Raw genomic sequence first — 56,416 nt, 5'->3', positions numbered from 1 at the left:
TCAGTAGCCTCGGCTGACAAGACAACCCGATCGCAATCAGTGCACGCTGGCGCATGCCACCGGAGAACTCGTGTGGGTACTGCTTGGCTCTGCGCGAAGCATCGGGCAAGCCTGCCTCGGAGAGCACTTTCGCAACATCTTCGGGCCCGGAAGGGAGCCCATTCGCCTTCAAGGTCTCCTTGACCTGGAAACCGATTTTCCACACGGGATTGAGGTTGGACATGGGGTCCTGGGGAACCATGCCAATGGAATTTCCGCGGAGCTCGATCATGCGCTTCTCACTGGCATGCGCGATGTCTTCGCCGTCAAAAAGAATCTCTCCGCCGGCCACCCGACCATTTCCGGGAAGCAGCCCAATGGCAGCCAGCGCTGAAGTCGATTTTCCTGAACCCGACTCCCCCACAATCGCCACAGTCTCGCCCGGCATGACCGTCAGATGTGCGTTACGCACCGCGTTAACCTCACCGTTACTGGTGGTGAAGTTGATTGCCAGGTTCTTGATCTCCAGCAGCGGACGTACCGAGCCAGCGGTTTCTTCCTTGATGTGAACTGAAGAGTTCATGGCTTCGCCTTTCATCGTTTCCGCGCCTTGGGGTCCAGAGCATCACGCAGGGCATCACCGAGCATGATGAAGCTCAGGACCGTAATCGACAAAGCGATAGCCGGGTAGAGCAGGGGCATCGGGTTTGAACGCAGCGAGGCCTGCGCGGCCTGAATATCGTTGCCCCACGACATGACGCTCGGCGGCAGCCCGATTCCTAGGAAGGAGAGAGTTGATTCGGCAACGATAAAGGTGCCGAGGGAGATGGTGGCCACGACGATGATCGGAGCCAGAGAGTTTGGCAGCACGTGGCGCAGCAGTGAACGGAACCGCGAAACACCTAGGGATCGCGCGGCCACAACGAAGTCGGCATTCCTGACCTCAATCACTGCGCCTCGGGTGATGCGTGCGATTTGTGGCCAACCAAAGACAATCAGAATCAACACCAGGGTCCATACCGTACGGTTCGCGCGGAAAACGGGGAGCTGCATCATCACGATTGCGCCAAGGATCAGCGGCAATGCGAAGAAAATGTCCGTCAGGCGGGCCAGGAGCGCATCTGCCCAACCGCCGTAGTACCCAGCGAGGGCACCAACGATGCCGCCGAAGAGAACGACGCCGATGGTGGTGAACAGGCCAACAGTCACCGACGATCGGGTACCGAAAATGACGCGGGCGTAAACGTCACAGCCCTGCTGCGTGAAGCCAAGGGGGTGGCCCGATGCAGGTCCGCCGTCGGAGTTGGACAGCTGGCAGGCCTCGTTGGAGGGGTCAATCTGTGAGAACAAGCCGGGGAAGAGCGATACCACCACAACGGCCAGGATCATGATGGCCGAGATGATGAACAGTGGCTGCCTGCGCAGGTTCTTCCATGCCTCGCCCCACAGGCTGGAAGGTGCGCTGTCTTCCTTGACCTTGTCCGTGGCCTGGAGCGGCGTTTCGTCAAGATCAGCAACGAAGTGCTCGATGTGTCGCCGGGTGGTGTCCTGCCCGGTCAGGTTACTTTCAGGAGTCATAGCGGATCCTCGGGTCAAGCCAGGCGTAAAGGAGGTCAACGAGCAAGTTGGAGAGGCAGTAAATCAACACCAACACCGTGACAATGGAGACCACCGTGGGTCCCTCACCCGACAAGACGGCACGATAAAGCCTGTTGCCCACGCCGGGAACGTTGAAGATACCTTCTGTGACAATCGCGCCACCCATAAGGGTGCCAAGGTCTGCACCCAGGAACGTCACCACTGGAATTAGGGAGTTTCTCAAGATGTGGACGTTGACAACCCTGAAACGTGACAACCCCTTGGCCGTCGCTGTCCGGACGTAGTCGGCGTTCATGTTCTCGATAACGCTTGTCCGCGTGAGTCGCAAAACGTACGCGAAGGAAGCCAAGCCCAACACAATCGCTGGAAGGATGAGGTCTTGGACTGTAGCGGCCGCACTGACAGTTGGTTTCGCCCACCCCAACTGCACGCCGATGAAGAACTGAAGAATGAAGCCGAGTACGAAGATCGGGATACCAATGACGATCAGCGAGGCGATCAAGACGGTGCCGTCGAAGAACTTGCCCTTGCGGAGACCTGCGATGAGGCCGAAGGCGATGCCGAAGACTGCTTCAAAGATGAGAGCCATCACTGCAAGCCGGGCTGTGACGGGGAAGACCTCGCCTAGGACGGCGGCAATTGGCCGGCCGGAGAAGTCCTGGCCAAGGTCAAAAGTGAAGATGCTCTTCAGGTAGAGCAAATACTGGATGATAAATGGCTGGTCCAGGTTGTACTGAGCCCTAAGTTTCGCAGCAACAGCTTCGTTAACGGGCTTATCGCCGAACAGTGCGGCAATGGGGTCCCCGGGAAGGCTGAAAACCAGGAAGTAGACCAGCAATGTGGCTCCCAGGAAAACTGGGATCAGCTGGAGGAATCGCTTAAGGATGTATGTGGCCATCAGCGCATCACACCCCCATCAGCAGGCACCCTGTCCAGGGGTGCAGCGGAGTTGTTCATCGAAGAACCTTTTCGTCTGATGTGCAAACGTCCCCTGCCAAGGCAAAGTAGGCCTGCACAAGGACGCCCAACCGCAGTTGGGCGTCATTGATTTGCAACGTGATACGGCGGCGGACGCGCTCAGCTGAGCACCTCCGCCGCCGTCTCGCGGTTACTTGCCAGTGATGTTGTAGTACAGCGGAACGCCGTCCCAACCGTAGTCAACATTCGTGACGCCGGTGCTCCAGCCACCCTGTGATACCTGGTACCACAGCGGAATGGCGGGAAGGTCCTGCAGCAGGATTTCCTGGGCCTTGTTCATTGCCTTGTTACCCTCGGCAACGGAAGGTGCGGACAGTCCGTCGGAGATCGCCTTATCGAAGGCCGGGTTCTCGTAGCGGGCATCGTTCGAGCCAGCGCCGGTCTTGTAGATCGGGCCGAGGAAGTTGTACAGCGACGGGTAGTCTGCCTGCCAGCCGGCGCGGATTGCACCGGTCAGCTTTGCGGTCGTGGCAAGATCGCGGGCTTCCTTGAACGTTGCGAACGGAAGGCCCTCTGCCTTGATGCCGAGGTTGTTCTTCAGCTGGTTGGTAAGAGCTTCAACCCAAGCCTTGTGGCCACCCTTGTCAGCGTTGTAAGCAATGGTGAAGGCCGTGTTCGGGTCCCACTTCTGGATGGCGTCTGCTTTGGCCCAAAGGTCCTTGGCCTTGGTGGCGTCAAAGTTCAGGTTGTCCGATCCCGGGATGCTATCGCTGTAGCCGTCCAGGACAGGAGCAGTAAAGTCCTTGGCCGGCTGGCGTCCGCCACTGAAGATCACCTTAGTGATCTCTTCGCGGTTGATGGCCATGGAGATCGCCTGGCGGCGGAGCTTACCGGCTTCACCACTCCATTCCGGAAGGTACTCCGGAATAGCAATGGTCTGGTTGCCAGCGTACGGCTTCTCAATGAAGCGATCGCCCAGATCAGACTTGAAGTTCTTCAGCGCGCTGGTGGGGATGACCTGCAGGATATCCAGGTTGTTGGACAGCAGATCCTGGTAGGCAGCGTCGTCGTTCTGGAAGATCTTGAACGTCACGCCACCGTTCTTGGCCTTGCGGGGGCCGTTGTAATCAGCGTTCGGTACGAGCTGGATCTGCACATTGTGCTGCCAGCCGTTTTCGGCCATCTTGTACGGGCCGTTGCCTACCGGCTTTTCGCCATACGTCTTGGGATCAGCCAGGGCGGCTGAGGGGACCGGCATGAAGGCGGTGTAGCCAAGGCGCAGAGGCCAGTCAGATTCAGGCTGCTTGAGTTCGACCGTGAAGGTGGAGTCGTCCACGACTTTCAGGCCGGACATCGTCTCTACGGTTGAACCCTCAGCGCTGGTCTCGTCATAGCCCTTGATGCTTTCAAAAAAGGTCGCGCTCAAGTTGGCGTTCTTAGCCGCTGCGCCATAGTTCCACGAGTCCACGAACGTCTTGGCCGTGATGGCCTCGCCGTTGGTGAACTTCTGGTCCTTCTTGATCTTGATCGTGAAATTCTGCGCGTCCGGCGCTTCGATTGACTCCGCCAACTCGTTGACGGGCTTACCGGAAGGGTCGTAGCTGACGAGGCCGGAGAAGATCAGCGTGGCGATCTTGCCGCCACCGACCTCGTTGATGTCTGCCGGCATGAGCGGGCGCTGCGGCTCGGAGCCGTCGGCGATGATGACCTTGTTCGGGTCACCGGCGGATGAACCGGAGTCGTTGCTACTGCCGCCACCGCAACCGGTAGCTGCGAGGGCGATGATCGCCGCTACGCCTAGAGCTTTGGAAGTGCGCGAGAAACGCATTCCGCCTCCTATGAGTCGTGGAGTTGAGCAGGGAAAATTCGTGATTTCCCCCAGGCCCAGGCACAGTTTCCTACTGTGACGTTGCCTACATGTGAGTGTAAGCCTACCCACATTGTGTCCAGATGATGGGACATGCTGGCCAAACTGTAACCGTTCCGCAACCTACACATGCCTAAATTGGCGCGGATTTCAAGTCAAACGTTACCCGGTGGTAGCATTCGCTGTCTGACAGCAGGACAGGACGCTTTTGCGGCAAAGAAAAGGACCCCGGTTCTGTTGAACCAGGGTCCTTCGAGATGGCGCGCTCTAGACGTTGAAGCGGAACTCCACCACGTCGCCGTCGGCCATCACGTACTCTTTGCCTTCGATGCGAACCTTGCCGCGGGACTTCGCCTCGGACATGGAACCGGCATCGATGAGGTCGTCGAAGGAGACAACCTCTGCCTTGATGAAGCCGCGCTGGAAGTCGGAGTGGATCACACCGGCGGCCTGCGGTGCGGTGTCGCCCTGGCGAATGGTCCACGCACGGGTTTCCTTGGGACCGGCGGTGAGGTAGGTCTGCAAGCCGAGGGTGTGGAAGCCGACGCGAGCCAACTGGTCCAGGCCGGATTCGCTCTGGCCGTTCATTTCCAGCATTTCGCGGGCCTCTTCCTCGTCCAGTTCAACGAGGTCGGCTTCGAGCTTGGCATCAAGGAACACGGCATCAGCAGGGGCCACCAAGGCACGCAGCTCATCCTGCTTTTCCTGATCACCGAGGATGCCTTCATCGGCGTTGAAGACATAGATGAACGGCTTGGCGGTCAGAAGGCCAAGCTCCTTGAGGTGCTCCATCTCCAGCTTGTCGCTCTTGATCGAGGAGAAGATGGTGTCGCCGCGTTCCAGAACTGCCTGGGCTGCCTTGATGGCGGCCAGTTCGGCTGCGTCACGCTTCTTGATCTTGACTTCTTTTTCGATGCGCGGGATGGCGTTTTCGATGGTCTGAAGGTCTGCCAGGATCAGCTCGGTATTAATGGTCTCCATGTCGGAGCGCGGATCAACCTTGCCGTCAACGTGGATGACGTCGGGATCATCAAAAACGCGGACTACCTGCGCGATGGCTTCTGCTTCGCGGATGTTGGCCAGGAACTTGTTGCCCAGGCCTTCGCCCTCCGAGGCGCCCTTCACGATTCCGGCGATGTCCACGAAAGACACCGGAGCCGGCAGCAACTTCTGCGAACCGAAGATTTCGGCCAGTTTCGCCAGCCGGGGATCCGGGAGGTTGACCACGCCGACGTTGGGTTCAATCGTTGCGAACGGATAGTTCGCAGCGAGCACCTGGTTACGGGTCAGTGCGTTGAAAAGAGTTGATTTGCCGACGTTGGGCAGTCCGACGATGCCAATAGTAAGAGCCACGAGCATTGATTCTACCCGTTGGAACCACGTCCGGGGTTGTCACGGCCCGCAAACGCGGCCCACGCGTACAGCCTCGCTAAAACTGTCGTACCCCTGTGACAGGGTTGCCACATGGATGGATTTGGATTGGTTTTGGCCCTGCTCATGCTGCTGATAGGCGCCGCGGTTGGCCTCGCGGCTGGCTATGTTGTTTTCCGACGCCGGGGCGCGGGCTTGGAAGAAGACTTTGACGCCGTTTCCTCACGGCTTTCGGAAGTGACGGCACAGCTTGCAGCGGCCGACGCCGAACGCCGGCTGTTGTTTTCACAGAACCGCGAGTTGAGCGCAGCCAGGAACGGGGATGGCAGCGTCCTGCGCGCGCTCGCTCCCGTGGCCGAAAAGCTGACAGCCGTTCAGCAGCAGGTTTCCCTCCTGGAACGCGACCGCGTGGAGCAGTACGGACAGCTTGCGCAGCAACTGCAGGACGCCCGCTTGTCGGATGAACAACTCCTGCGTTCTACGCACGCCCTGGCCTCCGCCCTCCGCTCCAACAGCGCCCGCGGCCAGTGGGGGGAAGTTCAGCTCCGCAGAGTGGTGGAGGCCTCGGGAATGCTCCGGCACGTGGATTTCCATGAGCAGGTTCATTCCGGACGTAACGACAACACCCTGCGGCCGGACCTGGTGGTCCAGCTTCCTGGTGGTAAGCAGCTGGTAGTAGATGCCAAGGTGCCTTTGGCCTCCTACCTCGCTGCCCAGGAACAACTCCACGGAGACGGTTCATTCGGCGAATCCGTGGGCCCCGCCGTCAACCATGACTCCAAGACTCTGCTGGCACAGCACTCAAAGGCTCTGAAGGCCCACATCGACGCTCTGGCGGCCAAGAAATACTGGGACATTCCGGGGAACTCCCCCGAACTGGTGATCTGCTTCCTTCCGGCAGAGTCCATCCTGGCATCAGCCCTTGAGGCCGATCCTGCCCTGCTGGAGCACGCGTTGTCCAGGAACGTGGTGCTGGCTTCACCCGGCACCTTGTTGGCGGTCCTGAAGTCTGTGGCGTTCACGTGGCGACAGGATGTCCTTACCGACAGTGCCCACGAACTGTTTGAGCTCGCCAAGCAGCTCTACGAACGCATGGGCACACTCGGTGAGAATGTCAGCAAGCTGGGAAGCTCGTTGAAGACCTCTGTAGATCGCTACAACGCCATGGTGGGCACGCTGGAGGCTCGGGTGCTCCCGACGGCACGAAAGCTCAACACCATGGACGATGCTGGTCTCGCCGCGCCGATGTCCGTTGAGGTGGTCCCCCGTGCCTTGGCCGCACCGGAATTGCTAGCCGTGGACACTCGTGGGCATCAGGATTCAAGTCGCGACCACCAGGATTCAGTACGGGGCCTCGATGACAACGCGGACGACAACGAGGACCGGGAGTCGGCGGCCTAACGGGTAAGCCTCTTAACGGAACTGGCCCGCAGTTGAAGCTTCCCCGGAGGAAGGCAACCGCTGCGGGCCAGTTTTGTCACAACTTTGGGTTAGGACGTCGGGCGGTTTCCACGGCCGCCAAGGGCACGTGTCACATCGCCGGCCTTCTTCAAGGTGGCGCGCAGTTCCTTGGGAAGTGAGAAAAGAAGGTCTTCCTCCGCCGTCACCACTTCCTGCACCTCGCCGTAACCGTAGTCGGCCAGAAGCCGCAGAACATCCTTCACGAGCACTTCAGGAACGGAAGCACCGGACGTCACGCCCACGGTGGCAACGCCCTCAAACCAGGACTCGTCCACTTCATTGGCGAAGTCCACGCGGTACGAGCTCTTGGCACCATATTCCAGTGCTACTTCGACCAATCGCACGGAATTGGACGAGTTGGCCGAACCCACAACGATCACCAGGTCAGCCTGCGGGGCGATCTTCTTGATAGCCACCTGACGGTTGGTGGTGGCATAGCAGATGTCATCACTGGGGGGATCCTGCAGCGTGGGGAACCGGTCCTTGAGCAGACGAACTGTCTCCATGGTTTCGTCCACGCTGAGGGTGGTCTGAGAAAGCCAGATGGTTTTCTCCGGATCACGGACGGTGACTTTGTCTACCTCGTGCGGTCCGTTGATGATCTGGATGTGCTCCGGGGCTTCACCGGCTGTTCCTTCGACTTCCTCATGGCCTTCGTGGCCGATGAGCAGGATGTCGTAGTCTTCCTTGGCAAAGCGAACAGCTTCTTTGTGCACTTTGGTGACCAGAGGGCAGGTTGCGTCGATGGTGCGCAGTCCGCGATCCTCGGCCGATTGGACCACTGCGGGAGAGACACCGTGCGCGGAGAAAATCACCAGCGCCCCCTCGGGGACCTCGTCGGTCTCCTCAACGAAGATGGCTCCTTGTTCCTCAAGGGAGCTGACCACATGCACGTTGTGGACGATCTGCTTGCGCACATAAACGGGAGGCCCGTAGTGCTCCAAGGCCTTCTCCACAGCAATGACAGCCCGGTCCACGCCGGCGCAATAGCCACGAGGAGCCGCCAACAGAACCTTCTTGGGACCCGTGACGGGCACCGCTGCCTGAACCTCTTCCGGAGAGCGGCGTCTGCGGGGCACCGTGGGCATAGGAATGGAAACTGCTGTGCTGGTCATTACTCCATTCTACCGGCCCGGCCTTTAGCTGGGGGCCGAACGTGACCCTGGTCGCCCTGACACGACGGAGCCTATGACGCCTGCCACAAACACTGCACCGGACGCTACCGCTGCGATCAAGATCCATTCCCCGAAGCCCGTTTTGGCCGCCGTGAGGAACTCTTGCTTGAACAGCTCAGCCACACCGTTGGCGCTGGACAGATTGCCAACCACTCCCCCGGCAAGGTCCGCACCTGCTGTCCAGAGTGCAGCAAGCGCCAGGCCGCCAAGTCCAAGGAAGACCAGCACCAGGGATCGCCGGCGCGAGACGACAAGAGCCAGCAGCAGGGATATGACAGCGCCAAGAGCGGCCACCCACCATAGCGGCGCAAAAGTTGCCACCCGCTCCACCAGCTGCCGGTGGGAGGGCTCACCCAGAGAAACGAGGCTTTCCGTTGGAACATCAATGGTGATCCGGGTGGCCGCGGCGAAGTGATCGCGAATGAGCCTGACCAAGGGGCTGATATCAAGGACCAAGGCTGTGGTGCCGGCAGTCTCCTCGCTTTGGTTCACTGCGCCGAAGTTCAGTCTGTGGCTGTTGCGTACTGTCTCCTCCCACGCTTGGGGGTAGTCGCTCCACGATTGCATGCCTGATGCAGCATTGCGGAGCGCATCGGCCGCCAAGGACTGGATGGGTCCTGGGAGTTCCACAGAGGACTCGAAGGTTCCGACGGCGGCGGCGGCCAGGCGGCTTTGGAATTCAGGATCATTGCCTAACCCACCTGCCAAACGGACAAAGCCCTCTTCTTTAACGATGTTCTGATCAACCCACGCGGTTGGAACCGCGACTGCTGTGAGGAGTAAAGCGAGGATCACTCCCAATGCTGAAACAAAAGTACGCAAGGTCATCCTCGGGGCTCGGGGGCTATGCCACCATCCTAGGACTGTCCACATGGCAGAAAAAATGTCGGAGTCCTCGTCCAAGCTATGGATAGAGTTGGAAGGCCGGTTGGCACTCACAGCCGCACCCCTGAGCGAGGACTAAGACAATGCAGGTACAAACACGGCGACTCAACCAGGCTCGGACAACCCATGTCCACTGAAGCAACGCCGGAATCCACGCTGCCTGGAACCGCCGCTGAGACCAGCCCGGATAACCCTTGGCCCCTGCAGCTGCTGTCCCGCAAGCTCAAAGCACACATAGAGCGGGCGCCGGCTGCATGGATTGAGGGTCAGGTCATTGAACTGAACCGCCGGGGTGGCAACGCATTCCTGACACTGCGTGATGTTGATGCTGAAATCTCCCTGCCCGCATCAGTCTGGTCAACGGTGCTTGACCGCCAGAAGATACCCCTGGAACGCGGCTCCCGCGTGGTTGCCTTGGTGAAGGCGGACTTCTGGGTGAAGACCGGACGCCTGAACATGTCCGTGAAGGACATCCGCCCGGTGGGCCTCGGCGATCTGCTGGCGAGGATTGAACGGCTGCGCCAAGCGCTGGCAGCCGAGGGCCTGTTCGCGGACTCCCGGAAACGGAAGCTTCCTCTTCTGCCTCATCGCATCGGCCTCATCACTGGGAGGGATTCCGACGCCAAGAAGGACGTCATGCGCAACGCTGCGTTGCGCTGGCCAGCGGTGGAGTTTGACGTCCGAGAAGTAGCAGTCCAAGGCAACACCGCCGTTTCACAGATCATCGCGGCATTGAAGAAACTGGACGCCGATCCACATGTTGATGTCATTGTCCTCGCCCGTGGCGGCGGTGCCTTGGAAGACCTCCTGCCGTTCAGCAATGAGGACCTCATTCGCGCGGTGTCGGCAGCCACTACGCCGATTGTCAGTGCGATCGGCCATGAAGCCGACCGTCCTATCCTGGACGACGTCGCGGACCTCCGGGCGTCAACGCCCACGGACGCGGCCAAACGCATAGTTCCGGACGTGGCCGAGGAACTGGCCATGGTTCGACAAGCCCGGGACCATCTCCGCCGAAGTATCAGCCGCATGGTGGACCGCGAGACGGACCGACTCCACGCGCTAAGGTCCCGGCCCGTATTGGCTACTCCTGCCTCAATGGTGGATGCCCGCTCCGAAGACATCCACCGCCTCCAGCGAAGGACCCATTCTGCGGTCAGCACAGCGGTTCTCCGGGCTTTGGACCAAGTCCACCACTTGCGTGCGCAGGTCCGCGCCTTGTCACCACAGAAGACGTTGGACCGAGGCTATGCCGTTGTTCAGCTCATGGGTGAGGACCACGCGGGTCACCACGTTGTCAGCAGCCCCGAAGAAGCGCCGGACGGAACATCCCTGAGCATCCGCGTAGCTGAGGGGCGTTTCAGGGCTGTCTCCGCTGGAGCGGGTCAACTTATGTAACGCTGACAACTCTTACAGCCCGCAACCGCTCACTCGAACTTGATTCGCCGGTTACCCGCCACAACCACAAAGGACCATCATGCCCGAAAACAGCCAAGCAGCACCGACGCCTCAAGCCGCACCGACGCCGGAATCCCTCGACGGCTTGAGCTATGAGGAAGCACGCGAACAACTTGTGGCGGTAGTGGGACGCTTGGAGGCAGGAGGAGCCAGCTTGGAAGAATCGCTGGCGCTCTGGGAGCGCGGCGAGGCACTGGCCAAGCGCTGCGAGGACTGGCTTGAAGGCGCCCGTCAGCGCCTGGCAACCGCCCGCGATGCAAACGACGGCGGAGCCTCGGCGAGTAGCAACTAGGGACACACAGCACCCAGGGACGCGCAAGCAATCAACAGCACGCAGCACCCAGGTATGCGCAGCAACCGGCCGTCCGCAGCGAACGGCCGTCCGCAACGACCGGCAGCAACCGGACGGCTAGGACTTCACCACGAGGGCGCGCTCATTCGCAACGTCAAAGTCAGCCTTGGGCCAGTCCAGCTTCAGCCCCCCGAGGGCATCCAACAGTAGTTGCTGGACTGCAATGCGCGCGTACCACTTCTTATTGGCCGGTACCACGTGCCAAGGAGCAGTTTCCGTTGAGGTCTTCTCGAAGGCCACGCTGTAGGCGTCCATGTAGTCATCCCAGTACGCACGTTCCGCGAGGTCGCCGCGGCTGTACTTCCAATGCTTGGCAGGATCATCCAAGCGAGCGATCAGACGCTTTTTCTGTTCGTCCTTGCTGATGTTGAGCATGACTTTGACGATGGTGGTTCCCTGCCCGGACAGACGTGCTTCGAAGTCGTTGATCGCCGCATACCGACGCTCCAGTTCGGCAGCGTCTGCCCAACCATGGACGCGGTGAATCAGGACATCCTCGTACTGTGAACGGTCAAAGACGCCCACCATCCCGACGGCAGGGGCTTGTTTTTCGATCCTCCACAGGAAGTCGTGCGACTTTTCCTCGTCCGTAGGAGCCTTGAAAGCTGTCAAGTGCACGCCTTGCGGGTCCATGGCACCCACAACATGGCTGACAATGCCGCCCTTGCCTGCAGTGTCCATTGCCTGAAGGATCAACAACAGCCGCTTAGGACTGCCGAACTTCCCCTCGGCAAACAGCTTTTCCTGCAGTTCCGCAAGCCGCGCATCCTGTGCTTCCAGCAGTGCCTTGCCGTCGGCTTTCGCCCCCGTATAGCCGGGGGTGGATTCAGGATCCACGCCTGCCAGTGAAAACCCCGACCCCACCGTCAGTACTTCGGCCGGACTCTTGGCGAACTCAACTGCTGCAGCCATTGGCATGCCTTTCTGCCCGGCCGCGCCCCCGTGGCGCGGCCATGGACCTCAGGCTAGTTGCCCGGGTACCTCGACAGGAAGTCCGCCATGCGTCCAATGGCTTCCTCGATGTCTTTAACGTTGGGCAAAGTCACCATCCGGAAGTGGTCCGGGCGAACCCAGTTGAAGGCACGTCCATGGGACACCAGAATCTTCTGTTCCTTCAACAGGTCCAGGACGAACTTCTCATCATCCCGGATATGGAAGACCTCCGGGTCCAACTTCGGGAACAGGTACAGGGCGCCCCTGGCCTGCTGGGTGCTAACCCCGGGGATTGCGTTCAGGAGGTCGTAGGCCTTGTTGCGTTGCTCCAGGAGCCTGCCGCCGGGAAGGATGAGATCGTTAATGCTCTGGTATCCGCCCAGAGCGGTTTGGATGGCATGTTGCGCAGGCACGTTGGCGCACAACCGCATGTTGGCCAGCAAGTTAATGCCCTCGAGGTAATCCGCAGCGTCCTTCTTGGGACCGGAGATGGCCATCCAGCCGGCACGGTAACCGCACACGCGGTAGGCCTTGGACAATCCACTGAACGTCAGGCACAGCACGTCATCTCCGGTGAGGCCGGCAAGGTTCACGTGGACGGCGTCTTCGTACAGAATTTTTTCGTAGATCTCATCAGCGAACAGAACCAGCCCGTGCTTCTCTGCCAACGCCACGATCTTCTTGAGGGTCTCCTCCGGGTAGACGGCGCCGGTGGGGTTGTTGGGGTTGATCACCACAATGCCCTTGGTCCGCGGCGTGATCTTCGATTCCATGTCCTCAAGATCGGGCTGCCATCCGGACTCTTCGTCGCAGAGGTAGTGCACGGGACGGCCTCCGGCTAGAGCTACCGAGGCGGTCCACAGCGGGTAGTCCGGAGTGGGAATCAGCACTTCGTCACCGTCGTCCAGGAGCGCCATGAGGGACATGGTTATGAGCTCACTGACACCGTTGCCGAGGTAGATATCGTCAACGTGGATGTTCTGGATGCCACGTGTTTGGTAGTACTGCGAGACTGCGGTCCGGGCAGAGAAAATGCCGCGGGAATCGCTGTAGCCCTGGGCGTTGGGCAGGTGGCGGATCATGTCCACCAAAATGGCGTCGGGCGCTTCAAAACCGAAAGGTGCCGGGTTTCCGATGTTCAGTTTGAGGATCCGGTGACCCTCCGCTTCCATTTGCTGGGCGGCCTGAAGAATCGGTCCACGGATGTCGTAGAGGACATTATGAAGCTTGGTGGACTGCTTGAAATTCGCCATCCCTCAAATATGCCACACGGGTGATGGAGTTCAGCTGAGACTTGACTCACAGATACGACGACGGCGGTGACGGTCCCGTGCGGGTCCGTCACCGCCGTCGTACGCGGTTTTGTTCAGGAGTTACTTGACGATGCCCTTGTCCTTCAGCCAGGCGGCCGCAGCGTCCTTGGGTGCTTGCTTCTGGTCGCCGCTGACGGCCCGGTTCAGGTTGATGAGATCCTCAGTAGTGAGGATCTTGGATACGTTGTTCAGCGCTTCCTTGGCCTTGTCCGTCATCTTGGCCTCGCTGTACAGGGGCAGGACCTGCTGGGCCTTGAAGTTGTTCTTAGGGTCTTCAAGGACAACGAGGTCGTTGTCTGCGATGGAGGGCGTGGTGGTGTAGATGTCCGCCACCTGGACCTTGTCCTCAAGGAGGGCCTGGAGCGTCAGGTTGCCACCGCCGTCGTTGAATGGCTGCAAGCCCTTAAGCTCGCATCCATAATTGGCCTTGAGTCCGGGGAAACCGTATGCGCGTGTCTCAAACGTTGCCGGTGCAGCCATGGTGAAGTCCTTGCAGACCTTGGCCAGGTCTTCGATGGACTTCAGCTGGTACTTCTCGGCCGTGGCCTTGGTGACCACCATGGCATCCTTGGACTCGGCCTTGGCCGGCTCCAGGACTGCGAGGCCGTCCGGCAGCTTGCCCGGGAGCGCCTTGTAAACGTCTTCGGCGGAGACCTGGGTAGCTTCCGTGTCCACGTAGGAAAGGAGGTTGCCGGAGTAGTCCGGGACGAGGTCAATGGAGCCGTCCTGGACAGCCTTGAAATAGATCTCGCGTGAGCCGATGTTCGGCTTGGACGTTGCTGTCAGACCAGCAGCGTTCAGGGCGCCAACATAGATCTCTGCGATGACCTGGCTCTCCGGGAAGTCGGCCGAGCCAACCACCAATGAGCCCCCACCGGCGGAGCCGCCACCGAGGGAGCCGCCGGGCGCCGAGGTGGAAGGCGTGGCCAGAGGACTGCCGCCGCACGCGCTCAACGCGAGGGCCACACCCACTCCAGCGGCGAGACCGCCGAGACCACGGCGCGTAAGGGTCATGGGGATGGGGTTTTTCATGGTGTACCTCCTTGAACGGCAGCCCCGGCGGGTACCGCGGCTGTGAGATCGTCGGCTGCCTTCTGGCGGCCGCTTGAGTCGAGGGTCAGTCCGGGCGAGATGACAAGTCTTTGCACGCCGGCGAGGACCAGGTCCACGGCGATGGCCAGCCCCGCGATGAGCAGGGAACCACCGAGCATCCTGGGAAAGTCCTGCAGGACAAGGCCGTCGAACAAGTACCTGCCCAGCCCGCCCAACGGAAGGTAGGCAACCACGGAAACTGTGGCGATGACCTGCAGAACCGCCGTGCGGATGCCACCGAACATCACCTGCAACCCGTTGGGTACCTCCACCCGGAACAGGATCTGGAGCTCGGTCATGCCCATGGCCCGGGCTGCATCAACCACAGTGGCATCAACGCTGGAAATGCCGGCATAGGTACCGGCCAGGAGCGGCGGCACAGTGAGGATGACCAACGCCCACACGGGTGGCATCAGGCCACTGCCGGCAAGCAGCGCGAAGAGGACCAGCAACCCGAGCGTGGGAAGGGCTCGCAAAGCGCCTGCCACGGCAACCGCAACCACCCGGCCACGGCCGGTATGCCCGATGTAGAGGCCGATGGGCACTGCGATGGCAGCCGCGATGAGCAGGACCAAGGCGCTGTACTGCAGGTGCTCCAGTAAACGGGTGGGGATTCCGCCGGTCCCGGTCCAGTTCTTGGGGTTGGTCAGCCAGGCAATGGTTTCAGCAAAGATGTTCATGCGGACGCTCCCGGGTCCGGGCGCAGTGCCGCGTGCGGCGCCGCAGTTCCAGTCTTGGGTTCTGTGGCCAGGGCGTTGGCGTCCGGACGCGGCGACTTTCCGCCTGCTGCCCGGGTCCACGGAGTCAGCAGCCGCTCCAAGACCACCAGAACTGCATCCATCAACAGTGCCAGCACCAGGATGGCGATGATGCCCACCACAACCTCAGTAATGAACGTGCGCTGCAGGCCATCAGTGAACAGGACGCCAAGGTTACCCACTCCCAGCAGTGCCGCCACGCTCACCAGGGAGATATTGCTAACCGAAACCACGCGAAGGCCGGCGAACAGCACCGGCAAAGACAACGGAAGGTCCACCTGGAAGAAGCGCGCCAGGGGTTTGAAGCCCATGGCCACCGCAGCGTTCCGGAGGTCGTCGTCCACGGAGTCGAAGGCATCCATCGCAGCACGAACCAGCAGGGCAACCGCGTAAATGGTCAACGCCACCACCACATTCAGCGGATCCAGGATCCGCGTGCCAAGGATGGTGGGAAGAATAATAAACAGGGCCAGTGAGGGAATGGTGTAGAGCAATGACGTGGCGGTGGCCACCACTGACCTCAGCACGCTGTTGCGTCTGGCTAACTGAGCCAAAGGAACCGAAATCAGCAGGCCCAGGATCATGGGGATGATGGCCAGCACCATGTGCTGACCGGCCAACCCCAGAACCATGCCACTGTTGGCAAGGAACCACTCCATCAGGTGGCGTCCTCCCTGTGGTGGCGGACTTCTTCGATCAGTGCCAGGACTTCTGGCGCCTTCAGGACTCCGGCTACCCGGCCGTCGTCGTCCACCGCAACGCCAAGGCCCGACGGCGACGACAACGCCGCATCCAGTGCGCGCCGCAACGTATCTCCCTTGCGGAAGAGCGAACCCCCGGGAATCAAACCGGCACCATCCCGCGGCGAAGACCAACCCAGCGGACGAGAATCGTCATCCACCACCAGGGCCCACTCCCCCGATTGGCGGCCTGCGTGCCGGCCGTCGGAGGGGTTCACCATGGTCACAGGGTGCAAGGTCACAGCATCTGCGGGGTTGAAGGCAAGGTGCCGGAAACCGCGGTCGCGTCCCACGAAGGAGGCCACGAAGTCGTTGGCAGGTGCCCGAAGAATCTCTTCCGGGGCGGAGTACTGCGCAAGCTTTCCTCCGACGGCGAAGACAGCCACTTTGTCACCAAGAACGGTGGCTTCGTCGATGTCGTGCGTAACAAACACGATGGTCTTGGCCAACTCCCGCTGCAGGCGTAGAAGCTCCTGCTGCAGTTCATCACGGACCACGGGATCCACGGCGCTAAAAGGTTCGTCCATCAGCAGCACCGGCGGATCAGCAGCGAGCGCACGGGCAACTCCGACGCGCTGCTGCTGGCCACCTGAGAGTTGGGACGGGTAACGCTTGCCGAGGACGGAAGCCAAGCCGACGACGTCGAGCAGCTCAGCCGCGCGTTTTCGCGCCGCTGCCTTGGGGACTCCGTTAAGCCGCGGAACCGTAGCGATGTTGTCCAGCACGGAACGGTGCGGCAACAGACCCGATGACTGCATGACGTAACCCATGGAGCGCCGTAGCTGAGCCGCGGGAACCTGCGAGACGTCTTCGCCTGCAACAGTAATGGTTCCGCTGGTGGGCTCCACCATCCGGTTGATCATGCGGAGGGAAGTTGTCTTGCCGCAGCCCGAGGGGCCGACGAACACCGTGATGGCACCCTTGTCGATGGACATGGTGAGGGCATCCACCGCCGGTTGCCCGCCTTGGTATTGCTTGGTGACGCTCTTGAACTCAATCATGGCTTCGGCCATACCAGGGCTTACCTATCTGTGGTGGAGAACATCGGTAGAGCCAGACGATCATATGCACTCTTATTACTTGGCTGCAAAGCAATCTTCACCCAGCGTAGCCAGCACCATGGAGGATGTCAGCGCCGCCACGAGTTCTGTAATGAATCGGCAATGTTCAGCGTTTCCGTCGCTTGCCGGCCTTCCCCGCCCGTTCCTCGGCTTGATCGTGCCTGTATCGCTCCGCTGCACGCTGGCCCCGGTCCGCCGACACCACCCTTTGGTGCCATTCGCGCTGATACGCGCGACGGGCGGCCGCATCGTGTTTTCTGGCCAAGGCTGCCAGTTCGCGTTGCAGCTTCAGGTAGCTGGCCCAACGCCGGGGATCAAGGGTTTCTTCTGCGAGCGCCTCCTGAACTGCGCATCCCGGCTCTGCTTGATGCGCACAGTCCGCAAACCGGCACGTGGAGAAAAGTTCCTCCAGATCGCCGAACATTTCCTCCATTCCCTCATCTGCGTCGAAGAGCCCGAAGCCGCGGACTCCCGGCGTGTCCATCAGCACGGCGCCGCCAGTCAAGGGCACCAACTCCCGCGAGGTGGTGGTGTGTTTGCCCTTGCCGTCGCCGGCCCGCACCGCGCCTGTCTGTTGGACTTCCCGCCCTGCGAGGGCATTGATGAGCGTTGATTTCCCGGCACCGGAGGGACCCAGCAACACCAAGGTTGCGCCAACAGGTATGTGCTGCATCAGTTCTTCGAGGCCGTCGCCCTGCTCTGCGGAGGTGGTAACCACGTCCACACCTGCAGCTTGCAGGATGACCTCCCCCACAACGTCGTCCGCGAGGTGGGCGAGGTCGGCTTTTGTAATGACTACAAGCGGCGTGGCACCGGAATCCCACGCGGCCACCAACGTCCGTTCAAGTCGGTTATGGGTCAGCGGACGATCCACGGGGACCACTACCGCAACAATGTCTATGTTGCTGCCCAGGATCTGCTCCTCCGAAGAGGCTTCAAAGGCGCGCTTACGGCTCAGCGCGGAATACCGGGGAAGGACCTCGACGACGGCGGGCTCACCGGCGTTGTTGTGGCCGAGCCATACCCAGTCTCCTGTAGCCGGTACAGGGCCATGCGTTGGATAGGGCAGATGCAGTTGAGCCCCGGCCGAGGCTACGAGAACCCGATTCCGGTCCAGGCGCACTACGCGGGCCGGAATGGCAGTTTCCTGGGCGTCCGGCGCGGTGTGGGCGCGGAAAAGCTCAGCGGTTTTGTCTGTGAAACCGTACTCCACTGGTCCCTGTAAAGGGTCAGTAGGCCACTGGTTAGTGGTCAACTGGTCAGCGGCCGACTGGTCAGCGGGAAGTGGTTTGGCGGTACTGAAAAAAGGGTCGCTTGAAGAAGCGTTAGTTTTCAATGAAATGCCTCTGATGAGGCCCGGCCGCCTAGTTGTGGCAGGCTGATGCCGGGACAGGAATGGTGGGCTGATGACGGCGCGCCGCAACGGAGTGCGGGGCGCGCAAGATCATGGCAATCATCAAATCCACCTCCTCGGCATCCAGGCCGGCTACTGGTGGGCCGGCAACGATGTTCAGCGTAGCCAAGATGAGGTGCTCTTGGCTAGGTCTTTAGCCCAGCTTTCCGTCGGCAGGGCGCTCCCGGTGCAAACGGAGTGCTGTGTCCACCAAGGACACGCGGTTGAGTTTCTCCACGTCCTTCAGAGGGATCCATGCTGCGTGGGTGGTGCTGCCATCCACCTCGTGGGTCAGTTCGCCGCCCACTACAGTGGCCTCGTAGACCAGCCTGAGGGCCTGAAAATCCTTCACCGAACCGTCGGCGCGGATCTCGCCCGGCCAGTGTCCGACGTCGATACCCAGCATTCGTTCAATGCGAGCTTCGTATCCGGTTTCCTCGAAGACCTCACGCCGGCAGCCATCCACCGGATGTTCTGCCAGATCCAAGCCCCCGCCCGGCAGCGTCCAGCCTTCTTTGCCGTCCTGCTTCCAATACGCCATCAAGATCTTCTCCTCTTGGACAATCACGGCGTAGGCGGCTGGGCGGGTATCGAACTGCAGGGTCATGGAGCCAGCATAAATCCTTGTAGTGGACGCTAGGGAAGTTCGGCAGCCTCGATGGGACCTGATTCTTCGGGGCCAAGGTCCGGCGCTTCGCGTAGTTCAACCACGGTACCGGGGCTCCCGAGTTCCAGAACCTTGATGCTGTTGCGGCCGGTCCTAAGCAACGGAGCAGGCGCATAGAGGGTCACCTGCGGGCCTTTCTCCCAATACCTGCCCAGGAGGAATCCGTTGAGCCAAACGAAGCCCTTTTCGGAATCCGGCAGGGCGATGTAGGTATCGGCCGGTTCCCCGACGTCGAACTCAGCGCATGCCAGTCCCTCAAGGTCCTCCTGCGTCCACTCCGCGAGGGCAACAGGGGTCTGCGTCCAGTGGAAGGTGTAGCGCTGGTTGACCAGAACGCCGCCCAGAATTCCCTTGCCGTGACCGGTCAGTGGGCCGTAATTGATGCGGCCGAGGTTTTCCACCAGGATTTCCAGCTTGGCGGCGACGCCGGTGCCGGTCACGGTCAAGCCTTCCGCCCCGGAAACGTCGTCGAGGACCCCGGCAAAGGCGCCGTCAACCCATACATATGCCCGGTCATTCAGGCCCGTGATCTTCAGCCTGCTCTCAGTAGGAGAATCGGCACGGCCTGGCAGGATTGCCTCGGCGGCGTAGAGAACCATGCCGGCGTCGAGTCCCAGCTGTTCGAAACTGAGGGGTTTGACGCTGGTGATCGGTTTTCCGGCGGAGCGCGCCAGCTCCAACAGCTCCGGCCCTGGGGTCAACGGCAGGGACTGCGCCGGAAGTACGGGGGCCTCGGCCAGCAGCTCGATAGGGAGTTCTGGCAGCTTTTCAATGCCCTGTGCCCGGAAGAACTCCTTGCGGACGGCGTGAAACTTGGGCGTCAGGGCACCGTTCTCGGCAATAGGCGCATCGGAGTCGTAGCTGGTGACCGTCGGCTGCAGCATGTTGCCATCGTGATTACTGCCGGAACTGAGGCCAAAGTTGGTCCCGCCGTGGGCCATGTAAATGCAGAGCGAGCCACCGGGATCGAGCATCTTGCGTGCTTCCGCCGCTGCGTCACCGGCATCCCGGCGGTGATGGTGTTCGCCCCAGTGATCGAACCAGCCGCCCCAGAACTCAACGTTGAAGAACGGCTCGCCGGGCCTGCGTCGCTGCCACGTAGCCATTGCTTTATCGCCCCGGCTTCCCAGCGTCGCCGTCGCCCAGGTTCCCTCTATGGAACCGCCGTCGAGGAAGTAGTCCGTGCCGCCGTCGGCTGTGAAAAGGAGCTCAGTAATGCCGTGCTCTTCCATGACGCGGCGGTTCCAGCGGATGTACTCGTGGTCGTCGCCGTAGCTGCCGTATTCGTTCTCAATCTGCACGGCCACCACCGGACCACCCGCGGACGCCTGCCGTGAAGCGACGATCGGGAGGAGGTGATCGAACCATTCCTCGATTGCAGCGGTGAACACCGGGTCCATGCAGCGTAGCCCGATCCCTGGGATGCCGGTCAGCCAGGCAGGGAAGCCGCCGTTATCCCACTCGGCGCAGATGTACGGGCCGGGGCGGACGATGACATCCAGCCCTTCCTGGCCGGCGAGGTCAATGAACCGGCCCACATCCCGCCAGCCGCTGAAGTCCGGCGCCTCATCGCGCTTAGGCTGGTGGAAGTTCCAGGCAACGTAAGTGTCCACAGTGTTGGCGCCCATGGCTTTGAGTCGACGCAACCGGTCCTGCCACAGGGCCGGGTGAACACGGAAGTAGTGGATGGCGCCGGCGAGGATGCGATACGGTTCACCCGAACGGTAAAGGACAGCGTCGTGGTAGCTCAGAAGGGCGTTGTTCACGTGGAACAGATTAGCTCAATTTCCAACATTTATGCACAGGTGATGATCGCATGACCAATCTTGATACTTCCCCCTCACAGGAAGTCTGCCCCGCGGCACCGGAAGGTCAAGGTCCCTGCGTTCAGCTGTGGCCCGAGCGCGAGGTTCCTTTGGGTGGCGTGCGTGCCATGAACGTGATGAGGACACTGCCCCAGCGGGGACTCCCCACCGTGGGCGCGTGGTGTTTCCTGGACAGCTTCGGTCCGGACCGGGTGGCCATGAGCGTACTCCCCCACCCGCACTGCGGGCTCCAAATCGTCACCTGGCCCATGGAAGGCTCCGTCCGGCACCGCGACAGCGTGGGCAGCGATGTTGTAGTCCAGCCGGGCGAGCTGAACATCATGACCGCAGGTCACGGCATATCCCACTCCGAGTTCTCTGTCCTCGCGGCCGGCACCGAAGGCGGGTCTGGTGCCCTGGTGGAAGAAATTCCCATCTCCCGCGGACTCCAGCTGTGGGTGGCACTACCCGATGAGCACCGGCACCGTACGCCGTCCTTTGAGCAGGTGAAGGACCTGCCGGTGGCCGTGGGCAAAGGCTTCAGGGCCACCGTGATGGTGGGAGAATTCGCCGGCCAACGCTCCCCCGCCACCATGTTCAGCCCCATTGTTGGAGCGGACATCACCGGTACAGGATCCTTGGAGCTGCCGTTGCGGCCGGACTTTGAGCATGCCGTGCTGGTCCTTGATGGGCACCTGGTGATCGATGACCAGGAAATCCAGGCCGGTCCGCTGGCCTACCTGGGCGCGGGCAGATCCAGCCTTGCCGTCCAAGCGCAGACGGAAACCCGCTTCATGCTTCTCGGCGGCGAACCATTCGGCGAAGACCTGCTCATGTGGTGGAACTTTGTGGGCAGAACGCATGAGGAAGTGGAAAAGGCACGCGAGGAATGGGAAGCCGAAGGAGTGCTCGACGACGCCGCTGCCGCCACCTCACGCTTCGGCTTCGTTCCCGGCCACGGTCCGGACGCAGGACCGGAAGCCGGCCGCATTCCCGCCCCGCCCCTGCCGGGCGTGAAGCTGCGCCCACGGACCCGCGGCTAAGTTCCCTTAAGGCTCTAGGCCTGCTGCTCAGCAACGAGCCGTGGGACACCGAACACGGGATCCTGCTGAAGAATGCGAACATCACTGATGCCGCTTTCGGCCAGCTTGGCTTTGAACGCTTCCTGAAGCTGCGGGACGTTCATTCCGAGTCCGCTTCCGAGGATCACCGGACCGTCCAGGCCCAGTTGGCGGACGGCCTGTTCGGCAAGGTCAGCGAGGTCGCGACCCGCTTGCTTCACTAATGCCATGCTGGTTTTGTCGCCGGCGTTGGCCGCTTCCACTACCAACCGAGCCTGCTGCGCCCAATAGCGGCGGCCGGTATCCGGCGAATGGAACAGTGCTATGAGCTTGCCGGGTTCTTCCACACCGACGGAGTCCAAGAGTGCACGGCTGAGTTGATCCGGCTCCAGGCCTTGGTTCATCCTGCGCAAGCTGTGGCGGACTGCCTCGCGCCCCAGCCAGTAGCCGCTCCCTTCATCACCCAAGAGGTAGCCCCAGCCACCCGCCCGGGCTTCCTCGCCGGCGTCGTTCTTTCCCCAAGCCGCCGAGCCGGTGCCGGCGATGACCGCGACGCCCGTACTCGCTCCACCGGCTGCCAACAGCAGGCGTGAATCGTGAACCACGGTGATGCGCGCACCCGGCGCATGGGGTGCGATGAGGTCAGCGAGCGCTTGGGCGTCCTCGTCGGTATCGATCCCACCGGCACCGGCGTACACGTGATCGATGTGGCCGCCGCCGATCTTCCCGAACAGCTCGCTAAGGTTCGCTGCGGCCTGCTCTCGGCTGACGTTCTGCACATTGGAGCTGCCTGCGCTTTCGTCACGGACCGTCGATCCGTTGTGGAACCGCACGCCGTGGGTTTTGGTGCCGCCGATGTCGAGCCCTATGACGGTGCCGCTCACGGTCACCGGGTGGGCGTGGGAATGCTGGGCGGAGTCGGGATTGTTCACCGTGAAAGACTAGCTTGGAGCGCGAAGAGGAGAAACTGCACATGCTTGATTCCCTGTTTGGTACACCGTTTATTGCAGCCCCCATGGCGGGGGGAACATCCACGCCGGCGTTGGTGAAGGCAGTTCATGAGGGTGGTGGGCTGGGGTTCATAGCCGCCGGGTACAAAAGCCCCGAAGCCATGACTGCCGAGATCGCTGCCACCCGGCGACTCAACATACCGTTTGGCATGAACGTGTTCGTACCGGACCCGCATCAGCTGCCGCCAAGCCCTGAAGAACGAGCACGCATTGAGGCGTACCGGGCAGCATTGGAACCCGAGGCTGCCCGCTACCGCGTCACGATTCCTCCACTTCGACTCGATGACGACGACGCGTGGCAGGACAAGATCGACGCCCTGCTGGAAGACCCCGTGGAGTTTGTAAGCTTCGCTTTTGGCCTGCCGGGAAAGCCGGTGGTCGATGCCCTGCGCAAGGCCGGCAGCCGGGTCATTTCCAGTGTTACCACTGTGGAAGAAGCCCTTGCCGCTGCAGAGGAAGGTCCTGACGCTATCGCGGTGCAGCACAGTTCCGCGGGCGGCCACACGGCAGCGTTCCTTCCCGCCCAGCGCGGACAAGCAGCCCGTACGACGGCGGAGCTGGTGGCCCAGGTGCGTGCCGCCGTCGGACTTCCGCTCATTGCGGCAGGCGCCATTGCGGACAACACCGTCCTGCGTGAAGTCCTGGCAGCGGGTGCGGTAGCCGCACAGGTGGGTACCGCTTTGGTTCGCACGGAAGAGAGTGGTGCACGGAAGCCTCACAAGGACGCGCTGGGCGATCCGGCATTTTCGGAGACGGCTATGACCCGGGCTTTCACGGGACGATGGGCACGTTCCCTGGTGAACGAGTTCGTCCAGGAGCACCGGGACGCGCCGGGAGGCTATCCGGCAATTCACCATCTCACCAGCCCTATCCGGGCGGCAGCATCTGCAGTTGGAGATCCGCATCGCCTCAACTTATGGGCCGGGACGGGCTGGCAGCGGGCCCGTGAAGGATCAGCGACGGACGTGGTCAGGGAGTTCCTGAACGGGCTCTGACAAGTTCGGCCAGCAATTTCCCGCCCTCACTGGCCACGAGCTCGCGGAAAACCCTGACGGCGTCCGGCTCGAAGCTTCGCTCCCGCCAGGCAATACCGATCTGCCGGAACGCCAGATCCGATTCGATGGCTACTTCCACGAGTCCGAGTTCGGCCTCCGGAAGGAACTGACCTGTCCCTGAACCCGGTCCTGCCGGCGGCAGGATGCTGAACCCCAGCCCGGCGGAGACCAGGCCGCGGGCCGAGGTGGACTCCTGGACTTCAAAGGCAATGCGGGGACGGAATCCGGCTTCCCGCAGCAGCGCCTCCCCCAGCGCCCGCAGCCCTACTCCTTCGGGGAGGGTGATGTAAGGCTCGTGCTTAAGCTCGGAGAGCTTCACACTGGACCGTTCCGCCAAGGGATGCCGGTAGTGCAGCACTGCACGCAGTGGTTCGCGGTAAAGCGGCATGGCGTGAATACCCCGTCCTTCCGGAGCTATGGGTGCTGTCAGGGCGAAATCCATGCCTCCCTTGGCCAGTTGCTTCAGACAATCATCCCGTGGCCCCTGCCAGAGTTCAAAAACAGTGTGGGGGTGGCGGCCCCGGAAGGCGCTGATGAGCAGGGGCAGCGTCGCTTCACCGAAGGTGTGTTGGAAGGAGACCCCGATGCGCCCCCGGACCACGTCCGACTCGAGCCGCACCCTGTCCAACCCTGCTTGAAAATCCTGCAGAGCTGCCTCGATGTAAGGCAGCAGCGTCCTTGCTGCAGGGGTCAGGCGGATCCCACGGCCGTCCCGGATCAGGAGGTCCATTCCCACGATGGCGCTTGCCCTTGCCACAGCCCGGCTCACCGTTGACTGTGGAACGCCGAGGATCTCAGCGGTTTCAGTCATGTGCTCCGTGCGGCCAAGCTCCGCTAGGACGGGCAGCAAAGGGAGAAGCTGAACGAGTTGCTGATGATCCGGTCCCACTGCATTCCTTCGCCCTAATTCATGCATGAATGCATCAATCCTAAATGACCTATGCATTGGAATGAGGAGTTGCTCCGTCCTAATCTGGCTCGGTGAGCAAAGCAACTTCCTTGGCCGGCACCGAATCCTGGGACGGGCACGCCAAAGGGTCCCACGGCTACAGCCGAGTCCTGGCCGCTTTGGCCCTTGCCGGCGTAGCGACTTTCGCCCAGTTGTACTCCACTCAGGCCGTGCTTCCACTCATGGCAGCTGACCTGCAGATCACTGCAGCCGAAGCCGCGTTGAGCATTTCCCTCGCCACTGTTGGCTTGGCTGCCACCGTCCTTCCATGGTCTTTCCTGGCTGACCGGATAGGCCGGGTCCGCGCCATGGCCATTGGCATCGCCGTCGCCACCCTATTGGGATTACTGGTGCCTCTTGCACCCACCGTGCCCGTGTTGTTGGGACTGCGGACCTTGGAAGGCATGGCCTTGGGCGGCATCCCCGCAATCGCCATCGCATATCTCAACGAGGAAGTCACTAAAGTCCACACAGCCCTGGCAGCCGGCACTTACGTTGCCGGAACCACCTTGGGCGGATTGGCCGGACGCTTGGTGGCCGGGCCCGTTGGAGAATTGTGGGGATGGCGTGCCGCAGCCCTGGCGGTGTCCCTGCTGGCCACGGTCTCAGCTGTGTTGTTCCTGGTGCTTGTTCCCAAGCAGCGTCGGTTCAGTCCTGCCCCTGCCATGGGATTTCGCGGAGCCCTACGGACCCTGGGCGGACACTCCAGCAACCCCAAACTGTTGTCGCTGTACCTGCAGGCGTTCCTACTCATGGGTGGCTTCGTTGCCGTCTATAACTACCTCGGTTTCCGTTTGCACGCAGAACCCTTTGGGCTTCCTGCCACCGTTGTCAGCCTCATTTTCCTGGCGTACTTATCCGGAACGGTCAGTTCACGCTGGGCCGCTGGACTGACCACCCGGTTTGGTCGGCGGAACGTCCTGGTGGCAGGCATCACCATCATGTCGGCAGGTTTGGCCATGACACTGGTGGAGAACCTGGCAGCTACCCTGGCCGGGCTGGTGATCTTTACCGGCGGCTTCTTCGCCGCCCATAGCGTCGGTTCAGGGTGGACCGGAGCCATAGCAACAACGGGCCGCGCGCAAGCAGCATCCCTGTACAACCTGTCTTACTACCTGGGTTCCAGCATCATCGGTTGGGCTGGCGGCCTCGCTTTTCAGGCATTTGGCTGGCCGGCTCTGGCGTTGAGCGTGATCGCGCTGTCATGCACGACGGCGGCAGTCACCTTGATAGTTCACCGCTCACCGCGCCACCCCCGCTGATTTCGTCGGGCTGCCCCTACAATCGGAGGCATGACACAGGTCACGAAAAGCCGGGAGCTGTCGTCGCCGGAGCGTTTGCAGGCGTTTACGGATGCCGTGGTGGCGATTGCTTTGACGTTGTTGATCTTGCCGCTCATGGAAAGCGTGGGAGAACTTGCTGACCACGACGGTACTACGGCTGAGTGGTTGGCGGAGGAACAGTACGCCTTGCTCGGCTTTGTCCTCAGCTTCATCCTCATCGCAGTGTTTTGGGTGCACCACCACAAGCTTTTTCGCAGCGTCAAGCAGGTTGACCCGGGGTTGCTGTGGTTGACGGTGGCATGGATGTTCACCATTGTGGTGATGCCCGTGGCCACATCACTCTCCACCCAAATGAAGTCCGACTGGGCCCAGCCCCTCGTCTACATAGGAACCCTGTTCGCCACCAGCCTGATGCTTCTCCTGGCCCGCATCTATCTCCGGTCCCACCCTGACCTCCACGACATGGCTGACGATGACGCCGTTATGGGCATTCGCGCGAGTTGGATCGTTTCCGGGCTCTTCCTGGCAGCCCTCGTTCTGGCCGTGTTCATTCCCGGCGCAGGAAATTGGCCCCTGCTGTTGATGCTCCTGAGTGAACCGCTCCAACGATTGGACCGGCGACGAGGCCGTGGCTCGTCCTCGAGACGATAGTCACCTGAAGAATTGACCGACTAAGATGGATGAAAGGCAATTTCAGGAGGATCCGTGAGCAACCCCACGAAGAATGTTCGGTCAAGCACGGGCAGTGCAGAGCCGTTGGACGCGATCGATGAACGGATTCTCGCAGCGTTGGTGGACGACGCCCGCATATCCAACAAGCAATTGGCTGAACTTGTGGGGATCGCCCCTTCCACGGCCCTCATGCGCACCAGAGCGCTTTCCGAACGCGGAATCATTGAGGGTTTTGAAGCAGTCTTGAGCCTGCCGGCTATCGGCCGCTCTGTTCAGGCCCTCATCGCTGTACGCCTTCGTGCCCATGACCGTGACCAGATTGACCGCTTTACGGCGCGGGTTCCCAAGCTACCGGCGGTCATTTCCACGTTCCACACCACCGGCTCTGTGGACTATCTTCTCCACATTGCCGTCGCCAACACGGACGACCTCCGCAACTGGCTGTTGGACAACCTCGCCACCGACCCCGTCGTCGGTCACACGGAGACCACCATGGTCTTCCAGCACATTCCCGGCAACCGGGGACCGTTGCCCGAATAAACCTCAGGAACCCGGTGCACCTCTAAGCGGATATGGCGCCCCGGAGGGACACTGCGGCAAGCGTCAGGGCCGCTACGCCGCACAAAGCAGTGAAGATCACGACGGCTGTCTGCAGGCCGAGTGCCGTGACGGCCAGTCCCAGCCCGAGCACCGGAACAGCACTGCCCAGGTAGGTGATGACATACACGGTGCTGATCACTTGGGCGTGCCGTGCGGCTTCCACCTTTCCCGCTACCTCGTTGAAGACCTGCCGGAAGGCGATCCCTTGGCCTGCCCCGGCCGTAATGCTGGCAGCCACCAGCAACCATGGGCTGGACCATGCTGCCGCGGCTCCCACCAGAACCACCGAGACGCCCAGCACGCCGAGTGACACAGGTACAACGAAGCGGCCGCGGGCACCCAGCAGTTGGCTCAGGGCTGAGGCGCCCAAAGTGACGCCGGCAAGCAAGCCGATCAGGGGCCTGGAATCGGCGTGGACAACGCTGGCGAAATAGCCCGGTGCCAAGGACAGGCAGAAACCGAATACCGCGAAACTGAGGAACCCGGTGGCGGCAGCCATCCAGAATGCTCCGCGCGCATCACGGGAGATGGACGGTTTCCGCGGGGCGAGGACCTTGAGCGGCTTGGGCCCTGCCGCCGGGGCGATGGCAGGCCTGGCTTTGAGAAGCCACAGTGGAATAAGGGTTGCTATCAACACCGCCGAATGGACGTAGTACGGGGTGCGCGTGGGGTCCGGCAAAAGCGACAAGAGGCCACCGATTGCGGGACCTGCGGCAACACCTCCGGCTGAGGATAGCAGCGTAAAGCGGGAGGCCCAGTCCGGCCGCTGGGGAAGCAGTTCGCGCAGCGCCGCTGAGCTGGCTCCCGTGGCAAGTCCCACAGCTACGCCCTGCAGCGCCCTACCCAGGGACAACGTGACAAGCGAGTCTGCGTTCGCGAAAATTACTCCGCCTATCAAACCGACGAGCACAGCCAGTACCAGTGCTGCCCTCCGCCCAATATGGTCCGACCAATGCCCTGCCACCATGAGAACCGCCACCAAGGCAAGGACGTAGCTGGAGAAGGCAACAGTGACGCCCAGTGAGGACATGCCCAGCCTGGCTTGGAGCAAGGGATACAACGGCGTGGCGAGGTTGGCGCCTACCAGCAGCGTAAAGATCACAACCCCGGCCAGGACCAGCCTGGCAGTGGTGGAGGCATCCCATCCCCAGCGCTCGGCGGTAGCCGGACGCATGCGGAGTTCGCTCAAGACAGTCATTTCATTGCCTTCGGGCTCGGTGGCCGGGCTGCAGGTTTCCTTGTGGGAAGCGCAACCCGCTAACTATTGATGGCAACAGAATGCAATAGTGCTGATCTCAAAGAGCTATGGGGATGTAAGAATTGAGCAAAATACTCAAAGTACTGCGAGCCAAGTGAGTTGGAGTGAGCATTTGAACACCCTTGACCCCATGGACCTGAAGATCCTCTTGGAACTCGTCAAGGATCCCCGGATCCAGATCGCCGAATTGAGCGACGCCCTGGGCATAGCGCGCAACACGGCTCAAAGCAGGGTCAAGCGCCTTCTCCGGTCCGGGGTGCTCCATGCCGCCGGGCGGGAAGTGGACCTCGAAAAGGTGGGATACGACGTCGTCGCCTTCGTCACGATTGAAGTCACCCACCGGGAACTCGACGGCGTTATTGGCGCCTTGCGCCTGATTCCCCAGGTGTTGGAGGTCCACGAAATTTCCGGTCGCGGTGACCTGTGGTGCCGGGTAGTAGCTACGGACACCCACAACCTGCAGTCAGCGTTGCGCTCCGTGCTCCGCACCAAGGGAGTCATCAGGACCGAAACTGTGTTGGCACTGCACACCCATATCCCCTACCGCACTGAGCCGCTCATCGGCAGGATGGCGGCAACTCCAACACGGTCCCGGCAGGAGGGCCGAAGCGCAGGGCCCGAGGCCTGAACGCACTAGGCTTTTAGGCATGGATTGGCTCTCACACATCTCCCAGATCAACTGGCTCGCCGTACTTCTGGCTTTCGTTTCAAGCATGGTGATCGGTTTCGTTTGGTACATGCCTGCCGTTCTTGGCCGCAGGTGGATGCAGGCGATCGGGAAAACCGAAGAAGACCTCAAGAACATCGAAGGCGGAGCAGCAATCTGGGTTCCCATGATGGTGGCTGCGGCCGTGACCAGTATTCTCCTCGCTGTTCTCATCAGCGCCCTGGACCTCAATACCTTTGTTGCCGGTGGATTGTTCGCACTGATCCTTGCCCTGGTATTCCGTGCCGGGGGCCATGTCATCCACAACGGTTTCGCCGGGCGACCATTGACAGTAACCGTCATCGACTCCGGCCACGACCTCCTGGCAATGACCATCGCGGGCGCCATCATCGGAGCCATGCAGTAGCGTTCAATCAGTGACCATCATCGATAACGCCGTATATGTAGACGGCGTCCGCACTGCCACCCCGCATAACCTCGAGCAGACGTTTGAGATGCTCTCCGAACACGGCGGCATGGCTTGGATTGGACTGTATCGTCCTACCAACGACGAGATGGCCGCCGTTGCCCAGGAATTCGGGCTCCACGGTCTTGCCGTGGAGGACGCCGTCTCGGCGCACCAGCGGCCCAAGCTGGAGCGCTACGACCACAACCTGTTCACGGTCCTCCGGCCGGCCCGGTACCTGGACGACACCGAAACAGTGGAGTTCGGCGAGCTCCACGTCTTCACCGGACCGAACTTTGTGGTGACCATCCGGCATGCCGAAACCGGTGGCGTGGCTCGGGTGCGCAAGCGACTCGAGGAACGCCCCGATCTCCTCCGCCATGGTCCGGAGGCAGTGCTCTACGCCCTCCTGGACCAAGTGGTGGACGACTACGCTCCAGTGGTTGCAGGCCTGGAAAACGATATTGACGAGATTGAAGACCAGCTCTTCAGCGGCGACAGCGCAGTATCACGCCGGATCTATGAACTCGCCCGTGAAGTGATCCAGTTTCAAAGGGCCATCCACCCCCTGCCCGAAATGATGGTGCTGCTGGAGAACGGTTTCGAAAAGTACGGCGTGGACATCGAGCTCCAGCGCTCCCTCCGCGACGTCGAGGACCACGTCCAGCGGGTGATCTCACGGGCCAACTCCTTCAGGGACCTCCTCCAGAATGCGCTCACCCTTGATGGCACGCTGACGGCCAACCGCCAAAACGAGGCCAGCGCCGCGCAAAACGAGCAGGTCAAGAAGATCTCGTCCTGGGCTGCCATCCTCTTTGCACCGTCCTTCGTGGCGGGCGTCTACGGGATGAACTTTGACCATATGCCTGAACTGCATTGGGACTTCGGTTATCCCCTTGCGGTGGGACTCATGTTCGGCGCTGCCTTGCTCATGTACGTCATCTTCAAACGCAAAGGCTGGCTGTGACGCCTTCCTTGGGACGTCCCCGAGGACAGCGGGATACCGTGAGGAGCTTGCTTGAGGGCATGACGCACGACGCCGTTCGGTCCGGTTTTGAGCTTGAACCCAGTCAGCGGGAAGCAGCTGAGCGGTTGGCAACCTTTGGCGCCCAGGTAACCGGCCGCCGTCGGGCGCTTCACCGAAAGCCGCCACGAAGCCTCTACCTTCACGGACCTGTAGGCCGCGGAAAAACGTGGCTGATGGACAGTTTCTCCGCAAGGCTTGAGGCACGGAAACGCCGCGTCCACTTCCACGATTTTTTCCGCAGTCTTCATGGCGGCACCCAGGGCTTGGAGTCCGGCAACGGCACGGCCATCCAGCAGTCGGTGGGTGCCTTGCTGGATGGTGTTGACGTGTTGTTCTTTGACGAGTTCCATGTCCACGACATCGGCGATGGCATGTTCATCTCCCGCCTGCTCCGGACCGCAGCGCAACGCCGCGTTTCCTTGGTGGTCACCTCCAATTACGCGCCGGACGACTTACTGCCCAACCCCCTCTGGCATGACCATTTCCTGCCCACCATCGAGGCCATCAAGGACATGATGGATGTGGTGGAGATTTACGGCGCCTCGGATTTTCGTCGCTACCCAGCGGCAGGAACCCACCCTGCCACCGGTACCGTGGCATTCCGATCAGGACGCATCATCTCCCCCGGCACACGCGGACAATTGGGACGTCTGGGCCTCTTCCGACCAACGTCATCCCAAGGCCGTGTTTTGCAGCCGACCACCCAGCCGATCGTGGTCAAGAACTCCGACCCGGACCTTCTGTGGGTGGGTTTTGAGGAACTGTGCGGTGGCTTGACCTCGACGTCGGACTTCCTGGCCTTGGCCGAAACGTTCAGGACGTGGGTCATTGACGACGTCCCTTCCCCAACTGAAGGTGATGCTGCATCCGCGCCGGCCTGGCAGCGGTTCAGCAACGTAGTTGATGTGCTCTACGACCAGGACATCACCTTGTTCCTGATCGGCGCCGGGCCTCTCGACTGGGACGTTGAAGCGAGCGGAAGCGTTCTACCCGTGGATCTGGCACGCATCGCCAGCCGTTTGTCCCTGCTGAGCCGTTCCCATCCGGACGAAACACCGGAACGCGAAGAGACCGCTGGAAGCTAAGCTTCCAGCGGCCTCTTGACCCGGGTGCGCTGAGGCGAGCAGTTAGATGACGCCGCCGGCAGCCGTGGGGGCACTGGCATCGTTTCCGCCGTCGCCTACTGTTTCGCGGGCTACGTAGTTCTCGATGTCGAAGAGGTTCTCGGCACGTTCGGTGATGTTCAGCAGAGTGGTCATGGAGGCAACTTCCTCAACCTGCTCCTTCAGGAACCACAGCATGAACTGCTCACCCAGGGCGTCGCCTTCGGCACGGGCAACGCGGAACATCTCCTCAATGTTGCGGGTGACTTCCTTTTCCTGCTCCAAGGCGAGCGCGATGGGTTCCTTGGCGTTGGTGAAGTTATTGCGAACAGGGGCGATGCCCGGAATCTCCACGTGTACGTTGCGGTCCAGCATGTACTGGACCATCATCATGGCGTGGTTGCGCTCTTCGAGGGACTGGCGATAGAAGTGACGGGCCAGCTGCGGCAAGTCTTCGCCATCAAAGTACACAGCTACAGCGATGTATTGCTGGGAGGCCGCAAATTCATTGGCAACCTGGGCGGACAACAGCTCATTGAAAGTCTTCTTAGCCATGGCTCGATCCTACAGGCGGGCCAGAACACTTTTGTTGGTGAGCCTGGCCACTACTCCGGGAAGCAGCAGGTCAGGGCATCAGCAGGCTGAGCCCCATTCCGGCCGCGGCAGAAAGAACGCTTGCCGCCATGGATCCCAATCCGTTGATGAGCGCCAGCCCCGTCCTGCCACTTTGGACCAGTCGTATGGTCTCCAAGCTCGCCGTACTGAACGTTGTATATCCGCCCAGGAAGCCTGTCCCGAGGACCAGGAAGAGGGATTCGGGCGCATGGCCCCTCATCACCAGTCCGGCAAGGAACCCCAGAGCGAACGAACCCGTGACATTGATGAGGATGGTTCCCCAGGGCAGAGCGGTCTTGAGGCGCTGCCTGATCAAACCGTCCACCATGAACCTGACCGCCGCGCCGACTCCTCCGGCCAGCGCAAGGATAATGACCGTCACGACACAGGCCTTGTACCGCGCCGGTGCTGCCAGGCACCCAACCAGATGCCTGCAATAGTGGCTGCGGCTCCGCCGAACAAGCTCGCAGCAAGGTACCCGGCAGCTCCTGCCGCCGCATCCACCGTGAACAGGTGGACCGCATCCAGAGCCAAAGTGCTGTACGTCGTATAGGCACCCAGGAACCCCGTCCCCAAGGCCAGCCGCAGCACTCGGCGACTACCGACGTCGGGCCCTCTGCGGGAGAGCCCTTCCAGCAAGGCCCCCAATGCCAGTGCGCCTGACAAGTTGATGACCAAGGTAGGTAGCGGCCAGGCATCCGGCGCTGGTATCACCAGTCCAAAGCTGTACCGGGCGAGCGCGCCGAACACGCCCCCGGCCGTCACGATGCCGATGAAACCCCAGTGAAGATGAATTGGCCTTTTTGCCTTAATCGTCGTCATCATCTTCCGGGACCCGGGGGTTCACCGGGACTACGAGGATCGGCAGGTCCTGGCGATGGAAAAGACGCCGGGCCACGGACCCTGCCGTCAGGTCTTTGAGCGCGGCGGTGAGCTTGTGTTCTCGCGTTCCTACCACGATCATGGAGGCGCCGATGCTCCCGGCCTCGCGGGCCAGGGCGTGCGCGGGCTCACCCGCGAGTGGCACGACGGACCATTCAACGTCCATGCCAGCCAGTTGTTCGCCAAGGCTCGTCTTCAGTGCGTCCGGGATTCCTTGGGCACCGTCAACGCCATCCGGGTCGATGGGAGCGGCCGGCCCTCCGGTTGTTCCATCCACGGGATACACCGTGGCATCGGCATATGCGCAAACAAGCGGGAGGCCCGCACGAGCGGCAACCTGCGCTGCCTGCTCCACGACGACGGGCTGCTGCCCGGGCATCACTCCTACCAGGATGGGGCCGGACATCTTGCCGGAGGCCTCGGAATTGGGTGCGGGGGTCTCAGTCACAGCGTAATTCTACGACGACGGAGGTAACTCATTGAGTGCCGCGTCCGGGCAAGAGACCGTAGAGCAGCGGAACCACCGACGCGATCATCACCGCATTGCCGAGCACCAAGTCCTCGGCTCGAATCACAGAACCAGCCACCAGCAGTGCTGCGAAGATCACTGCAGCTACTGCTCGCCGGGCCAAGACGATGAGCCGGGACATTTGCCGTTCCAGACGACGGTTGGACACTTGGAGCGTCCCGTCCTCGAACCGGGTAACCAGCCCGTCCAGCCGTTTGGGCAAGCGCAAGGCGACCGCGGCGGCGTCGAGTGCCTGCCCCGCGACATCAGAGACAAGGTTGCCGCGCTCATCCCGCAGCAGCTGTGCTGCGTACGGTTCCACCGAGTCCCACAGGTTGAACCGCGTATCCAGCGAACTACACACGCCGGATGTCAGTGACATGGCGCGGATGATAAGCAGGAAATTCTCCGGCAACTGGAATGGAAGCGACCTGATGACGTTGCCGAACTCCGCACCGAAATCACGGAACTCCCGTGGGTCCACTTCGCGAAGTTCGGCAAAGCCCATGCCGCCAAAGCGTGCGAAGAGCTGCGTCATGGCCCGCTCCAACTCGGCCGTGTCAGCCGAAGGCATGAGGACGCCGACATCGCTGATAGCGACCACGAGTCCCTTTCCATCCCGCGAGGCGGCCGCGATCAGGAGCTTGCGCAATCCACTTCTGGTCTTCGCCGGAACCTCGCCCATCATGCCGAAATCGATGAACGTGAGCTTCCACGGCCGTTCCGCTGAACTCGAATCGGGTGTGACAAAGATATTGCCCGGGTGCGGATCGGCGTGGAAGAAACCCTTGGTAAACAATTGGTCAAACATTACGGAGGCGAAAACGGGGGCAACCGACGCCGGATCAATCCCGGCCATTCGAAGCGACTCGGCATCCGTGATCTTGATTGCGGTGACATCTTCCAAAGTGAGAACCCGGCGTGTGGTCCGTTCCCAGACCACGCCCGGCACCGTCACCCGGTGGTCGTCCACGAAGTCAGCTGCAAAACGCTCTGAATATGCGGCCTCGTTGAGGTAATCGATCTCCTCAAGACTGGTCTGCGCAAACTCCTTGATCAAGGCGGGTACATCGGCACGGTTTGAGACAATACGGATACGGCTCAGCCAGCCTCCCACGCGTCGCAAAGCGGCCAGATCGACGTCCACGATCGTGTCGATGCCCGGCCTTTGCACTTTGAAAACAACGCTACTGAGGCCCGTGTCCTCGGCATTGCCGGGGAGCAGCTTAGCCCGGTGCGCCTGCCCGAGGGATGCCGCGGCTATGGGCACCTCCTCCATCGAAGCGAACACGGATTCCAAGGGAGCTCCCAACTCCGCCTCGGCGAGAGCCCTGATGGCAGGGAACGGAACCGGCGGTACCTCGTCCTGGAGGCCCTCGAGTTCAGCCGTGATCTCAGGCGGAAGCACGTCAAGCCTGGAGGACATGAACTGGCCCACCTTGATCATCAAGCCGCCAAGCTCCACCGCGAGGCCGTGGAAGCGTCGCGCGAAACGCCGCAACCTTAGGGCGCGGTTGCGTTCGGTCAGTCTTCGCAGACCCACACGAGGCAGGAACAACTCGAACCACCAGGTCACCAGCAAGTGCCACGCCGCAAACCTGAGGATTCGTCGATAGCGGGCACGGGCTTCCCCGGCCATGGGATCCGTCCGGTCGCGTCGAGGCGACGTCACTCCCTTCAGTCCCGGGCGAGGATCGAATACAGCCGGCGACGAGCCTCTTCCAGCACCGTCACAGCCTCCTGAACCTGCTTTGGAGTTCCGGTGCGACCCACTTGGGCCGCGGCCTGGGCAAGCTCCACTCCTGCCTTGGGCAGTGCGGCGAAACCTGATGTCCCCGTGGATTCCCAAGGCGCTGCCGTTTCGGCGCTTGCCACGTCCTCGCGGCCCGCCTCGGTGAGGGAGTAAATTTTGCGGCCATTGGATTCCTCAGTACTGACGAAACCCTCATCTGCCAGCAGTTGAAGAGTTGGGTATACCGAGCCGGCGCTTGGCTTCCAGCTTCCACCGCTTCGCTCTTCGATTTCACGGATGATCTGATAGCCGTGCATGGGGCGCTCGGCCAGGAGAGCCAGAATGGCTGCCCTCAACTCACCCCGGCCCGCTCGGGTGCCGGAGCGCTTCTCAAACCGAGACCGAAACTCCTCCACGGCCTGCCACATGCCGTCCAAGTTGTTTCCCATAAATCCGTTTGCAGGGAATGAATTATGCATCAAGCTCACCTCGGTATGTCGCGAACGATACTGAACGATAGTTAACGATATACATGGTTCGCGCCCGAAACAATGGTCGGTTTGCGCAGGGCCGGACAGCATTTCTGGTGATGCCGTCCGGCCCCTGCCGCGGACCCTGGGGCAGCTCCGGCGAACGAGGGGGGTCATCAGCCGGTGCGTGGATCCGCTGGATCCAGTAATAGACCTACCGACCAGCTCGCGCACGAGTAGTTTGTACCCGACTTTTGTTGCGCCCGCGGCGTGCACTACCTGTCCGATACTTCCGGGCGTGGCTTGTGAACTGCCACTATTAATGTTTCAGTAATACTATGTCCAGAATTCAGGCCCAGCAGGACGCTCAAATGGTTCGTTCTGTCCTGCCTCTACTGACCCTCACCTTGATCGCGGAGGAGGAATCCTACGGGTATCAATTGGTTGAGCGGCTTGCCAAGATGGGGCTGGATGTCACAACCGGACTGGTCTACCCGGTTCTCAGCAGGCTTGAACGAGACGGCTGGGTCAGCACCCGGATGGTTTCATCACCCACCGGACCACCGCGAAAGTATTTCGCCCTGACAGCGGCAGGTGAAACAGCAAAAGAAACCGCCCGGGAGCAGTGGCGGCTCGTAGCCTCTGCCGTCCGGAACGCTACCGAAAGAGACTCCAAGCCATGAACAACGTAGAAGCGGCAGTATCTCCCCGCCGGTCACTCAAGGACCGGTTACAAACCGACATGTACCTCACCCGGCTCGACTGGCGCCTCGAAGCAGTACTTACAGGTAAGGAACGTCGGGCGACGGTCAAGGAATTACGGCAGGCAATAGCCAGTGACCCTCGGGATACAACATCAAGCCTTCGAGACCTCGGGTCGCCCAGGACGCTGGCCCGGCAGTACGGCGTCGACGAGAACCTCCGGCCGCTATGGTCCATGGGCGTCATCACCGCCGGTTTGGCACTGCTCCTGTACTGGGCGCTGTTCCTGGCGTTCAGCTTCGGCATGGTGGCCGCCGTCGATTCGAACGCACCCATGGAGGCCAATGCGACATTCCTGTTCGTCGACGTCACTGCGTTTTCTTCGGCCGACTCCGTCGGGTTGGGATGGACGAGCAGCTGGGCGTGGCTCACAGTCCCTGCCGTCATCGGCATCGTCGCGTTTCTACTGGGTGCTCGAAGCTGGCGGATCATCACGTCCCGATAATCCGGTGAATATTAGGGAGCCTCGTTCAAAAATGATGCTCAGGAAACGCCTCCTTAGTTGATGATTTCTCCGCGTTCGTCCGCGAAGATGGCGGCTAGTCGTGCCCGCCACTCCTGCAGCGCCTCCGGAGTCAGTCGAGTCCAGTCGGTCACTTCACCGATGACTTTGAGCGGGTCGCTGCTGCGAAACGACCGGGTGGGGTTGCCAGGAAATTTCTTGTCCGTCACGTTCGGGTCGTCCTCGAAGTCGCCGGTTGGCTCAACGAGGTAGACGCGCGGTTCGCGATCGCCGGCCGCGAGCTCGGCAGCCAACCCCGCACCGTCCCGAAGAGCTGTGAAGTAGATGTGGTTCATCACCACTTCAGGACGGTAGTTCGACCTGAAGCCTGGGCTCAGGAGATCACCCTCCCGGAGGTTGGCTTTCGTTCCGTGATAGAAGGGACCTTCATCCAGCGCTTTACTCACGGCTACAGACTACTTGCAGGCTCAGGGAACACAGTCGGACCCCGAGCTCTTCTATCAGTTCCCGCAGTCGCTCTAGCCCCCACGCCACATCTCACTGACGGCAAGCGTCACACTCGACCGTGGAGGAGCTTCTCGTAGAACGCAGTGATGAGCGCTGCGAGATCGGCGGGCGCCTTCTGGTTGGCCGTGTGACCCTGCTTCCTGAGGACGACTTTCTCCGCCTGCGGCAAGGCGAGCTGAAGCTCATCGATCCTCTCCCCCAGGTGCTTGGGACTACGCTCTCCGGAAACCAGAAGGACCGGGACGCCGATGGTGCCGTAAGCAGGAAGACGGATGCCGAGGTCGTGGATAGCCTTCGTGTCGAAGATCTGGCCCGGTACCAGCTCCCGGTACTTACGGATGATCCCGACCAGGGCCCCGCCCGCCCAAGCGACCCACGCTGGTGTCCGGACAATGTCACGGGCGAAGATTCTCATTGCTGCGCCCGGTTTCCCTGCGCGGAACGCCGCAGTGGCCTTGGCGAGAGGCCCATCCCACGGCTCGCCGTGCACGGTCACCGGAGGCTCATACAAAACAGCGCCGATGAACGACGCTGGCGACACCACCAACGCCTCAAGTGCCGCGACCCCTCCGGACGAGTGACCCACGACCAGCACAGGCACACCGACGGCCGTCACGAGCGCAACGATGTCCTCTGCTTCCTTGGACATCGGGAAACCGTCGGGGTTGTCCAGATCGAGTCGGTACTGCCGGCGGTGAACTCGCAGGACTCTGAACCGTGAAGCGAGCCGTGAAGAGACCTTTGCCCACGAGGAACCATCGTCGGAGCCAGGACCCACGACCAGGATGACAGGGCCTTGCCCTTCATCATGAGCGATGACGCTTACCCCGTCACCGGACCGTGCTGTGAACATAGCGCCTCCCTAGCCCCGCTAAGGCTAACTTAACGATGCTGGCTCGGATCCGCATGCTCCGATTGGGGGGTCCCGAATCTGGAGAGCGGTCCCTGCCGAAGCACGCCGCCACGCGTCGCCCTGACGGTACCGTCAGCCCAAGACCGTCAGCCCCAGCAACGGAAAGAAGACCCCTCGATTCAGAGACGTACTAGACTCCCGGCCATGCAGATCCAGACCGTGCCCGGCGTCGACGGAGTCCAGCTCATCGCTCAGGTGTGCGGAGGTAACGCCTTGTGCTCATCGCTCAGGTCGGAATAGACCGGGCGCTCCGCTTCCTCCCATGCAGCACAGTTAACCAGTATTCAGCGCCGGGTGCCGAATCGGTCTCTCACCGCCGCAGGCGGCATGGTTCAGCTACGGGTAACCTTCCAAGGTTTGATGTAGACCCACATAGCGCCTGTTCCGGCCGTCACCAAGACAGGAAGCCACAGGAGGAACGCGCCGGCTCCCGTACTGACGCCCACAAACGCGATCCACCAGCAAAGTACCGCGGTGAAGCTCATGAGGATCAGCACGGACTTGCTCTGCGCTCTCAGAGTGGTTCTTCCGTTCAAAGTCGGCGTGCCAAGGTGGCGGGTGTGCGTGCGTCGACGTGCCTTCCCTGCGACCACAACTCCGGTGGCCACTAGCGCTGGGACGGTCAAGAAGATCGCACCAGCTGGGCTGTTCACGATTCCAAGGACCGCGATACACCAGCCAAGCGCAGCCGTGAACACGGCGAGGATCAGCAGGTTTGAGCGCATCGAACTCCGGGCTGATGTCAGTGGTCCACTATGACTGCTCACGGCCGCTCCCAGATGCAAATCCTTGCCTACCGTTGTTCCCATGAGAGCACTTTCCGCAAGCTTTGAGGAGAGCCAAAACCGGGATTTTGCCGGTGCGGGAGTCTTGAGGCTTTCCTGAGCGACTGTTGACTGAACACAGGATTTGTTCTTGATCCGTGCCCGGCACAGTAGTTCTTGTCAGCCAGAGAGGCTGGAAAAATGAACGGCCGGCCGGACCCGCGGTGGCCTCCCGAAAGGACCATACTCAGATGGCCATCAGCCTCAAAACCGCCTCCGGCAAGATCCTCGCTTCCGTCGCACTGGTCGGTACCGCAGCCGCCGTCGCCGGCATGGGCACCTACGGCGCGTTCACTTCCTCCACCTCAGCCTCTCAGGCCGTCACCGCAGGCACCGTCACCATCGCCCTGGGCGCCCCCGGACCGGCCAACACCCTCAACGTCCCGGTAGCTGGCTTGCTGCCCGGCGACAAAGTCGAAAAACTCATCACCCTGGCCAACACCGGCAACTCGGACCTGAACAACGTCACCCTCACCGCCTCCGCCGGCGCCACCGGATCGCTGCTCACCACGGACGTGACGAACGGTCTGCAGCTGACCATCGAGAACTGCTCCGTGGCCTGGACCGGTGCCACCGCACCCTACAGCTGCACCGGCACCAAGACCACGGTCTTGGCCTCCGGCCCCGTGATCGCAGCGAACAAGGCCCTGAGCAACCTGGCCTCCCTCACCTCGGCCAAAACCGACAACCTCAAAATCACCACAGCGTTGCCGGCCGCCGCGAACAATGACTTCCAAGGCGCCACCTCCACCGTAGGGTTCTCCTTCACCGGCACCCAACGCACCGAAACCACCAAGTAAGCACCATCCGAAACCCGTGAGGGGTTCACCGATAGGCCCCGGGGGCCGGCCTGTTTGCCCTTCAGGCCGGTCCTCGGCCATTTCCTGAGCAAGTCTTGAGGCCATCCCACACTCTGCCTTGAGCCGGGCCGGACAGACTGAAGTCACAACGAACACTTGAAAGGAACGCCGGGAATGAGCGCACTGAGCACCATCACCACTCCCGCAGTCCACGGCCGGCGTTCCACCGTAAAATCCGCTCAGGCGACCGAGACCGCCGTCGTGAAGCAGCCCGAAGCGGCCACCGCAACGGCAACCGGCACACAACCGGGCGCCTTCCGCCGGGTTGCCGGCAAAGTGGTCAAGGGCATCGGCGTGGGCATGCTGGTCCTGGCCGCCGTGGTGTTCCTGCTCCTGGCGATCGGTCCCCGCATCCTCGGCTACCAGACCTCCACCATGCTCACCGGATCCATGGCGCCCCTGATCAACCCCGGTGACGTCGTCGTGACCGTCCCCACCCCCATCACCGACGTCAAGGTAGGCGACATCATCACCTACCACATCCCGGTCGAAGACCAGCGGGTGGAAACCCACCGCATCACCGAAATCACCACCACCGCCGACGGCGGCATCGCCGTCCAAACCAAAGGCGACGCCAACAACGGCATCGACCCTTGGATCGCCACCCTCCAAGGCAAAACCGTGGACAAGCAGATCGCCACCATCCCGCACGTGGGCAACGCCATCCGCACCCTCCGCGAACCCATCGTCATGAACACCCTCATGTACGGCGCACCCGCCATCCTGGTCATCGGAATGCTCGCCTCCATCTGGACCAAAAACCCCAACAAGACCACGCCGGAAGACACCGCGGGAGCCGGGGATGAAACCGCCGCGTAACCCCGCCGCAGGCGACTGGGACTTACGCCGAATCCAATCCCTTGCCGACGAGCTCGGGAACCCGAAACCGGCACTGCGGTTCCTCACCAAGTACCTCGCCATGCTCCCTCAAAGGGTGGAACGGATCGTCCACGCCGTAGATGATCATGACGCGGAAGAGACGACCACCGCTGTGCTCAGCCTGAAGATCAGCTCCGCCATGGTGGGCGCCTTGGAAACAGAGCACCAATGCCGGGCTATCGAATCAATGATCCGAGAAGACCACTTCGACGACGCCACCCAAGCACTCCCGGCCCTGCAGCAAACAACGGACCGCTGCGTGGCGTCACGGGCCGAACTCATCAACGCAGCCCACACCAGCCTGACCCGCGGTGACCGGTACTACCGTTCTTGAGCAGTCCTTGAGTGTTCACCGAGGTGATTCCTGAGAACGGTTGGGCAGACTTGGAGAAGAACACCACGCTACGGGAACGGGAACAACGCACATGCAGGGCAAGGGCATCATCTGGCAGGTACCGGCCATCATCCTCGCCGCCGTACTCCTGCTGATGGGTGTCCAGATCTCACCCGCGTACGCCAGGTTCAATGACACCGAGACAGGCGCCATGGCCATCACCGCCGCCCGTATCCCCGCACCAGCAGCCAACACCGTCGCCGTGACGAAGAGCTGTGATTCCTTTCTCTGGTTCGGCCAAGCCAAAATCAGCGTTGGTGCTTTCACTGCTGTCGCCTATGCCAACTACCACGAGCTGAAAATCATCGACCCCGACGGCGTCGTGCAATTCACCGGCGACCTGAGTAAAACCGCGGGAAAGTCCTACAGCTCCGGCGTCCAAAATGTGAGCAACCTGTCCGGCGCCTGGACCTACCAGATCCGCGGCTACTACAAAGTCCCCAACTCCACGAACTCCTGGACCGGGCCACCTCTCACCGGCACCCTGAATTGCCCCTAGCGACAGCGGTGGTTTTGGGCAAAGGGTATAGTCCGTCGCATTGGCCATGGTCCTCGCAGTGGCGTCAGACCTATGGCGATCCCCGAGGCGCAAAGTAAAGGCTCCGCCAAGCCCGCAGGGACTCTGACAACACGCTTGAGCCGGGCACCGCCGGTGGTTTGCATCGCATTGAGGCTCAACCACTATTGGGGGTAGCAATGAATTTAAGTCCAGCCTTCGGAATCATAGGGATCCTATACGCCTTCTTCGTGATCGCCGTGGCCGTCCTGGCTGTGTACGCCTTGGTCTTGTCGATCATCTTCTTGCGGCTGAGGATCGCCGAGTTGAAGAGGGCTGCACAGGCCGGGGACAGCTGACTCCGCGCCTCGAAGCAGCCGGAAGAACTTTCTCCGTATAGGGCGTTTTCAGGCAGCGGCTTCTGGAGCGAATGGCGGCCTGTCCCCCGGGTCAACGCGTCGAGCGCTGCCAACCGATTGTGACGAGGAGCAAACCGCAGGTACTCAGGAGCGCAGGTGGAAAACCGATCGTCCGGCTTGATTAGCTGCAAGTGCTATGCAAGCATCGGCGTGGCTTCGAAGTAGCCTGTTTTCTGTCGAGGCCACGTCCTTTCTCGTTCAAACGATAGGCGACCCATGCTCCAGTTTCCGAGCAAACATCAACCTGGATACCAAGGCTTCTCAATCAAATCCATCTCAGACGAAACCATCGGGGAAGGCGGACAACGCGCCCCCTTCGGCGCCAGCAATGATGACAAGCTGAGGCTGGATCTACTGAAATCCATTCCAACCACCGTGAGAGTTTGAGACTGTGAACATCCTCGTTTATGGCGCCGGAGCCATGGGTTTGTACTTCTCAGCACGCCTGGCACAGGCCGGCCACAGCGTAGTACTGAAAGCCCGGGCATCCACCCAGGACACCAAGCTGCATCTGTTCAAAGCAGGTCGAACGGAAACCATATCCGGGGTAAGCGTCGTTTCTGAGGCAGACCCGCAGGACGTCGACGTTGTACTGATTGCCACAAAAGCCTGGCAGGTCGAGGATGCCCTCCTCGATCTTCAGGGCAAGATCAATAAAGGGACCCCGCTGGTCACACTGCAAAACGGTATAGAGGCCCCCGAGGTCGCCCGCCGCATCTTCCCTGCCTCTCCGGTCATCGCCACAACATGCGTTGTCATAGTCAAGCGCACCGCCCCGCTGACCGTTGAGCTGATCGGTGGTGAAGCCACCCTCAGCGCTGGGCTCGTTGATGAGATTGGTGCAGACACCGGCATCGCGGAGCGGGTGGTGGATGCCATCAACGCAAGCCCCGTGACGGCGACTCTTGCCCTGGATGTGCAGCGCGCGCTCTGGAAGAAGATCGCCCTTATCGCCTCTTACGGCGGCGTAGGTGCCGTCTCAGGTGCCCCCGTCGGGGTGACCCGCGCGCATCCCGAGACTCGCTCGATGGTCCGTGATGGCATCGTTGAGGTCGCATCAGTAGCCCGGGCTTGCGGCGTGACCTTCACTAGCGAAGACGTAGAGGAGGTCTTCTCGGTCTATGCAAACGTCTTCGACCCTTTGACCACGTCATCAATGCAGCGCGACCTGGCTTCAGGTTTGCCGTCAGAGCTGGCAGATCAAAATGGAGCGATTGTTGCCCGGGCTGCACAAGTAGGGGTGGCAACTCCAACCCATTCGTTCATCCTGCGCTCACAGCTGGCTCGGGAGCGGGAAGCAAGGCTTGACTCATGAGTCAGGCTCCCACAGTACGGCGCATGGCTGTCCCGATCCTGATAGGGGTCGGCGTCGGGAATTTCTTGGCTGCCTTTGATGCATGGGCGTCCACGCCGGTGTTCATTGGTATGCGGCTGATGCAAGGGGACTGGCCAGACTCGAGCAGGTCATGAACTAGGCATGAGTGATACCGGGCCTGTCCCCGACTCTCCGCGACGGTCATCCAATTCATGTGCGGCACACACTAAGCCCTACCGTTGTAGGGCTTAGTGTCTATATTTACCTTTGTGGAGCTAAGGAGATTCGAACTCCTGACCTCTTCGATGCGAACGAAGCGCTCTACCAACTGAGCTATAGCCCCTGGACCGAATTTCAACTGCCCGGCCAGTGTCCCTAGGCTACAAACTTTCCCCGCGCTTTTCCAACCAGTACACGAACGTTTCCTTGCCGTACGGCTGCTCCGCAGTCAGGTTGAGTCCAGCGCGAAGAAAGTCACCCATCGGCCCGGGAAAAGGCAGCTGAATGATTTTTCCCCGCGCGCCCGTGGTTGACTTCCAAGACTCCGCCATCTGCCTCATGGTCAGGGCCTGCGGCCCCGATATTGTCAGCATTCGATGTTTGTCTGGCTCCAAGTCATCCAAAGCTGCTTGAAGCAATGCCGCTGCAACGTCCACAGGCGAAATCGACTGAAAGCTGACGCCTCTGAACGTCGGGACCAGCCGCACCTTGGCACCAGCGGCGAAGACCATGGCAACCAAGCCGTGGAACTGCGTCGCCCGGACCACCACTGTCTGCAAAGAAGACTCGGCGTACTTCCGTTCCTTGGCAGCTTTGGAGGCGTAGTACGCCGACGAGCTCAGGTCACAGTTGATGATGGACAGTGCCACGGCTCTGGGAACACCGGCCAGGCGCGCGGCGGTAAGTAGCCTGCCGCCGCCGTCGGCGAACTGCTTTTGGGCTTTACCAAACTGCCCCTCAAGGCAATCAATAACGACGTCGGCGCCCGCCACCGCGGCCGACAAGCCGTCTCCGGTGGTGACGTCGCCCGCAAAGTACGTGGCGCCGTCGTCATGCTTCTTCGAGCCGACGGGCGGTACATGGCGGCTTAGGACCGAAACCTTGTGACCAGATGCCACTGCGAGCCGGACAACTTCACGGCCTACCTGGCCCGTGCCACCGGCAACGCAGATCGTTGTCATAGATTCTTAGGCGCGGCGACGTTGCAGGACATCGTCCAAATTGCTTAGGGCGCTGTGGCCCTTTGCGGCTGCCACTATGGCGGCTGCCGCCTCAACCTGCTCAACGTTTTGTTTCAGCACAGGCTTGCCAACGGGCTTTGGGGCCTCGGGCAAATCCAAGGGCTCAGGAGCTGGACGCGGCGCCTTGGCAGCAGCTACGTAAGTAGGCTTGGGAACCTCCACAGGCTGCCAGCTGGCACCCTTGGAGTCGTTGGCCACCTGAGCGGATTTATCTCCCGCGGCAACAGCAACAGCAAGCGCTGCCTCCCGCAATTCCACGGCAGACAACCGCGCAGCTTCACGGCTAGTGGCTTCAGCGTCGAAAACCGTGGTTTCCTTCGATTCGGCCACCGGCTCCTTGGGCAAATAACGCGCAGGCGTGGGAATGGGAGAGGCCTGAGCCGCACGGCGTTCCCGTCGTTCACGGAGGTCCCGAAGGGCGAGCTTCCGCAAGGTCACGACGGCGAGCACCGCGCCAATAAATGACACCAGCGGCAACCACACTGACCCGATTCCGAGAAATCTTAGAATCCCGGAGACCGCGGCCGTGACCAACAAGGCAAGGCCCGCCAAAGCCAGCGTGAGCCGGGCGTAACGGATAGTGAACGGCGTAGGGGGTGCCTTCCGAAGCAAGGGCTCCGCCGCTGGGGAGTCCTGGGGCGACGCCGGTGCTTTGCTGTGCATGGTCTCCATTGGTTTCTCCTGCTGAGGTGCCAAAGTCAGTACCACCCCTGCCTGCGTTTCGTCTGGTTCGTCATCAAAAGCCTCTGCTGGAACAGCGGCCGTTTGGACTTGTTGACGCCTGTTCCGCAGAACATAGGGCGCCACCCAGACCATCCACAGCGCGACAGTGACCACGAGTATCACTGAGCTGCTGAGAGGGAAGTCCACATTCAAAACCGTAGAAGCAAATTGCCGGGTGCGGCGGCATTGCGGCCGGTGTGTCGTGGGCGAGTCCGCAAATGACTGGAGATATGAGCGAAAAGGCCGATGACCTGCCCGTTTATCCTCTGAGCCACCGGCGCAGGAGTCCCTCCGGCACTTCCTCGGCCGTCAAGGCAAAGGAGCGGTGGTCAGCCCATTCGCCATTGATGTGCAGGTACCGTTCCCGATAACCCTCATCACGGAAGCCAAGCTTCTCCACAACCCTCAAACTCGGAGAGTTCTCCGGACGGATGTTGATTTCCATACGGTGCAAACCCAGCACCCGGAAGCAGTGGTCGGTTGCCATTGCAACCGCCGTTGGAGCAATGCCGCGCCCGGCACGGTCTTTATCAACCCAATAGCCAAGGGTGGCCATCATGGCCGACCCCCACACGATGGACGAGACCGTCAACTGGCCGACGATCTGCGGTTCGCGGAAGCCGGCGGTTCTCTCAACTATGAGAAACGGCAAAGCAGTTGACTGGCGGGCCTGCTCATTTAAGGAGCCCACCATTTGGCGGTAGCTGGGCAGGCGTCCACCCGGAGCCGGGTTGGACGCCTCCCAAGGCGTCAGCCACTCGCTGTTCCGCGAACGGACTTCGGACCATTTCCGCTTGTCACGGTATCGGATGGGCCGAAGCAGCAAGTCTCCGCTTTCCAGCGTTACCGGCCAGATCGCAGAGCCGTGCATCATGAATTTTGTCTATTTGGGAAGCGTGGCTGTGAAGTTGGGCAGCCACTCACGGAGCTCAGGACCGAGGTCTTCGCGTTCGCAAGCAAGCTCGATGCACGCCTTGAGGTAGCTGAGCTTGTCACCGGTGTCGTAACGGCGGCCGCGGAAGACAACGCCGTAGACGCCGTAGCCTTCACCTTCGCCGGCAGCGAGCACCTCAAGGGCGTCCGTCAGCTGGATTTCTCCACCGCGCCCGGGAGCCGTCTTCTCCAGGACGTCGAACACGGCCGGGTGCAGCACGTAACGTCCGATCACGGCGAGGTTTGACGGCGCTTCTTCCGGAGAAGGCTTTTCGACGAGCTGCTTGATGCGCACGTAGCCATCCTCGCCGTTGTCCTCAACATCGGCGCAACCATATGCGCTGATCTTGGACGGCTCTACCTCGATGAGGGCAACAACAGAACCGCCGGTCTTCTGCTGAACGGCAATCATCTCGCTCAGCAGGTCTTCGCGAGCATCGATCAGGTCATCGCCAAGCAGTACGGCGAAGGGCTCGTACCCAACGTGCTGCTTTGCACGAAGGACGGCGTGGCCGAGGCCGTTCGGGTCACCTTGGCGGACGTAGTGAATATCACCGAGGTTAGTGGCGGACTGAATGGCCTCAAGCTTGGCGGTGTCGCCCTTCTCAGCCAAGGTGGCTTCGAGAGCCGGCACGCGGTCAAAATGGTCTTCCAGTGCTCGCTTGCTGCGCCCTGTAATCATCAGGACGTCATGCAGGCCCACCTTGACTGCTTCTTCGACGACATACTGGATGGCAGGCTTGTCCACCACGGGCAGCATTTCCTTCGGCATCGCCTTCGTGGCGGGAAGGAACCGGGTGCCAAGGCCTGCTGCGGGAATGACGGCCTTACGGACAGCGTTGTTTTCTAGAGTCACCGGACTAATGTAACGGACGGAACACATCAACGGCTAAACCCCTCGCCGCGTCGGTAGGACATTTGGTTTTCAGAGTGGATAACACCTGCTGCTCAACCCCGCGCGCGACGACCACACGATCGGACGCAGATGGCATCGAAGGAAGACATTCGCAGCAGTCGACGGCTGCACAGGCGGACCCTCAGTCCGGAACGCCTGGCCCGCGCAGGAGAGTCGCTTGCACAGCACGGCACCGCCTGGGCGGCAAAGGTCTCCCCCGGCCCTTTCGCAACCTTTGCCGTGTACCTGGGCGTGGCTTTCGAGCCGCCCACCATCCCCTTGATCACATCACTGCACGAGGCTGGGCACCGGGTGCTGTTACCCGTCTGTGAGCCGGGCCGGCTCTTGAGCTGGGTGTATTGGAGACCCGAAACGGCCTTTGTCCGGTCCTCCTACGCGCCCATAGACGAGCCGGAGGGTGAACGCATGGAAAGCTCGGTAATAGCCGGTACCGCGGGGATCTTCATGCCCGCGACGGCGGTGGACCGGGATGGCAACCGGATCGGCCAAGGTGGCGGCTATTACGACCGCCTCCTCCAGGGCCTGGACGCTTCCGGCGGTCGGCCGCCCACTATCGCAGTGGTGTTCGACGACGATTTGTTACCTTCGGGCTCCATTCCCGCCGAGGCCTTCGATCGCCCCGTGCGTCAGGTGCTGACACCTTCGGGAGTCGTTCAGCTCCATGACGGTGCCGAGCAGGGCTGACTGTGGCTGGCCGGCCAAGTGAGGTCCGGCACGAACGCTGGTACATCCCGCGGCGACCGATGATAGAATTGGCACTCAGGCCCTGCGACTGCTAAGGCGGAATTTTTCCGCCGTTGCTGCACAGGACCTGAACTTTGTCCTAAAGGAGGAACTCAGTGCCCACATACGCATACGCCTGCAAAGACTGTAACCATGCCTTTGACATCGTCCAGTCATTCTCTGACAGCTCCCTGACGGAGTGCCCCGAATGCAAGGGCGCTCTTCGGAAGAAGTTCAACAGCGTAGGCGTCGTTTTCAAGGGCTCCGGCTTCTACCGGACTGATTCCCGCGATACCAAAGGCAGTGCCGTTTCGGCGGCGCCGGCTGCTTCTTCACCGGCACCTGCAGCAGCACCGGCAACCGCAGCGGCAAGCAGCTAACCGGTTTTCCACATAAGGCAACCGGGCGCTTATTGTGGCCTGGAAAGCTGGCTAACGTGGCGGCATGCCACAAATGTCACGCAGCGCCTTCCTCGAACGCTCTGAACGCTCATCGCGGGCCGCCGGTAATTGGCCACCGCTAAGCCTTACGCCCTCACTCCTACCGCATTCCCGCGCCCGCACCGGTTCTCGGTTCAGCCGCAATCGTCCAGGAGTTCGTTCCAGTCAGCGAGGGCAGCGCCCAGGTTTCGGCTCCTGGATTGCACGCAACCGCCGCTTGGCAGTAGCGCTCCTGTTATGCGTGGCTGCCGGCCTCGCCGTCCAGCATCTCACCCCTGCGTCGGAGCAGCGTGTAAGCATCCTTGTGGCAGCCCGGGACCTCCCAACGGGGACCAGCCTTACTGCAACTGATTTCACAAGTATTGAGGTGCCACCCAACCTCGCCGTCAGCGGAGCTTCGGACAGCGTCGGCGCCCTTGTTGGCCGCCAGCTCGCATCCCCTCTCGGCAGAGGGCAAATACCTTCGGAGTCGAGCCTGCTTGGCCCAGGCCTTCTGACAGGAGCGCCCGTGGGCTCAGCAGCGGTCCCCCTCCGGATGGCCGATCCCTCATCCATCCAACTCCTCTCCCCCGGCCAACTGGTCACAGTAATCCTCACAGCAGCCGGGTCCTACGACGAAGCAAGGCAAAGCCAAATCCTTGCGGGCCCCGTACCCGTCCTCTGGACCTCAGCCCAGGGCGGCAAGCCCGGTGAATGGCTGGGGACAGGCGACACTGACGGCCTGGTGGTGGTAGCTGCCGATCCTCAACAAGCAGAAAAGCTTGCCGGCGCATCAACGCAAGGCAAGCTTTTCTTTGTCTTAGTCAGTCCGTAATGGGCTGCTCAGTGATCCCTGGCCGCTCAGCCCCAGTGTGGGGGCTTCTGTTCCTTCAGCCACTGCTCATGATCGTAATTGGACTCATCGCCCCAGCGCCGGGGATCATCCTCGGCGGCCTTCGTGGGAAGAATCCCGGTGGACCCGGTCTTGGCTGCCGCGGACTTCGGATCCCCAGCCTCCTCCGTAGAACCGGTGCTCTTCTCGCCGGATTCCTCAGTAGCGCTATCCTCGCCTGTTTCCTGATCCATCAGTGGTGCTTCTTTCGGATTCTCTGCCTCATGAACGTCGCGTTGGGGTTCTTCAACCTCAGCATGGTCAACGGAATCTCCGGCCAACAAGGGCTGGTCATTTCCCGAATTCAATTCTTCCGCATGTGCGTGAAGGAAACCACTGTGGGCCGAGGCCGACTGGGCGATGTGATTCTCAAGACCAAGATAAGAGCCAATCCGGTCCGCGCAGGACGAAGGATCAGTGAAGACCTCGATCGTCCAGAGCGACATGTAACGCCAGCCCATGCGCTCCAGCAGTTGCGGCCGCAACCGGCTCCGTTCACGGACGCTCATCCGCCGGTACCGTTCGGTGCCATCGGACTCGATGGCGACTGGGGTGGGGATTTCAGCACCCTCACGGCCGATGGTGTGTACCGGGTCAGCCGCCGCCGCGATATCCAGCACGCCATCGTAAAGATGCCATACCCGGGCTCCACGGGCGCGCAAGCGTTCGCCAAGATCGGCCACCAACGGATCTTCACCCAAAGCCTGCTCACTGGCTACAGCGCGGGAGGCCGGTGTTCCGAGATTACTGTTCCCGGAAAGCTCACGGTCCAGCAGTTCGTAGAAGTCCACTGCACCATGGGCCAGGCGATCAAGGTCAAGATCCTCGGGCCGGAAGCACGTCAGGACGTGCATGGAGCGTCGCGCACGTGTCATTGCCAGGGCGAAACGGTTACGCCCGCCCTCGGTGGACAGCGGACCGAAAGAATGGAGCGCACGGCCATGCGGTGTGCGGCCATACCCCAGCGAGAAGATTACGTGGTCACGCACCAGACCTTGGGCACGCTCAAGGTCAACCACGCGGAAGGATTCAGGGCCTGCTCCAAAGAAAGTCGACAACAGGGGGTGGTTGGGCAACTGGAGCCTGATGGCCTCGCCAATCCTGGCAGCATGGCGCAAGCTTGCGGTAACTACGGCCAAGGATGTACGGGGCCGGAGCCTGGCGTGTTCGAAGACAAGATCCACCACACGGTTGACCTCTGCAGTGACGGACTCGACGCCCTCGTGATCAGCCCCGGGCAACCCGGTGCCATCCGGAATGTACTCCACGTGAATGGAGCGGTCCAAGCCTGTGACCGAGTTACCGTCGGGCAAACGACGTAGGCCACCGTCATAGTAATTCTTGCTCAACTGGAGGATCAGGTCCTCGTCCACCGCACGGTAGACCCAGTTCAGCTGCCAGGTGGGAAGGACCCTGGCCAATGCCTTGAACGCACTGTCCACGTTCTCATGGCTGGCCACTCCGGCAACCGGCGGCTCCACGGCGACGCTAAACGTGCGCGCGTGGGCAATCTTGGCATCACCGAAGGCAACCACCTGGCGCGCTCTCGCGATTGCCGGGAGAACGGCCTGCAGCGACGTGGATTCGGCGTCGATGATCACCACGGCGTCGAATTTCTGCTCTGCAGGGAGAACCCCGGTGAGCAAGTAAGGACTGACGGACCATACCGGCACCAGCAGGGGCACCAGATCCGGGGCCTGAGCGCTCAGGGCGGGCAGTGTCACCCGGCCATCCTTCAACAGGGCACGGAGCAGCTCAGCCTGTCTGGGGTGCTCAAGGAGACCCTGACGCCATTTCTGGGCCAGCTGCCAGCGGAGGCGGGCGGCGCCACTGGCAATGTGTGCTTGGTCGGCAAGGCGGTACTCCGCTTCGAGGCGGCGCAACGAATCACCGTCAGACATGGCGAGGTAATCATCACCGCTGATCATGGCTTCCAAAGCGGACTGCCACCAGGCCAGATCCAGTTCGGCGGCAACAGACGAAGCCGGGACTTCCCGGGCAGCAAGATCCGCCAGCAGCTCACCGAGTCCATGCTCGCGCATTTCCTCAATGAGGAGCGTCCGCTCAGGAAGCGTCTCCAACGTGGCTGTGTCTGCAACAAGCCGCTCCAACCGTTCCATGAGGTGCGGATACGGTGTCCCGTGCAGCGAGCCACCATCAGAGGTGTGCTTGAGCGCATCACCAAGGCGGCGCAGCTCGCCATCGAGTTCCCGGTAGAGTGCACCGAGGTCGGCAAGGCCGGAAGGAACAGCCGGGTGCCGCTGGGTTGTTGCATAGCCTGCCCATAGAGCACGCTGCTCCTGGACCAGCACCAAGGAGCTGTGAAGGTCCGCAATGTGAACGCCCGGCCGCACATATTCCTTAGCCACCCTGCGCAGGCGGGAGCGCTGCATGGAGGGCATCTCAAGATTGCGTTCACGGCGCCAGGCAGAACTGGCAGTGGCTGAGATGAGATCGTGCACCGGCCGGTCAAAGATGTCCGGAGTGAACTTATCCAAGCTCTCACGTACGGCGATCAGCAGTTCCAGCTGGGCGCCCCACTCAGTGAAAGTTTCGCCCAAGCGAATCTCTGCGTGATCGGAAACCTGCTTCATGCGATCCCGCAGGACCGGGAGTTTCTCCTCGGCCAAGCGCGCAAGCTGCTGTGCTTCCTCGGTTTCCTTCCGGGTTACCAGACGGGCACCATACCAAGGGCTGGAGGTGGAGGCCCTGCTGAAACTGCCTAGCTCAGCAGCCCGGCGCAGCCGGCCAGCGAGCTCTTCACGGTCCTTGATGTTGTCCAGAACGCTTCGCTTCAAGCGCACCGTAGTAGACGGTGCCGGGTGTATGGACGTCAATTCAGCAAGTGACTGCATTGCCTGATAGGGCGAGCAACCCCAGCGCTCACGGACGTTATGCAGCGAGGCGACGTGGTCCATCAAGGCATGACGGTGGCCCGTAAGCGTCTGGTGAAGGTTGCCCAGCTGGGGTTCAAGCGCTTTCTCATTGCGCATGATGGCCCTGACCAGCTGGCCCTTGAGTTGCTGAGGCGTGGTTCCGTTGCCAGGCCGGAAGAGCATCGACTCGAGGCCCAGCGATTCAAGGTGGCCGGAAAGTCCTGCAAGGCTGGCTTGCCTGTCTCCCACCACCAGCACGGACTTGCCTTCGCTGACCAATGCACCGATGGCGTTGATGGCGGTTTGCGTCTGGCCGCTACCTGGCGGGGTGCTGACAACAAGTGAGTCCCCGGCTCGAACGGCGTCCACAACATACTGCTGATCCGTATCAGCATCGAGCAAAAGAAGTTCGTCTGCAGGATCCCGAAGGTCCAGGCTGGGGAACCGGCCGGCCTTGATCGGCTCCGGCTCAATGTCTCCGCCGTTGGCGGCAGTGGAGAGGGCCGCAACCGTGGGGTTGTTCATGTTGATCCATGGATCATCAAGGTTGCCCGAGAGGTCAGCCAGCGTAGTGACCAGCAGGTTGAACTCCACCTCGGCACCATGAATCGGCTGAATCAGCGTGGACAAACGGTCCAGGACCGGCTGGGGATCAAGCCGGGCTGTGTTGTAGGCCATGCGCGCCACAGCGTTGACGTCAAAGACGATGCCATGAACTGTCTTCAGATGGCGCACCAATGCCGGGTTCATTCTCGCTTGCTCGGTGAGCTGGAGTTCAAAGTCATCTTCGCCCGGCCGGACCGTCAGGACGATGGACGTGAGCATCACGGGTGCGGAAACACGCTGGGGCTTGCCACCTACGGCAGAGGTCCACACCACGGTACCCGCAGACAAGTACCCGGCCTCTATGCCGCGGTCGTTGCTGAGCTCGAAGATCTTGGACCGGATGTTTCGAGCCGCCCTGGCGGCCACCAAGTACTGTTGACGATCCCTGATGAGCGTGGACAGACGTGTTCGTCGGCCCGCGAGCAACTGCGCCAGTCCTGAAGGGTGGGCGTTGCTGAGATCGATGGCGCCTTCCGGCGTCTTCACGAAGCGCAGCATGGTGTCCGCCCCGGTGACGGGCTTGAGACCAGACAGCCATTTGCGGAGCTCTTCGGAGCCCTCTTCCTGGCCTTGACCTACTGACACGACTTCTGCCTTCTTTTCTGTACTTGCTTTAGACGCCTTGGACCATACCGGCATACTTTCGAGGGTAGCGGGAATCCTCGGACAGCTCGCATCGCAACGCTGTTCCACTGCGAAATTCGCCGTCATTTCACAGCTGTAAGCAAAATGTGGGACAAAGAAGCATCCCAGGTTCAAGCAAAATGGCCGGCCTCCCAGAGGAAGCCGGCCACTCAAAGTGCTATTCCCACTCGATGGTTCCCGGTGGCTTGCTGGTGACGTCCAGCACCACGCGGTTAACTCCATCCACCTCATTGGTGATCCTGTTGGAGATCCGGGCAAGCAGGTCGTACGGCAATCTCGACCAGTCCGCCGTCATGGCGTCTTCCGAAGACACCGGACGCAGCACAATGGGGTGGCCGTAGGTACGGCCGTCACCCTGGACGCCAACGCTGCGCACATCGGCCAGGAGGACTACCGGCATCTGCCAGACGTCGTTGTCCAAGCCTGCGGCCGTGAGCTCCGCACGCGCAATGGCATCAGCCTTGCGCAGCAGATCCAGGCGCTCCTTGGTCACTTCGCCCACGATGCGGATTCCCAAGCCGGGGCCCGGGAAAGGCTGACGGCCGACGATCTCCTGCGGCAGCCCAAGCTGAGCACCGACGGCGCGGACTTCGTCCTTGAACAAGGCCCGCAGCGGCTCGACGAGCTCGAACTGCAGATCCTCAGGAAGCCCGCCCACGTTGTGGTGGCTCTTGATGTTTGCAGCACCTTCGCCGCCGCCTGATTCGACGACGTCCGGGTACAGCGTGCCCTGGACGAGGAACTTGATCTTTTCACCCTCGGCAGCGGCCTGGGCGATGATGGCCCGTTCCGCTTCCTCGAAGGCACGGATGAATTCGCGGCCAATGATCTTGCGCTTCGTCTCAGGATCGCTGACGCCGGCCAATGCGGACTGAAAGCGTTCCTGCTCGTTGGCAACGTACAGGTTGACGCCGGTGGCCGCCACGAAGTCGCGTTCAACCTGTTCGGCTTCGCCTTCACGCAGGAGGCCGTGGTCAACGAATACACACGTGAGCTGGTCACCAACAGCGCGCTGGACCAAAGCCGCAGCTACGGCGGAATCGACGCCACCGGAGAGGCCACAGATGACCTTGGAGTCACCGATCTGTTGGCGGATCCGGTCCACCTGCTCTTCGAGGATGTTGCCCGTGGTCCAGTTGGGGCTCAACCCCGCGCCCTTGAACAGGAAGTTCTCCAGGACGTGCTGTCCAAGTACGGAGTGTTTCACTTCCGGGTGCCACTGCACACCGTAAAGGCGTTTCTCATCGTTGGCGAACGCAGCCACCGGGGCGCCGGCCGTAGTTGCCAGCACCTCGAAGCCCTCGGGGGCCTCGTGAACGGAGTCTCCGTGACTCATCCACGTGTTCTGGGACGACGGGACGCCGTCGAGGATTGAGCGTGCATCACCCACAAGAAGTGCTTCGGTGGCGCCGTACTCCCGCAAGCCGGTCTGGGCCACCTTGCCGCCCAGGGCATTCGCCATGGCCTGGAATCCGTAGCAGATTCCGAAAACGGGAACGCCGGCCTCGAAGAGGTCCGCACCCACGAACGGCGCGCCCTCCGCGTAAACGCTGGAGGGCCCTCCTGAGAGAATGATGGCTGCCGGGTTCTTGGCCAGAAGCTGCTCGGTGGTGAAGGTATGCGGAACAATCTCCGAATACACATTCGCTTCGCGGACGCGGCGGGCAATCAGCTGCGCGTACTGGGCACCGTAGTCAACAACCAGCACCGGCTTCTGGGAAGTTTGGGGTGCGGTGGGAGTAGTCACCAGACAAGACTACTTTGCCGGGCCGCCCCGGTGCACGTTGGAAAAGGCATCCAAGGCCCAAAACAGCCCCGCCGTTAGGGATCTCACACTTGGATGCGGTAGGTCCTAGTAGCGCTTGGACGCCTGCGGATTGGCTGCGAGTTCCGCTTCCACTTGCGCGTGGAATTTCTTCTCCACGATGAAAGACAGCAACGGGATGACGCCACCAAGCGCTAAGAGGACCATTTTGGAGAACGGCCAGCGCATCAGAGACCAGAGGCGGAAGTTCGAAACCAGGTAGACCACGTACATCCAGCCATGCACAATCAGCACCGAGGTGGAGATATTGAAGCCGCCAATGACGCCCTTGGGTTCGGACTCCGCAAAGCCGAAACCAAACGGCTGGCCCGTAACTGCATTCGTACCGCCGGCGAACAGTGAAACGCCGAAACCGTAGCGGGCGATCAGCTCGGCGCACAGCAGAAGAAGCATGGCGCCGGTGAGGTACGCCATGACCTTGTAGAACTTCAACGCCGAACGAATTTGTGCTTCTGTCCCGCCGAAGCGCCGCTTCTTGGGCTTGGGTCCGGACTGTTCGGGCTGGATAGCCGGTTTTGGCTCAATCATTGCTGCACCTTTTGTTCTGGCTCTGGGCTTGTAGGTTCTGTGGTTGCCTCGGGATGGCCGGCGTCGGTGGACTCGTCGTCGTCGAACTCGTCA

General features: G+C 61.4%; 60 protein-coding genes and 1 tRNA gene (2 of these 61 only partly in view). 23 read left to right on the top strand and 38 right to left on the bottom strand.

Translation table 11 applies throughout. The features are described from left to right. The 5 genes from J7I86_RS08965 to ychF all read right to left on the bottom strand — a co-directional run. Positions 1-562, bottom strand: the 5' portion of a protein-coding gene (locus tag J7I86_RS08965; protein WP_286179492.1) for an ABC transporter ATP-binding protein. Its footprint begins 1,154 nt before the window's first position; 562 of the gene's 1,716 nt are visible here — the first part of the coding sequence; it begins with the start codon at positions 560-562; the stop codon falls past the left edge of the window. Between the two features lie 11 nt (positions 563-573). After that, positions 574-1,557 carry an ABC transporter permease gene (locus tag J7I86_RS08960; RefSeq protein ID WP_214819083.1) on the bottom strand — a complete coding sequence of 328 codons (984 nt, stop codon included), beginning with the start codon at positions 1,555-1,557 and terminating at the stop codon, positions 574-576. Further along, the gene (locus J7I86_RS08955) at positions 1,547-2,476 is read right to left on the bottom strand and encodes an ABC transporter permease (protein ID WP_159733645.1); all 930 of its coding nucleotides are present in this window, start codon (positions 2,474-2,476) and stop codon (positions 1,547-1,549) included. Before J7I86_RS08955 ends, J7I86_RS08960 begins: the two co-directional genes overlap by 11 nt. 210 nt (positions 2,477-2,686) lie before the next feature. Then, positions 2,687-4,324, bottom strand: a complete 1,638-nt coding sequence (locus J7I86_RS08950; RefSeq protein ID WP_214819082.1) for an ABC transporter substrate-binding protein — start codon at positions 4,322-4,324, stop codon at positions 2,687-2,689. Between the two features lie 306 nt (positions 4,325-4,630). After that, on the bottom strand, positions 4,631-5,716 hold the full coding sequence (ychF, locus tag J7I86_RS08945) for a redox-regulated ATPase YchF (protein WP_214819081.1): 1,086 nt from the start codon (positions 5,714-5,716) through the stop codon (positions 4,631-4,633). A gap of 111 nt (positions 5,717-5,827) precedes the next feature. Here ychF and J7I86_RS08940 point away from each other — a divergent pair, with 111 nt between their 5' ends. Next, positions 5,828-7,135, top strand: a complete 1,308-nt coding sequence (locus J7I86_RS08940) for a DNA recombination protein RmuC (protein WP_214819080.1) — start codon at positions 5,828-5,830, stop codon at positions 7,133-7,135. Between the two features lie 89 nt (positions 7,136-7,224). Here J7I86_RS08940 and J7I86_RS08935 read toward each other — a convergent pair whose 3' ends face one another. Both J7I86_RS08935 and J7I86_RS08930 read right to left on the bottom strand, forming a co-directional pair. After that, positions 7,225-8,310: a 4-hydroxy-3-methylbut-2-enyl diphosphate reductase gene (locus tag J7I86_RS08935; protein ID WP_214819079.1), complete on the bottom strand. Its 1,086-nt coding sequence runs from the start codon at positions 8,308-8,310 to the stop codon at positions 7,225-7,227. A gap of 24 nt (positions 8,311-8,334) precedes the next feature. Next, positions 8,335-9,198, bottom strand: coding sequence for a hypothetical protein (locus tag J7I86_RS08930; RefSeq protein WP_214819078.1), 864 nt, complete (start codon positions 9,196-9,198; stop codon positions 8,335-8,337). A gap of 183 nt (positions 9,199-9,381) precedes the next feature. Between J7I86_RS08930 and xseA the strand changes: the two genes are divergently transcribed. Both xseA and J7I86_RS08920 read left to right on the top strand, forming a co-directional pair. After that, on the top strand, positions 9,382-10,653 hold the full coding sequence (xseA, locus tag J7I86_RS08925) for an exodeoxyribonuclease VII large subunit (protein ID WP_214819077.1): 1,272 nt from the start codon (positions 9,382-9,384) through the stop codon (positions 10,651-10,653). Positions 10,654-10,732: 79 nt separating this feature from the next. Further along, the gene (locus J7I86_RS08920) at positions 10,733-11,005 is read left to right on the top strand and encodes an exodeoxyribonuclease VII small subunit (protein ID WP_214819076.1); all 273 of its coding nucleotides are present in this window, start codon (positions 10,733-10,735) and stop codon (positions 11,003-11,005) included. Between the two features lie 117 nt (positions 11,006-11,122). Here J7I86_RS08920 and J7I86_RS08915 read toward each other — a convergent pair whose 3' ends face one another. From J7I86_RS08915 to J7I86_RS08870, 10 genes are all read right to left on the bottom strand, one after another. Then, positions 11,123-11,977, bottom strand: a complete 855-nt coding sequence (locus J7I86_RS08915; RefSeq protein ID WP_214819075.1) for a polyphosphate kinase 2 family protein — start codon at positions 11,975-11,977, stop codon at positions 11,123-11,125. A 53-nt stretch (positions 11,978-12,030) separates the two neighbouring features. After that, the gene (locus J7I86_RS08910) at positions 12,031-13,251 is read right to left on the bottom strand and encodes a pyridoxal phosphate-dependent aminotransferase (protein ID WP_062072990.1); all 1,221 of its coding nucleotides are present in this window, start codon (positions 13,249-13,251) and stop codon (positions 12,031-12,033) included. 120 nt (positions 13,252-13,371) lie between these two features. Then, complete coding sequence (locus tag J7I86_RS08905; protein WP_214819074.1) at positions 13,372-14,343, bottom strand: ABC transporter substrate-binding protein; 972 nt, start codon at positions 14,341-14,343, stop codon at positions 13,372-13,374. Continuing rightward, on the bottom strand, positions 14,340-15,083 hold the full coding sequence (locus tag J7I86_RS08900) for an ABC transporter permease (protein WP_214819073.1): 744 nt from the start codon (positions 15,081-15,083) through the stop codon (positions 14,340-14,342). The genes J7I86_RS08905 and J7I86_RS08900 overlap by 4 nt, the downstream gene beginning before the upstream one ends. Then, a complete protein-coding gene (locus J7I86_RS08895) occupies positions 15,080-15,820 on the bottom strand; it encodes an ABC transporter permease (RefSeq protein WP_214819072.1) in 741 nt (246 codons plus the stop codon). Before J7I86_RS08895 ends, J7I86_RS08900 begins: the two co-directional genes overlap by 4 nt. Then, a complete protein-coding gene (locus tag J7I86_RS08890) occupies positions 15,820-16,914 on the bottom strand; it encodes an ABC transporter ATP-binding protein (RefSeq protein ID WP_286179490.1) in 1,095 nt (364 codons plus the stop codon). Before J7I86_RS08890 ends, J7I86_RS08895 begins: the two co-directional genes overlap by 1 nt. A gap of 154 nt (positions 16,915-17,068) precedes the next feature. Next, positions 17,069-18,298 (bottom strand): ribosome small subunit-dependent GTPase A, encoded by a 1,230-nt coding sequence (rsgA, locus tag J7I86_RS08885; protein WP_214819071.1) that lies wholly within the window; start codon positions 18,296-18,298, stop codon positions 17,069-17,071. 28 nt (positions 18,299-18,326) lie between these two features. Then, positions 18,327-18,485 (bottom strand): hypothetical protein, encoded by a 159-nt coding sequence (locus J7I86_RS08880; RefSeq protein WP_214819070.1) that lies wholly within the window; start codon positions 18,483-18,485, stop codon positions 18,327-18,329. 24 nt (positions 18,486-18,509) lie between these two features. Further along, complete coding sequence (locus J7I86_RS08875) at positions 18,510-18,962, bottom strand: NUDIX hydrolase (RefSeq protein ID WP_214819069.1); 453 nt, start codon at positions 18,960-18,962, stop codon at positions 18,510-18,512. Positions 18,963-18,991: 29 nt separating this feature from the next. Next, the gene (locus J7I86_RS08870; RefSeq protein WP_214819068.1) at positions 18,992-20,788 is read right to left on the bottom strand and encodes a beta-galactosidase family protein; all 1,797 of its coding nucleotides are present in this window, start codon (positions 20,786-20,788) and stop codon (positions 18,992-18,994) included. A gap of 50 nt (positions 20,789-20,838) precedes the next feature. Here J7I86_RS08870 and J7I86_RS08865 point away from each other — a divergent pair, with 50 nt between their 5' ends. Next, positions 20,839-21,870, top strand: coding sequence for a pirin family protein (locus J7I86_RS08865; protein WP_214819067.1), 1,032 nt, complete (start codon positions 20,839-20,841; stop codon positions 21,868-21,870). A 14-nt stretch (positions 21,871-21,884) separates the two neighbouring features. On the opposite strand, the gene J7I86_RS08860 is transcribed toward J7I86_RS08865, so the two are convergent. Then, positions 21,885-22,820, bottom strand: coding sequence for a BadF/BadG/BcrA/BcrD ATPase family protein (locus J7I86_RS08860; RefSeq protein ID WP_214819066.1), 936 nt, complete (start codon positions 22,818-22,820; stop codon positions 21,885-21,887). 41 nt (positions 22,821-22,861) lie between these two features. On the opposite strand from J7I86_RS08860, the gene J7I86_RS08855 reads away from it, so the two are divergent. After that, on the top strand, positions 22,862-23,893 hold the full coding sequence (locus J7I86_RS08855) for a nitronate monooxygenase (protein ID WP_214819065.1): 1,032 nt from the start codon (positions 22,862-22,864) through the stop codon (positions 23,891-23,893). Here J7I86_RS08855 and J7I86_RS08850 read toward each other — a convergent pair. Further along, positions 23,868-24,842: a LysR family transcriptional regulator gene (locus tag J7I86_RS08850; RefSeq protein ID WP_214819064.1), complete on the bottom strand. Its 975-nt coding sequence runs from the start codon at positions 24,840-24,842 to the stop codon at positions 23,868-23,870. The two genes, J7I86_RS08855 and J7I86_RS08850, sit on opposite strands and share 26 nt — an antisense overlap. A gap of 92 nt (positions 24,843-24,934) precedes the next feature. On the opposite strand from J7I86_RS08850, the gene J7I86_RS08845 reads away from it, so the two are divergent. The 3 genes from J7I86_RS08845 to J7I86_RS08835 are packed head-to-tail and all read left to right on the top strand — an operon-like array spanning position 24,935 to position 27,397. Next, the gene (locus J7I86_RS08845) at positions 24,935-26,164 is read left to right on the top strand and encodes an MFS transporter (protein ID WP_214819063.1); all 1,230 of its coding nucleotides are present in this window, start codon (positions 24,935-24,937) and stop codon (positions 26,162-26,164) included. A gap of 30 nt (positions 26,165-26,194) precedes the next feature. Beyond that, positions 26,195-26,836, top strand: coding sequence for a TMEM175 family protein (locus J7I86_RS08840; RefSeq protein ID WP_214819062.1), 642 nt, complete (start codon positions 26,195-26,197; stop codon positions 26,834-26,836). A 54-nt stretch (positions 26,837-26,890) separates the two neighbouring features. Continuing rightward, positions 26,891-27,397: an Lrp/AsnC family transcriptional regulator gene (locus tag J7I86_RS08835; protein WP_011775479.1), complete on the top strand. Its 507-nt coding sequence runs from the start codon at positions 26,891-26,893 to the stop codon at positions 27,395-27,397. A gap of 22 nt (positions 27,398-27,419) precedes the next feature. Here the strand turns inward: J7I86_RS08835 and J7I86_RS08830 are convergent, their stop codons facing one another. Then, a complete protein-coding gene (locus tag J7I86_RS08830) occupies positions 27,420-28,655 on the bottom strand; it encodes an MFS transporter (protein ID WP_214819061.1) in 1,236 nt (411 codons plus the stop codon). 172 nt (positions 28,656-28,827) lie between these two features. Here J7I86_RS08830 and J7I86_RS08825 point away from each other — a divergent pair, with 172 nt between their 5' ends. Genes J7I86_RS08825 through zapE form a run of 4 tightly spaced genes read left to right on the top strand, consistent with a single transcriptional unit; the run spans position 28,828 to position 31,939 of the window. Next, entirely contained in the window at positions 28,828-29,343 is a 516-nt protein-coding gene (locus tag J7I86_RS08825; RefSeq protein WP_214819060.1) for an Lrp/AsnC family transcriptional regulator, read from the top strand. Between the two features lie 19 nt (positions 29,344-29,362). After that, positions 29,363-29,788: a DUF1761 domain-containing protein gene (locus J7I86_RS08820; protein ID WP_214819059.1), complete on the top strand. Its 426-nt coding sequence runs from the start codon at positions 29,363-29,365 to the stop codon at positions 29,786-29,788. A gap of 10 nt (positions 29,789-29,798) precedes the next feature. Continuing rightward, a complete protein-coding gene (corA, locus tag J7I86_RS08815) occupies positions 29,799-30,794 on the top strand; it encodes a magnesium/cobalt transporter CorA (protein WP_214819058.1) in 996 nt (331 codons plus the stop codon). Positions 30,795-30,832: 38 nt separating this feature from the next. Further along, complete coding sequence (gene zapE / locus J7I86_RS08810) at positions 30,833-31,939, top strand: cell division protein ZapE (protein WP_309476694.1); 1,107 nt, start codon at positions 30,833-30,835, stop codon at positions 31,937-31,939. A 42-nt stretch (positions 31,940-31,981) separates the two neighbouring features. On the opposite strand, the gene J7I86_RS08805 is transcribed toward zapE, so the two are convergent. The 6 genes from J7I86_RS08805 to J7I86_RS08780 all read right to left on the bottom strand — a co-directional run bounded on the left by J7I86_RS08805 (position 31,982) and on the right by J7I86_RS08780 (position 36,173). Further along, complete coding sequence (locus J7I86_RS08805) at positions 31,982-32,512, bottom strand: ferritin (protein ID WP_214819057.1); 531 nt, start codon at positions 32,510-32,512, stop codon at positions 31,982-31,984. A gap of 70 nt (positions 32,513-32,582) precedes the next feature. After that, positions 32,583-32,954 carry a fluoride efflux transporter CrcB gene (crcB, locus tag J7I86_RS08800; protein WP_214819056.1) on the bottom strand — a complete coding sequence of 124 codons (372 nt, stop codon included), beginning with the start codon at positions 32,952-32,954 and terminating at the stop codon, positions 32,583-32,585. Beyond that, positions 32,951-33,337 (bottom strand): CrcB family protein, encoded by a 387-nt coding sequence (locus tag J7I86_RS08795; protein ID WP_309476693.1) that lies wholly within the window; start codon positions 33,335-33,337, stop codon positions 32,951-32,953. The genes crcB and J7I86_RS08795 overlap by 4 nt, the downstream gene beginning before the upstream one ends. 43 nt (positions 33,338-33,380) lie before the next feature. Next, on the bottom strand, positions 33,381-33,902 hold the full coding sequence (locus J7I86_RS08790) for a universal stress protein (protein ID WP_214819055.1): 522 nt from the start codon (positions 33,900-33,902) through the stop codon (positions 33,381-33,383). 28 nt (positions 33,903-33,930) lie between these two features. Further along, the gene (locus J7I86_RS08785; protein WP_214819054.1) at positions 33,931-35,634 is read right to left on the bottom strand and encodes an AarF/ABC1/UbiB kinase family protein; all 1,704 of its coding nucleotides are present in this window, start codon (positions 35,632-35,634) and stop codon (positions 33,931-33,933) included. A 5-nt stretch (positions 35,635-35,639) separates the two neighbouring features. Beyond that, complete coding sequence (locus J7I86_RS08780) at positions 35,640-36,173, bottom strand: PadR family transcriptional regulator (RefSeq protein WP_214819053.1); 534 nt, start codon at positions 36,171-36,173, stop codon at positions 35,640-35,642. A gap of 329 nt (positions 36,174-36,502) precedes the next feature. Here J7I86_RS08780 and J7I86_RS08775 point away from each other — a divergent pair, with 329 nt between their 5' ends. Beyond that, the gene (locus J7I86_RS08775) at positions 36,503-36,847 is read left to right on the top strand and encodes a PadR family transcriptional regulator (RefSeq protein WP_214819052.1); all 345 of its coding nucleotides are present in this window, start codon (positions 36,503-36,505) and stop codon (positions 36,845-36,847) included. Beyond that, positions 36,844-37,371, top strand: a complete 528-nt coding sequence (locus J7I86_RS08770; protein WP_214819051.1) for a hypothetical protein — start codon at positions 36,844-36,846, stop codon at positions 37,369-37,371. The genes J7I86_RS08775 and J7I86_RS08770 overlap by 4 nt, the downstream gene beginning before the upstream one ends. A gap of 53 nt (positions 37,372-37,424) precedes the next feature. Here J7I86_RS08770 and arr read toward each other — a convergent pair whose 3' ends face one another. The 3 genes from arr to J7I86_RS08755 form a co-directional block, all read right to left on the bottom strand. Next, positions 37,425-37,835: an NAD(+)--rifampin ADP-ribosyltransferase gene (gene arr / locus J7I86_RS08765; protein WP_214819050.1), complete on the bottom strand. Its 411-nt coding sequence runs from the start codon at positions 37,833-37,835 to the stop codon at positions 37,425-37,427. A 107-nt stretch (positions 37,836-37,942) separates the two neighbouring features. Continuing rightward, entirely contained in the window at positions 37,943-38,749 is an 807-nt protein-coding gene (locus J7I86_RS08760) for an alpha/beta fold hydrolase (RefSeq protein ID WP_214819049.1), read from the bottom strand. A gap of 392 nt (positions 38,750-39,141) precedes the next feature. Beyond that, the gene (locus tag J7I86_RS08755) at positions 39,142-39,618 is read right to left on the bottom strand and encodes a hypothetical protein (RefSeq protein ID WP_286179488.1); all 477 of its coding nucleotides are present in this window, start codon (positions 39,616-39,618) and stop codon (positions 39,142-39,144) included. 206 nt (positions 39,619-39,824) lie between these two features. Between J7I86_RS08755 and J7I86_RS08750 the strand changes: the two genes are divergently transcribed. From J7I86_RS08750 to J7I86_RS08725, 6 genes are all read left to right on the top strand, one after another. Then, positions 39,825-40,433 (top strand): TasA family protein, encoded by a 609-nt coding sequence (locus J7I86_RS08750; protein ID WP_286179487.1) that lies wholly within the window; start codon positions 39,825-39,827, stop codon positions 40,431-40,433. Positions 40,434-40,607: 174 nt separating this feature from the next. Then, positions 40,608-41,312 (top strand): signal peptidase I, encoded by a 705-nt coding sequence (locus J7I86_RS08745; RefSeq protein ID WP_214819048.1) that lies wholly within the window; start codon positions 40,608-40,610, stop codon positions 41,310-41,312. After that, positions 41,296-41,706, top strand: a complete 411-nt coding sequence (locus J7I86_RS08740) for an Hpt domain-containing protein (protein ID WP_214819047.1) — start codon at positions 41,296-41,298, stop codon at positions 41,704-41,706. Before J7I86_RS08745 ends, J7I86_RS08740 begins: the two co-directional genes overlap by 17 nt. A gap of 40 nt (positions 41,707-41,746) precedes the next feature. After that, positions 41,747-42,265 carry a hypothetical protein gene (locus tag J7I86_RS08735; protein WP_214819046.1) on the top strand — a complete coding sequence of 173 codons (519 nt, stop codon included), beginning with the start codon at positions 41,747-41,749 and terminating at the stop codon, positions 42,263-42,265. 197 nt (positions 42,266-42,462) lie between these two features. Next, positions 42,463-42,621, top strand: coding sequence for a hypothetical protein (locus tag J7I86_RS08730; protein WP_214819045.1), 159 nt, complete (start codon positions 42,463-42,465; stop codon positions 42,619-42,621). A gap of 451 nt (positions 42,622-43,072) precedes the next feature. Next, positions 43,073-43,996: a ketopantoate reductase family protein gene (locus J7I86_RS08725; protein WP_214819044.1), complete on the top strand. Its 924-nt coding sequence runs from the start codon at positions 43,073-43,075 to the stop codon at positions 43,994-43,996. Positions 43,997-44,266: 270 nt separating this feature from the next. On the opposite strand, the gene J7I86_RS08720 is transcribed toward J7I86_RS08725, so the two are convergent. The 5 genes from J7I86_RS08720 to galU all read right to left on the bottom strand — a co-directional run bounded on the left by J7I86_RS08720 (position 44,267) and on the right by galU (position 47,776). Further along, a tRNA-Ala gene (locus J7I86_RS08720) sits at positions 44,267-44,339 on the bottom strand. A 37-nt stretch (positions 44,340-44,376) separates the two neighbouring features. Then, positions 44,377-45,177 carry an SDR family oxidoreductase gene (locus J7I86_RS08715; protein ID WP_214819043.1) on the bottom strand — a complete coding sequence of 267 codons (801 nt, stop codon included), beginning with the start codon at positions 45,175-45,177 and terminating at the stop codon, positions 44,377-44,379. Positions 45,178-45,183: 6 nt separating this feature from the next. Then, a complete protein-coding gene (locus tag J7I86_RS08710; RefSeq protein ID WP_214819617.1) occupies positions 45,184-46,074 on the bottom strand; it encodes a hypothetical protein in 891 nt (296 codons plus the stop codon). A 145-nt stretch (positions 46,075-46,219) separates the two neighbouring features. Further along, positions 46,220-46,831, bottom strand: a complete 612-nt coding sequence (locus J7I86_RS08705; protein ID WP_214819615.1) for a GNAT family N-acetyltransferase — start codon at positions 46,829-46,831, stop codon at positions 46,220-46,222. A gap of 12 nt (positions 46,832-46,843) precedes the next feature. Then, a complete protein-coding gene (galU, locus tag J7I86_RS08700) occupies positions 46,844-47,776 on the bottom strand; it encodes a UTP--glucose-1-phosphate uridylyltransferase GalU (protein WP_214819042.1) in 933 nt (310 codons plus the stop codon). Between the two features lie 102 nt (positions 47,777-47,878). Between galU and J7I86_RS08695 the strand changes: the two genes are divergently transcribed. The 3 genes from J7I86_RS08695 (at position 47,879) to cpaB (ending at position 49,786) form a co-directional block, all read left to right on the top strand. Beyond that, a complete protein-coding gene (locus J7I86_RS08695; RefSeq protein WP_214819041.1) occupies positions 47,879-48,493 on the top strand; it encodes a 5-formyltetrahydrofolate cyclo-ligase in 615 nt (204 codons plus the stop codon). Positions 48,494-48,648: 155 nt separating this feature from the next. Continuing rightward, a complete protein-coding gene (locus J7I86_RS08690) occupies positions 48,649-48,912 on the top strand; it encodes an FmdB family zinc ribbon protein (RefSeq protein WP_214819040.1) in 264 nt (87 codons plus the stop codon). Positions 48,913-49,189: 277 nt separating this feature from the next. Next, complete coding sequence (cpaB, locus tag J7I86_RS08685; RefSeq protein ID WP_286179486.1) at positions 49,190-49,786, top strand: Flp pilus assembly protein CpaB; 597 nt, start codon at positions 49,190-49,192, stop codon at positions 49,784-49,786. Positions 49,787-49,812: 26 nt separating this feature from the next. Here cpaB and J7I86_RS08680 read toward each other — a convergent pair whose 3' ends face one another. The 4 genes from J7I86_RS08680 to J7I86_RS08665 all read right to left on the bottom strand — a co-directional run. Continuing rightward, complete coding sequence (locus J7I86_RS08680) at positions 49,813-53,964, bottom strand: DUF4011 domain-containing protein (protein WP_214819038.1); 4,152 nt, start codon at positions 53,962-53,964, stop codon at positions 49,813-49,815. Between the two features lie 163 nt (positions 53,965-54,127). After that, positions 54,128-55,717, bottom strand: coding sequence for a glutamine-hydrolyzing GMP synthase (guaA, locus tag J7I86_RS08675; RefSeq protein WP_017200327.1), 1,590 nt, complete (start codon positions 55,715-55,717; stop codon positions 54,128-54,130). 105 nt (positions 55,718-55,822) lie between these two features. Next, positions 55,823-56,323: a DUF3817 domain-containing protein gene (locus J7I86_RS08670; protein WP_017200326.1), complete on the bottom strand. Its 501-nt coding sequence runs from the start codon at positions 56,321-56,323 to the stop codon at positions 55,823-55,825. After that, on the bottom strand, positions 56,320-56,416 hold the end of the coding sequence (locus J7I86_RS08665) for an SURF1 family protein (protein WP_214819037.1). It continues 776 nt past the right edge of the window; only the last 97 of its 873 coding nucleotides appear in the window; its start codon lies off the right edge, out of view — the gene reads right to left on this strand; the stop codon is at positions 56,320-56,322. Before J7I86_RS08665 ends, J7I86_RS08670 begins: the two co-directional genes overlap by 4 nt.

The organism is Arthrobacter sp. ISL-95 (genome assembly GCF_018613695.1).
In the GTDB taxonomy this organism is placed as follows: Bacteria; Actinomycetota; Actinomycetes; order Actinomycetales; family Micrococcaceae; genus Arthrobacter.
This window is presented reverse-complemented; position numbering and strand designations above follow the sequence as displayed.

Bases quoted from the DNA above. Each gene is read 5' to 3' on its own strand.
- J7I86_RS08920 (WP_214819076.1), top strand. From the start codon at position 10,733: ATGCCCGAAAACAGCCAAGCAGCACCGACGCCTCAAGCCGCACCGACG.
- J7I86_RS08940 (WP_214819080.1), top strand. From the start codon at position 5,828: ATGGATGGATTTGGATTGGTTTTGGCCCTGCTCATGCTGCTGATAGGC.
- J7I86_RS08670 (WP_017200326.1), bottom strand. From the start codon at position 56,323: ATGATTGAGCCAAAACCGGCTATCCAGCCCGAACAGTCCGGACCCAAG.
- J7I86_RS08775 (WP_214819052.1), top strand. From the start codon at position 36,503: ATGTCCAGAATTCAGGCCCAGCAGGACGCTCAAATGGTTCGTTCTGTC.
- J7I86_RS08905 (WP_214819074.1), bottom strand. From the start codon at position 14,343: ATGAAAAACCCCATCCCCATGACCCTTACGCGCCGTGGTCTCGGCGGT.
- J7I86_RS08895 (WP_214819072.1), bottom strand. From the start codon at position 15,820: ATGGAGTGGTTCCTTGCCAACAGTGGCATGGTTCTGGGGTTGGCCGGT.
- galU (WP_214819042.1), bottom strand. From the start codon at position 47,776: ATGTGTTCCGTCCGTTACATTAGTCCGGTGACTCTAGAAAACAACGCT.
- J7I86_RS08910 (WP_062072990.1), bottom strand. From the start codon at position 13,251: ATGGCGAATTTCAAGCAGTCCACCAAGCTTCATAATGTCCTCTACGAC.
- J7I86_RS08820 (WP_214819059.1), top strand. From the start codon at position 29,363: ATGGATTGGCTCTCACACATCTCCCAGATCAACTGGCTCGCCGTACTT.
- J7I86_RS08750 (WP_286179487.1), top strand. From the start codon at position 39,825: ATGGCCATCAGCCTCAAAACCGCCTCCGGCAAGATCCTCGCTTCCGTC.
- J7I86_RS08855 (WP_214819065.1), top strand. From the start codon at position 22,862: ATGCTTGATTCCCTGTTTGGTACACCGTTTATTGCAGCCCCCATGGCG.
- J7I86_RS08715 (WP_214819043.1), bottom strand. From the start codon at position 45,177: ATGACAACGATCTGCGTTGCCGGTGGCACGGGCCAGGTAGGCCGTGAA.
- J7I86_RS08780 (WP_214819053.1), bottom strand. From the start codon at position 36,173: ATGCATAATTCATTCCCTGCAAACGGATTTATGGGAAACAACTTGGAC.
- J7I86_RS08960 (WP_214819083.1), bottom strand. From the start codon at position 1,557: ATGACTCCTGAAAGTAACCTGACCGGGCAGGACACCACCCGGCGACAC.
- J7I86_RS08955 (WP_159733645.1), bottom strand. From the start codon at position 2,476: ATGGCCACATACATCCTTAAGCGATTCCTCCAGCTGATCCCAGTTTTC.
- J7I86_RS08890 (WP_286179490.1), bottom strand. From the start codon at position 16,914: ATGGCCGAAGCCATGATTGAGTTCAAGAGCGTCACCAAGCAATACCAA.
- J7I86_RS08935 (WP_214819079.1), bottom strand. From the start codon at position 8,310: ATGACCAGCACAGCAGTTTCCATTCCTATGCCCACGGTGCCCCGCAGA.
- xseA (WP_214819077.1), top strand. From the start codon at position 9,382: ATGTCCACTGAAGCAACGCCGGAATCCACGCTGCCTGGAACCGCCGCT.
- J7I86_RS08695 (WP_214819041.1), top strand. From the start codon at position 47,879: ATGGCATCGAAGGAAGACATTCGCAGCAGTCGACGGCTGCACAGGCGG.
- J7I86_RS08915 (WP_214819075.1), bottom strand. From the start codon at position 11,977: ATGGCTGCAGCAGTTGAGTTCGCCAAGAGTCCGGCCGAAGTACTGACG.
- J7I86_RS08705 (WP_214819615.1), bottom strand. From the start codon at position 46,831: ATGCACGGCTCTGCGATCTGGCCGGTAACGCTGGAAAGCGGAGACTTG.
- J7I86_RS08865 (WP_214819067.1), top strand. From the start codon at position 20,839: ATGACCAATCTTGATACTTCCCCCTCACAGGAAGTCTGCCCCGCGGCA.
- J7I86_RS08805 (WP_214819057.1), bottom strand. From the start codon at position 32,512: ATGGCTAAGAAGACTTTCAATGAGCTGTTGTCCGCCCAGGTTGCCAAT.
- J7I86_RS08950 (WP_214819082.1), bottom strand. From the start codon at position 4,324: ATGCGTTTCTCGCGCACTTCCAAAGCTCTAGGCGTAGCGGCGATCATC.
- J7I86_RS08875 (WP_214819069.1), bottom strand. From the start codon at position 18,962: ATGACCCTGCAGTTCGATACCCGCCCAGCCGCCTACGCCGTGATTGTC.
- J7I86_RS08680 (WP_214819038.1), bottom strand. From the start codon at position 53,964: ATGCCGGTATGGTCCAAGGCGTCTAAAGCAAGTACAGAAAAGAAGGCA.
- J7I86_RS08830 (WP_214819061.1), bottom strand. From the start codon at position 28,655: ATGACTGTCTTGAGCGAACTCCGCATGCGTCCGGCTACCGCCGAGCGC.
- J7I86_RS08760 (WP_214819049.1), bottom strand. From the start codon at position 38,749: ATGTTCACAGCACGGTCCGGTGACGGGGTAAGCGTCATCGCTCATGAT.
- J7I86_RS08740 (WP_214819047.1), top strand. From the start codon at position 41,296: ATGAAACCGCCGCGTAACCCCGCCGCAGGCGACTGGGACTTACGCCGA.
- J7I86_RS08840 (WP_214819062.1), top strand. From the start codon at position 26,195: ATGACACAGGTCACGAAAAGCCGGGAGCTGTCGTCGCCGGAGCGTTTG.
- J7I86_RS08745 (WP_214819048.1), top strand. From the start codon at position 40,608: ATGAGCGCACTGAGCACCATCACCACTCCCGCAGTCCACGGCCGGCGT.
- J7I86_RS08900 (WP_214819073.1), bottom strand. From the start codon at position 15,083: ATGAACATCTTTGCTGAAACCATTGCCTGGCTGACCAACCCCAAGAAC.
- J7I86_RS08755 (WP_286179488.1), bottom strand. From the start codon at position 39,618: ATGGGAACAACGGTAGGCAAGGATTTGCATCTGGGAGCGGCCGTGAGC.
- J7I86_RS08730 (WP_214819045.1), top strand. From the start codon at position 42,463: ATGAATTTAAGTCCAGCCTTCGGAATCATAGGGATCCTATACGCCTTC.
- J7I86_RS08930 (WP_214819078.1), bottom strand. From the start codon at position 9,198: ATGACCTTGCGTACTTTTGTTTCAGCATTGGGAGTGATCCTCGCTTTA.
- J7I86_RS08770 (WP_214819051.1), top strand. From the start codon at position 36,844: ATGAACAACGTAGAAGCGGCAGTATCTCCCCGCCGGTCACTCAAGGAC.